We start from the raw sequence: 41,389 nt of genomic DNA on the forward strand, positions 1-41,389 counted from the left end.
TGGAGCCGGAAAGCCAGCCAGCAGAAGATGCTGCTTAAGCGAAACGTGAATTCGATGGGCGGGATGTTCTTCCAGACAGCAATGGACGCTGTCTTCGGCGTGAATAAAGAGCGAAAGAGTGCTCGCCAACGAGGAGACACGCCAAATCAGGTTGGTGGCACAATCTCTGATCGGGAGGCAAATGGTGTCCGGCCCGGCACCTCTCGGATGGCTCAGATCGACCTCAAAGATCCAGCTAACACGTACAACGTCTGCATTCGGGCTGCATCAACGAGCCAATCCACAGTCAAATCTATCAGCGATGGGCTGAATCATCTCAGTGGTTACTTCTACAAAGTCCAAGGTGAGTATCTGGGCCAAGATGAAGACGAATTTGGCCGGATGATGAACCATGGAATCACCTATCCTGCGGCATACAAATCCTTGGGTCGGACGAAGCCGATCCTTGTCACAAACACCGAGGAGCTAGCAAACTTCATTACAGTGCCGCCGATCAACGAACTCCCAAAGGCCTCAAAAGCTGGCAGTGGCGGCGCACCGAAGTCTCAGTCCCCGCTCACCTCGCCAAATGAGGATATCTTCGACAAGTTTGACAACGGAATGGCGATCGGCGAAGCCCAGACCGAACTCCGCGACAATGACGACGATCTCCAACAATCGACGCTAAGCCAAATTGAGGAGAAAAACGTCTGGTGGGACAAGATGAACGAGCGAGAGACGATTCAGCTTGGCGCAGATCATCTTTCAACCCACTACATTCGAGCAGCCGGCACTGGTCACGGGAAGACTGTCGCTACGCTAAACGATGCTTTGACAGCCCATACAAATCTTGATGGCCCGCTCATTATAGTCGACCCATCAGGCGGTGACATGTGTGAGAATTACCTGAGTTGCCACCGAACACTGTTCGGAGGGACAGATGATGTAGAGTACATCCAGGTTCCAGAGAAGAATGGCGAAGTCCCCTGTATGCCATTCTTCGATCTTCGACCACTTACAGAAGGGGCAGATTTGGCGCGGCCGATAGCGATCCAACGGGTCATCGACCACTACTTCGAAGTGCTCAACTACGCTCTCGGCCGGAGCACTGTGGAACAAGCCTTCGTCGCAAACGAGATCCTCACCTCACTTCTGAAGGCTATGTTCGATAAGGAATACGGCAAAGATCACTTCTCTATCGGCGACTTCCTCAAGGTAGCTCAGGACTACGCGAAATACGGGAAGCGTGTCGCAGAAGGTGGAGAAGATAAGATTCAGAACAAGGCAAGAGCTCTCCCCAACACAAGCGATCCCCAGCTGCGGAATATGCTAGAATCTCACTTCGAGAAAGATGCCCGCCAGTTCACCAATACGACAGACGCAGTGCTCAATCGTATTCGGAAACTCAAAGAGCGAGATTTCATCTGGGACATGCTCTCCGTAGACATCCCCGACGAGGCGTGGAGTGACAGCGAGAACTGGTACAAGCCAGACGCCGGCGCAATCTTCGATCTGAAAGAGGTCTTCAACTCAAACAAAGTCATTCTCATCGATACAGGGAACATCCAAGGAGACTCCAGTAAGATGTTCTCTGTCTTGTTCCTCTCGCACTTGTGGTCATCAGCAAAGTCACTCTACACGCCATCAAAAGACAACTACTGCGCCAACGTGATCATCGAGGAGTCAGCTCCAATCGCTCGCTCAGACGTTGTGGTCAAGAACATACTCCCTGAAGGGCGGAAATTCGGCCTTTCGCTGGGGCTCATCATGCAGTATCCTGAGCAGGTTCTTGGCGATGATCCCGATGCGAATCAGACTGCCTACAGTGAACTCTTGAACAACGTCAAGACAAAACTGATTGGGAACATCTCCATCGACGACGATCTCTCAGACTCGCTGTTCCATGAGGACTTAGACTCTGAGCAGATCAAAGACCGTATCTCAGGACTCGCAACGGGTGAGTGGGTGTGTGAATTACCGTCAACTGAATTCCTCGGAGACAAAGCAGAGATAATCACAATGGAGGCTCTACCCGTTCCCCCAGGTCACTCGGGGGTGAGTTTGCCGTTCCATCAGACGTTGAAAACATCCGTGAAAGCAGTCGCAAGAACTACTGTGTCGGTAAAGGCGATCCCTTCATAAGCGGGATAGGCGACAGCAACTACAGTTCCAAGAATCAGAACGTGCTTGATGAGGAAGAAGACACAGGAGGCTCAGGTGTTCCTGATGGGTTGGAATACGATGAATACGCGTTCCTCCAGCACGTTGCAGACGCGCTCTCGGACGGAACTGATACGATGTACAACCTGAGTGCATCGATGAAGAAACTCCCCATGAGCAACGCCGCAGGCTCTCTTATCGACAAAGGATACCTGACTGAACACGAGATGGGCAACAGACAAAAATACTATCGGGTCACGAAAGAAGGAGCTCAGTTCCCGAAAGTGAATCCCCAGCCGTATCATGGCGGAGAGTTAGGAACAGAAAGCTTCGAGCATCGCTTTGGTGTCCGAATTGCTGCCACACACTACGACCAGCTGGGCTACGATGTTGATATGTATCACGATCCAGACGGCTCAGATGATTCGGATGATAACGATGGGCCAGGAAATCTCTACGATATCTACGCGCTGGATACGAAAGACTCGCCCGACCCCCACCGCAAGATTATCGAAGTAGAGACCTCGCCGGACGTTGGCCCGCACGTTGCAGATGACTTTGACAGCATGGCAGAAGAGTACGGAGACGGGATCTGGGTTGTAGAGACGTACGATGATGCGATAACTCTAGTTCGAGCACTGATTGAAGAAGGCCGGTTGTCAGAAGATATCGACACGAATGTTAGGAGTTTCGACGAACTCAATGAGCAGCTTGACTCCAATGGGATGTCAAAGATAATCGGTATGAGTGATCTAATGGGTATGATATAGTCCGAATATCGCTCTCGCCCCGGATTAGCTTTTTCTCACCTTTGACCGTGCGTGAATGATCTTGACAAGTAGCATCGGCCATCACAAATTCTAACGTTCTCACTTACAGTCTTTAGTTCGAGGCATAATAGCACTTAGATTATATCTATCTGATCCAAGTGAGATCGCTGTCCAATATCCAGATTGAGTATTCAAAATATCTGTGTAGTCGCTCTCAAAGGACTCTCAGTCAATTTAAAATCTCTGTGCAGTCGTTTTCAAAGGACTCTCACATTGTCAGCTGAAAACAAGCCCGAGAAAATCATTAAGCCCGTGCGGCGGTGGAATTGTGGGGTAATCTTAAGCACATAATTAAGCCCGTACGGCATCGGGATTGAGGGGTGATCTTAAGTACAGTCCAGACGATGTTCATTTCACACCGATAAAATATTAAGCCCGTACGGCGGCGGAATTGAGGGGTAATCTTAAGCACATAATTAAGCCCGTACGGCGTCGGGATTGAGGGGTGATCTTAAGCACTGCCCAGACGGTGTTCATTTCACACCGATAAAATATTAAGCCCGTACGGCGGTAGAATTAGGGGTAAAGTTAAGCACATAATTAAGCCCGTATGGCGTCGAGATTGAGGGGTAATCTTAAGCACACTTTTTCTTACTTTTCATTTACACTTTGGAACCAATTAAGCCTATACGGCGGTAGAATTGGGGGTAAAGTTAAGCACATAATTAAGCCCGTACGGCGTCGAGATTGAGGGGTAAAGTTAAGCACCGATTTTACCCCTAAATCCGTAACATAGGTAGTTATGGATTCTACTGGCTTTAGAGCATCTCTAATATAGCCGAGACTCTGTTAACATAGGTTCCGCTCTCTACACAATTAGGGGTTTAGCGTAACCTATGTGAGCGAGATAGAGCGAACAGGGGGAAACCCGGCCGGAGGCGAGAAGTGTAAGGAAAGATGAAACTCAGGGCGGCGGCCCAGACAACAACAGAGTGAGAGATCAGAAAGAGAGTAGAGTGGGGTTCCAGCTGCGTGTCGAAGGAGTCGCTCAAGGCGATCGTCGACGTGGCCTATTCTTGGAGCGCGGGTAGCCCTCTGAGAGAGTGAATCGAACCGTGGGGAAACCGGAGGGCAACCGGGAGACTATTTTTCAGATCAAACGAGAGTGAGATGGTTGGATTCGACAGTCGGTCAGGCAGCCAGCGAGTCGAGACGCAAACAACAACGACAGCGAAAGCGACAAGCCCCGAAGCGCAGCGAGGCAAGCCCATCAAGAAACGACTCGATTCGATGACGGGTGTAGTGTTCGCAGAGGCGACAGCCCGGAATGCAATCGTCGTCGCAATCGACACGCGAAACTCAGGGCTAGCCGAGTTGCGAGCCGCCGGCCTGATGATCGACACCGAAGCCGAACCCGTGGGAAGCAAAGTCGCCCTCGAAGAAGCAATGCAAGATGAGACAGATGCATTTCACTTCGCGGCGCGAACCAACGCTGTCCATATCACGACCGGTGTGATCATCAACGAGTGATCAGCCAGTGGGCTGTCGGGATAGCGAAGCGAGCATATTTTTCAAACGCGAACGAAACCGAGATGGTTGAGCCAGTTTGCCAAATCGGCCAGTGCGGATCACCGATTGAACGAAGAGCCCAAATAGGGACAGTTGAGAAAGGCGGGCGCGAAGTCGGCCAGTACAAACTCCAATGCGAAGCCGGGCACACGTGGATCGACTACGGGTTAGAGACCTGGGGAGATCGGCCGAGCGGCGCAGGCCATATTTTTGAAACGCAAACGAGAGCGAGATGGTTGTAACCCAGACAAGCCCAGTTCGACACTTCCAGAGTTGTGACCAATTCGAGCGGCGAGCAATCTACGAGCATCAACAGATAGCCGGCGGCGACCTCGTCGCGGCGTTCAAACAGTTCAAGAAAGGCGAGCCGAGCGTGGTGAAGCTCATCAACGAAGACCATGATGTGATCACGGTCGAGACGACCGGGAGTGAGTGCTCACTGTGCGACGAAAACGAGAAGCCAGATATCGGTCGCGGGATGCCAGCCAAAGCGGCGCAAGGGGAACGAGCCCGAGCGAATTGTGTCCATGCGGAAGTCGCCTCAAATCTGCCGCTCGTCGGACGGTGCGAGTGTGGAAGCCTGGAGGTCGAACAACATGGCCCGGCAACCGAACGGGCGAGTCCAACAGACAAGTGCGCGGATTGCGGAGCAACGCTGTAAGCAAAGCGACTCTCGACGACGGTATTTTTGTATCGCAACCGAGAACGAGATGTCTAGTCAGATGTCATCAACCGTGTCGCTGCCAGCCGGTGTGTCGTTCCCTGATTACTCGGATCCGCTCGTCGTGTTTGGTTCGCGGGGCTACGAACGGACGGGGAGTGCCCGAGAGAACGGAGAGCAGCTCGTATCCGATTTGGAGGAGGCGGGGATACAGTTCGATGCTATCGTCTCCGGTGGGGCACGTGGGGCTGACCGCGCCGGCGAGGTTGCCGGGGTGTTGACCGATACGCCGGTTGTTGTGTTCAACGTGAACGGAGTGGATGACCGGCATCACTGGTATGCCGACCACTCGGATGCACACTACCAGGTGGAGACAGTCAGCGCGGTCGGAGTCGCCGACGCGAGGGTGGAGGTCGAGGAAGCCCACGAGGCGGAGGACGCCGACAACGACGACGGGGGCGACGACGACGTTCACGACGTGGAGGAGGACGACAACGACGATACGGTGGTGGGTGTCGAGAGTGACGAGAGGGGGACGCCGGCGACAACGACAACGAGGGGGACGATAGAGCAGACGATGGGGAGGACGCTGAAGCAGCCAACAGGGTGGGAGTCGATGGAGATGGTAATGGTGGTGGAGATGCCGGGACGATCAGCGTCGGCGTCGGGGGTGTGGGGAGAGACACTGGGAGAGATGGAGGAGCCAGGAGAGACGGGAATGTCGGCGGTAGTGGTGATGGCGGCGCGACTACTGCTACTGCTGATTCAGCGACTACTGCTGGTGACGGCGCTGATTAAGGAAATATCACCGCCTCGAAGCCGCTCAGCGGGATACCGCGCTCTCTAGCCAACGCCCGAGCGCGGTAGGGCCGCGCTGAGAACGACGGCTCCGAGGCGGTGCTTTCCTTATTATCCTTGACCGCGACAGCGACAGCGGCCACCATCGTCAGACGCGAACGAGATACTACAGCGACAGCGAATGATGTAGGCTGCACTCCGGAGATCGTCGTCGACCTCACGGGCTGTCGGATGCTCATCGATAGGGGACAATCTGATCAGGTTTTCTTCCGAGATGGGTGTCCCCCACTTATGTTTCGCCAACATCGTCGCTAACAGCGCACATTTCACCGACGGCTTCTCCATGAGTGAAAAAACAGAAATCCTCTATCTAATAAACTCTGTTAATGGCTGTTTACAGGATTGGAAACGCTTATACACACTTTCTTTTTCCTACTAGTATGAGCAGCATCGAAGCGTCCACTGAACGGGCCGAAAAGAAAGAGCTCAGAAAAGAACATCCCAGTGGGTGGTTCCATCTGACCCAACATGAGGCAGTCCCAATCCTCGTGGACGCTCTTCTTGATCTCCCTACAAACCGCGAGTTCAACAAAAGCGAGTTTGCTGACCATGCAGGCGTCACACGCCAGACTGTCGGGAACTACACTGAACTGCTTCAGGAAGTCGAACTCATTGAGGAAGTCCCTGACACGTCGCCACAGCGGTATCGAGTTGCGGACAGTGATGTAGTTCGAGAACTTCATGAATTGAACAGCGCACTCAACAACGTCGGCTCTACCGAGTGACGATCCGACCACCCGCAGGCCTTTGAGAACCCGAATTAATTAGCAGATATGGCCTTCAGTGCGAGTTGGAGTACTCTCCTCAGAGAATTGGAGGATTTGGGTGACGGAGCCACCCTTATCACACCGCTTTCTCACGAACGATTTACCATCAGCAGCGTGCAGGAACAGCGCGTTGTCGTTCAGTTCCTCGACAAGGATATCGATCCGAATCAACCACTCCAACGTGACCAGTTCGAAACGCTATACCGCCGGATCACCGACGCTCATGGTGGCTTCGACCTTGACCGACTCCCACCAGATGCGGATGCATACCCGGCTGTCTGGAGTGTTCACCCCCGGTTCGAGATCGACGAACAGCAAGGTGTCATCCTCGAACGTGAGGGGCCAACCTCATCCCAACTCCTCGAAACTGGAGCCGAAGACGATGTTGCAGATGCTGATCGGACTGAACCCGACCTCGCGGTCTATGCTGACGCGCTGCTGTTGGTCGACGCCCTCGAACGCCACGACGTCGAGTATCTGGAAGGCATGGAAACTGACGCGCTCGTGAATATCTACACGCTGCTCTCAGATGTTCAACGCAACGCCAACGAGCTCCGGAAAGATGTTCGTAGCGTCCTGCTCGACCGACTGCACCACGATCAGCCAGTGGCTGGGCAATACGGTTCAGTACAGCGCACTGCCCGCCGCAATCGGTCACTCAAAGACGATGAGGAGGTGCTGGAGGTACTCGAAGACGCCGGCATCGATCGGGAGCGTGTGACGAGCGTCGACAGCAGCAAGGTGGATGAGGCTCTGGACGTGATCGAGGTATCCGAGTCCGAAGTCTACGAGATCGAGGAAAGCGAATACGTTCGGAAGGCCGAGGTACACGAAGAGCAGAAAGAAACTCGCTTGCAAGGACTGAAGGATCAATTAGCCGCTGCCGAGGGTGAAGAAGCTGAACAAGCCCAACAAGAGGTCGAAGAACTGGAAACTCGTATTGAGGAACTCACTGAGTTCAATTCTGGTCGTTCCTTCCACACACAGTCGAACGCAGACCCCTAACAGACGAGTTCACTCAAGTCTTGAGAACCCGGTGCTTGCATGCGATTAAACGGTCACCAATGTTTTTGATGGCTCTGGGCAATTACTCACTTGATACTGATGTTCGGACTGCTGGCTTCTGTCTTCACCGGCGAGAAATCGAGCTATCCCTACGAGTGTCGACACTGTGGGAAGCGATTTAGCGTCCAGTATCACTGCTGTCCTGATTGTGAAAGCTATAGTATTGAGCGAATAGAGTGGCCGAAAGCCAGTACCTGACTCCATTCCAAATATGATGCTTGAGTTGGTATTGGCTACTAACAATGGCGAACAGCATCAAGAAATCAGCCGGCGGGTTGGCTCTCCAGATCACGAAAGAGGCACGCAAGGCAGGGCTAGTCGTTGAAGATAGCGAAGGAACAGCTACTCGACGTGCCGAAGTCTACGTATACGGGTTTGATGATCTGCTATTGCTCATTGACAGTGAGAATGTGGCTGTCTCCCATCGAGCAGAATTAGTCGCTGCTGCTGCTCGCGATAGTAGTTCAATCCATCGAGGAGAGGTTGCGACGGTTGAAATTGCAGGAAACGGCTATCAGATCCAACTCCCTGGCTGCCGAGATGCTGGGTTTGAGGTCGGTGACAGTGCACCGGTGGCAGTTGGGAAGGCCGTGATCTTCGTCTACAATGGGAGTAAGCGTCGGCTCGCCCAGGATCTCTTGAGTATCCATACTGAACAAGTTAGTAGCTAATACTAACAAATTTCACTAGTGGTTGGGCGGTTGGAGATTCTTCATCGAGAAGTCGGACTTAGGGACGAACCGGCCTGCCAATCGTGCGAGCTCACGAGTCCGTTGAACATCGGCAAGGTTGTGTTTGAGGAGTGGCAGCCACTCAGACGCCTCAAAGGCGGCCACAGCTTCTTCGCTATCTTCGAATGGGGCACACGTTTCATCGGTAAGCAAAGCATCGTAGACGCCAACAAGGTCGCTGTGACACTTTGTATCGAAGCGATCCACGATCTGCATCATATCTGCGTAGGCAAGGTCGCCGAACGGCCACGACATATCGTGCTGGAGGAACCGTGTGCGACAGAACGGGAGATCGAAGCCACCATTCCACGTCTCGCCGTTGAAAGCGGTGAGATAGTGGCGGTCGCCATCTAGCTGCTCGGTCGCAAACGAGGCTACTGTGTCTAGTAACTCTCGTTCGTCAGCGACGATATCCAACTGGACTGTCCCGCTCGAACATTCGTCGAGTGTGCCGACAAGCAGTTTCCGATCAATATCATCTCGTCCGGCAGTATTGAGCACGAGTGATTCGCCGAGTGTGTGACTAAAGCCAGCGGCTGTGATCACCGCATCGTCTTCGAATCCGGAGGTCTCGATATCGAACGCAACCGGAGAGAGTTCGGAATCACTCATCGAGAAGATTGATGATGGGCTCGTTCTCAAATCGCTCTCGTGAGACACCTAGCTTCTTTAAGAGCAATCGCCACGATATCTGACGATTCTTCTTTGATCCCATCGTCACATGATCACTAACCAGCCACGTGTTGAGTACGTCGTCGACCATCTCAACCGGGGCCACAAGTTTCCCTATTTCTTTTTCAATGCTATGTTCAACGGTGTAAACAACGAAGAAGTAAAGCCCTCCTTGGCCGTGTTCGGCCAGTTTTTCATGCTCTTCAAGGATGCGGTCGTGGTGTGGCTTCCAAATTCGGAACTGTCCATATCCTCCCTCCTCACCAGAAGCCGTCTCATACCTGTCTATGCAGGATTTAACTTCAACTTCGTATGACATGTTATCGGTTGACAACACATAATCATCATACCACGATTCGAAGGAAACTGATCTGAACCCTAGCTGATTCATGACGACATGCGCGAGGCGTTCAGCATTGTATCCTCTGCTGGATGCAGTTTCCCGCCCACGTCCGTCGCAGGTGTTTGATCTATCGTGCCATCGGACGTCTTCTAATCTTACTTCTGGGTTAGAAACAACAGAGCACGCCGAGGAGTCACTCATGATTCTACCCTCTTGATGAGCCAGTAGCTGGGAGCCAGATCGATACTGAAAGTGTCCCGTACTACCGCGTTCTTTGCGTCGAATTCTCCGTTCTGAGCGTGTCGGTGGTGGCAACTTTTCGAGCCGTCTTCAGCACGGACAATCTGACGGTTCCGATCGTCCGTGGAATCAGCACGCTGGGAGTTATCCCCGCGATCTCTATGTACGTCGAGAGGGTGAACGATACCGGTCTCACCCACACTACGGTTCGCTGTGATCTCGGCACCCCTGAGTGTGCGATCTATCTGCTGGTCGGCGACTGTTGCCAGAACAGCGTTGTGGCTCGCTGTAGGCGTCGTCGGAGCAGCTGTCAGTGAGAGGCCTCCCAGAAGCGGCCGATCCGATGGGTGCCTCCAGGGATAGTGATCACACTGCTCCAAGTGGTGGCAGCTGTTGATTTTATCGCCCACGCAGTTGGGCTGCTGGTCAATCAGGTGTGGCTGCCAACAGCGTTGCTTGGAAGGCAATTCCATTCCGGCTGTGACCGCTGTTCTTGTGGCGGCCAATGTGGGTGCTAGCATTGGCGTTGTGAGACGACGCCACCAACGCGTGTCGAGGCTCACTCTCAGTCGTCGATGTTGATACCTCGCTATTTCGTCCAGTAGCGTCGTTATGTAACACCATATGATGGCCGCCACTAATAGTTTTGGTATCAAAAGTATTAGTACCGAACCGGCTAAGAAGATAGATAGAAATTACTAGGTATGGGATCACCTGGGCCAAAGCGGCAGGTGTCCGATACGCGATTACTATTCGAGATCCTCATCTCTGAAGATCGATCCGTATTAGCTGCTGAAATACAATCAAACGTTGCTCTTGGAACGGTGCAAGCTGTCCGTGACCGTCTCAATAATTTGGCCACAGATACGGGGTTTGTTGAAGTCAAAACTGTATCTAGCCGTAATATGTACCGTCTTACTGCAGCGGGCCGACAACGAGTGGCGGTAGCTGTTCGTGAAAATCTTGAGTGATCGGCCGATTACAACTATTCCCACCGAAGCGTTCCAGAATTTTAGTCCGGCTCAGTTGTGGGTTGATTTCGCGGTTGTGTGGGCATCTCACTTCGTAAAGCTCTATGTAGCCGGTGACCAGGGATTTTCTCTACCTTGCTGCTCCTCTCTCAGCTTCGTATCGTCATCTGTTATCCGTTCGAGTCTCGACATAATATAAACAAAAAGATTTGCAGCCAAATCTAATTGGTGGTTGTTATAATGTGCTATCTGAAATAAAAGCGAATGACTAAGCCGCAAGGCGATAGCAAATAATTAGAGCTATGGATACCGAGAAAAGAAAAAAATTCACGTCATATATCCCTCAAGATAGGTACGATCAAATTGAGGAATTAGCTACCAATTTGGATGTTTCAAAAAGCAAGGCCCACAATATGATATTGACGGCCGGATTATCAAATTGGGAAACTACCATTCGGATCGTCCAGTTGGAAGCAAAACTTGATCTCATAATAGAGTCCTTCGCCGAAGAACCGGCCGCTAGAGAGAAAATGAAAGAGGCTGTTGAAGACTTTTACGAGGAGAAATCAATGGATGTCTCAACGAGTGACACACAAGAACCAACTGATGCAATGAAGTCAGTCGGGATCACGCCCGAAGAGTGGAGCAATTGAAGTACCACGGGCACGGTGGCCCGTGGCTTCCGCGTTTACTCCACCGAGCTGATAAATCGATCCCAGACGGCGGCGAGTAACTGACTTTGCTTCACAGAACTCTCAATCTGGCTTGAATGGGTTTGTCGCCGTCGTGAGTCGGGTCACATCATCAAACACGTCGAAATCATCGTCAAACGAGTAGATGTATTCGATGTCTTCACTCTGCATGTACGCAGCGAGGATCGAATCGACCCATTCTGGCCCTGATGACGCCTCATAGGTCCGGAACAACTGTTCGCCGTATAGATTAACGGCTTTCGAGCCGTAGACAAATTCGAACCCGCGACTCGATTGCAGGCGATCAAGAGTCTCGGATGCAGCCCCCTTGCTGATACGTTTCTGGAGTGGATGGAGAATTTCGGGGACAACGTAGTTTACCAGTCTCGCACGGGGCAACTCCCCGGTATCGATCCCGCTGAATATCGCCGCAGCGGTGTCGTGACGCTCCGCATTCGCATTTCGCGCGGCGAGAACAATATTTGAATCAATACAGACTGCCTGCATTACTCGCTCCAAGCACTCTCAGCCGCAGCTTCGCTCTCCCATGCCGGCCCGTCGAACGGGTCGGCGTCTTCGAACGCACCGTATTCTTCGTGGACGATCTCAAGCGAAAGTTCTCCATCTGAGATAACCCACCGAACTGTATCTCCCGGCTCAAGCGCGTCATCGAGTGCGTGCCGAATTGGTGCTGGGATCGTCGTTCCATAACTGTCGTTGATCGTGGATTCCGCCTCCACGCGTGGGTCTGAGTCACTTGACATACGCAGTTGTTGTACCCCGAGTGCAATAAATTGGGCGGCTAATTGGTGGTTCAAACTGTATCGCTCAGTTGTAGTAGATTGGCTTGACTATATTCAAACTGACAGTAACACGTTAGTAGGTTCTACTAATAACCGGTTCCGGTGACAATGAAGATGCCAGGTACGAAATTGAAGCGGATACAACATCGGGCATACTGTATTTGGAGTTTAGTATAAATTTTATTCCAATCTAAGCGATATATTTATAAATAAATCGGTCAAATTGGAATATATGAGACGGACAGCAATACAAATCATCGAGTGTCTACGCGACCGATCGTACGCTGTCGGCGAGTTAGCTGATGCGATCGACAAGAGTCAGAATTGGACTTCGGAGGTCGTGAGCGACCTAGCTGACGAGCATCTCGTAGAACGGGATAATGGCGTACAGCTGGCCGATACGTATGAAGCAACGCTCTGTGCTGACTTGATCGATAGATATGCACTCAGTAAAGTGCTGACAGGAACGAAAGAAGATGTTCTCAGTGCACTCCTTTCGGATCCGAAAACCATCGGCGAGTTACAACAAGCGGGCTTTGCAAAATCGACGCTTTATGAACATCTAAACGAGATCCAAGAAACCGGCGCGATCGCCAACACCGATAACGGGTATGCTATTACTGATGAGACACTGCGCTCATTTCTCAGGGCCAGAACGCGAGGCAACCCGTTTGAAACAGTGTATCAAGCAAACGGAGCCCGACTCATCGAAACGAGAAATGACGATGACGATGGGACACCGACTGCGTTCTCTGCGTTCACTCGCTACGGTGTTGAGTTTCACTCCGCGACAACCTACCACTATGAGGGAGATCGGCAACTCGATCTTGAGGCGGTCTTGATCCATGCAGTGGCTGTTGCAGAAACCAAGAAACAGATGGCGATGGCTGGCGTCTTCTATCTCACCCACCGCGGGACGCTTGATACCAGTGAGTGCTGGCGGCTGGCCAACAAGTGGGAGTGTGTCGAGCAGTGGGCGGATCTGTTGGCCTATGTTGACCAGCGAGCGGTTCACGACGCCGATCTATTTCTTCCGTGGGCGGAATTCATTGATCTTGCCAATGACTACGGCGTCTACCCCCGCGGGCAGCATCCGGAAGATAGTCTCCAGCGGGGCCTCGAAGAACTTGGCGAGAGCCTTGCAACGAGTGTTGATGTGTATCTCCTCGGCGGTGGCAACCTCATCTTGCGGGGTCTGAAAGACGCAACAAAGGATGTCGACCTTGTCGTTGAGGACAAACAGACGTTTCTGACGACGGCTGAGACACTACAGGAGTTAGGCTACGAGGAACGAGGAGCGTTGGAGACAGCATACGCCCAACTCGATCCGAACATCGTTCTTGAGAAGGAGGGGTTTCCACGATGGGATATTTTTGTCGAGGCGGTCGCAGGCCAACTCCAGCTGACCGAGGCGATGATACAGCGGTGTGATGAGTCACTCACGTATGGGAATCTCACCGTTCATCTGCTCTCGTTAACGGATATCTTTCTGTTCAAATCGATCACAGAGCGGGAAGGCGATCTCGAAGATGTTGCATTGATTGCTAAGCAAGCGTCGCTTGATTGGGACGGGATCTTCGAGGAGATCAAAACACAGGAGCGACTCACGAAGCAATTGTTTTCCTTTGCGGTACTGGATACGCTTGATATCCTTGCGGAGCGGTATGATATTGTCGCGCCAATCAAACGAGAGCTTGTTTCCTACTGTCTTGAGAATGCATTGCTTGTCTCATTGGAGACGCCAAAAACAATCGAAGACCTCCGTACGGAACTCGACTTCCCCGACCACCGAATCTACAACAAACTTCGGCAGCTGGAGGACGACAGACAGATTTCTGTTGATCGGAGTGGTCGCCTCAACACGTATCAACGGGATGGGCCACTCGATCGTTGATATCTCTGTTCTGTTGAATTTTGCTCGAAAAGTGGGAAGAGCAAACCGAATTTCGCACACTATTTGCGTATGAAATCTTGAATCACAATAGAGAAGTCTCATAGTCTATATCTTCGCATCTAAAGTCATTCCCCGCGATACCGGTAGGTCTTCACAGGTGTCGCAGCTTCCGCGTGTGTCACTCCAACCTGATCGAAACCACGAAACGAGAAATCATTCGCTCTCTTCAAAAATATTATATACCAATTACATTAAAATCCACATCAATGGTAGATTTTGGCACGCATGAACATAATGACTTGATCTCAATAGAGGTCAGAATAGACGAAATCCTTCGATCTGAAGGAGACAACCGTGCGTACAAATTTACTGTATCTACCACAGACGAAACGCAACTCAAGTTGAGCATCTGGGATGAGTGTCCAGCTGTAGATACTGATTGGAAGGTCGGAAATTGGTATCGGCTGGAGGGTGCGTTAGTGAAGAAATGGTCTTCTACGATCGAATTAAATGGGGCGAACAAAACGACCGCAGAACAAATCGATATACCAGACGCCGCAGATGACTATTCCAATACCGGTCATAATTTCACCTCGAATCAAGACACGAGCTTGATGCATGTAGGGCCGGTGAATTACGCCTCATCGAATATCACAGCGAGGCGGAAACAAGAATTTCAGCGGGCACTCGATGCGGCGATTGAGACCGCTATTCAACAGGACGTTGACTCGATTGTCTTAACCGGACAACTATTTGCAACGCAAAGCCCGGCAAAAAAGGATATTCGGGCCCTGCGCGAGTCACTCAATGAATTGCGTAACAATGACATTCCACTTTTATTAGCGGGGTCGCCACGCGATAATGAATTTGCGTTGGTAGATGAATTGACTGCGGATGGCCTGGTGAAACCATTGTCCAGTTCACCTGTTGTAATCGGTGATGTGGCGATCTATGGAACTTCTCCGGTTGACTCTAAAAATGTGCTGTCTGAGATTCGTACACTCGATCCAATGCCCCATAACGTGGAGTCGGCAGTCCTTGCAGTGCCCGGTACAATTGCTCCACCGGTGTCTGATACAGGGTTGAGTGTTGACGACATACAGTCAGCTTCTTCAGTTCCATTTGAGGCGATTATGGCTGGCGATCGCCGACATCGTCAATCACATGCCCCAACCGAGGTCTCTGACTGTCAAGTGTTCCAAGCTGGGCCAATTGAATACCTACTACGAAAGTGGGCACTTGAAGAGCCACCAGAGTATCCTTGTTCAATCCGGATTATTGAGCCATCAACAACTGAGCAGGTCTCAATCCCGCATCGTCCATTTGTGTTGTACCGTATTGAAAGCCCTAGTGCTGAAGATCTTCAACTGCTAAAAAACGGTATTGAAGCAGCTGACCGAACTGTATTGATGCAGTTGGCAGGCCCCAAAGGCTCTGAGCCTCTCTCGAAGAACAGCTTGGAGAAGTGGTTACAGGAACAGACATCGGTGAGTAAGATCTGGGATGAACGATCAAAGTCAACAGAAGATCAGCCGCTTTGCGTAGAAACTCTCACATCCGAGCCCCCCGTGGAATTATCCAATAACCTACCCACCGAATCCCGTGAAACGTCCTCTACAGAAGGCCCCTCTACGTCCCCAGAAACGGAAGGCGGTGCAACCGATCCAGACTCTCAGACAGCAGATTCAAGACTCTATTTTGCTCCCTGTGATAACCCTATTTTAGCTCAATATTTTGAAGAGACTGTGCTTACTGGAATCACTGGAAAGATTGATATAGATGTCACAGCCGACAACGCAAGTGATCCATTCCATGTCTGGGGAATCCCTGAGCAAAAGGCAGAGAAATATAGAAACATGGGAGCTGGTGACTTTGTTCTATTTTACACTGATAATGGAAAGTATGAGTATGCTGCCGAGATTACTGCCATAGAGCAGAATCCAAACGTAGTCGAGTCCCTGGAACGAGCATTCTCAAACAACGACATTGACACAAAAGCCCTCGATCGGTGGGACTACTGTCTGTATTTGCAATCACCATTCGACGTGGCTATTGAGGGCGAAAGTGTTCATGGGTACGCTGGTCACACACGTAACAAACCTTTCAATTTCTCAAGATTAAATAAACAGGGACGAGAAGCGATCAGACAGGAATACGGGAGTATTAGAAGTTATCTTCAGTCTCACGGTGTTGAAGATCACAGAGATACGCTCAAGAACAATGACTCCGAAATCGACACCGAGTTTGATTCTTCAGAGGAGGTGATTGAGTTAGTCTCTGAAAAAACCGGGGCGACTACATCCTCTATTGGGCGTGACGTGTCAAAATTAGATAAAAGGGACATTTCACTCTCTACTATATTTACCGTTCTACGAAAAAAATATGATTCAGATAGTACTTCATCAATTCTTTCAGTTGATGCGGTAGGGGTAGTACGTGCTGCTCGCTTCCAAGAGGCAGGGTATACCACGATCACAGACTTAGCTACGACCCCGGTTTCTGAGCTTTCTGCTGTTACTGAAATCTCAAAAAGTGCAGCGGAGGTAATGAGAGGTCATGCAAAAGAATTGCAATCCGATGAGAACACCGCAGAGCAAATCGCATCGCAATCTGGTTGTGATATTGAGTCAGTGGAAAAAACACTGAAAGTTGTAGGTGCAACAGGCGTTCCACGTTCAGAGGCCCGGCAAATCGTAACTGACCTCCATACGAATCTATCGTTACTTGATATCGACGGGCTACAACGTCGAGCCGCATATCACCTCGTTGATCACGGCTACAAGACGCCAAGTGCTATTGCAAGAGCAGATGCGGATGAGCTTATTGAAGTCCCGCAAATCGGGGAAGGAAATGTAGATACTATTCAGGACAATGCTGCAGACATTGCAGATACAGACGATGACGACCCAGAGGATCACTCAGAGACACAAACTTCAGAGAATCCTTCGGACGACGGTGTAGATAATTCCGATCCGACCTTCGGGGATCCTCCAGCAATTGAAAAATTAGCAGCAATTAGCGGGCAGATCAGGGTCATATCCAAGATACACTCAGACAGATTGAATTCGCTGGCTGTTCACCTGAGGAAGCAAGAGAGTGGTACTGTCAGTATCTTGCAGATATGCTCCGTGAGCAGGGCATATTTGCTCTTGAGGGTGTAGGGCCATTGAGTGGGCGACAGCTGGTAGAATCTGGCATCACTCAAATCGATGATCTTCAAACCGCTGTTCCAGAACGGATCGCAAGCGAAACTCAATTTTCAGTTGACCGAGTAAAGGAGCTTCAGCAGGCAGCCCGAGATGAAAGATACGAGAGTTTAGACGCAGATACTTCTGAATTGACTGACTATCTAATCAAGACATACAGCACAGAAATCACTGACAAACGGATTACCCGAAACCGAGCCAATGAGCTACTTGCCCAAAGTGTTGGTCATCAAGCAGAATTTAGACCTCAACAATGGGAAGCGATTGACAAACTGGCCAATGAGAGAGACCAATTGCTTCTCGTCCAACGGACAGGATGGGGCAAAAGCACAGTCTACTTTATCGCTACCAAAGCAATCCGGAACGACGGCGGAGGCCCAACGCTAATAATCAGTCCATTGCTGTCATTGATGCGAGATCAGATCAAGAATGCTGAAGAAGAACTTGGATTGTCAGCTCGGACAATCAATTCACGAAATGAGGATAACTGGGAGCAAATATATGAGGATATCATCGAGGGTGACTGCGATTTAGTATTAGTTTCTCCAGAACGCCTGGGGAATCAGGAGTTCCGAGACCAGGTACTGAGTCAGATGGACGATGGATTTGGTATGTTAGTTGTCGATGAAGCTCACTGCATTTCTGATTGGGGTCATGACTTCCGCCCTGATTATCAACGCGTCACAAGAATCCTTGACCGCCTCCCATCTAATGTTCCTGTGGCAGCGACTACTGCAACGGCGAATGATCGCGTCGTCGATGATATTACGACTCAGTTACCGGGATTAGAACCAATTCGGGGTAATTTGGTTCGAGACTCCTTACGTATCCAGGCGATCAATATGGGTGACCGGCAAAAACGGTTAGCATGGCTGGCGGAGAATCTCCCAGAGGGTGACCGTGCAGGAATTGTATACTGTTTGACTATCGATGATGTAACCCGGGTTACGGAGTGGTTGTCGAAAAAGGGATACAATGTTAACTCCTACCATGGGCGTCTCGATACTGACAAACGACAAGAACGAGAGCAAATGTTACTCAACAACGATGTTGATGCATTAGTGGCGACTAACGCTCTCGGAATGGGTTTTGACAAACCCGATTTGAAGTATGTTATTCATTTCCAACGGCCACAGAATCTCATTCGATACTATCAGGAGATCGGACGTGCTGGACGGGATCTAGACACGGCGGATGCTGTCGTTCTTTCAGGCTCTGACGATGATGAGACAGCTGAGTACTTCATTGAATCCTCGTTCCCATCCGCCAGTAACTTCGAGGCTGTTCTTGAGGCGATCAGCGATGCAGAAGAGCCGCTCTCCAAATGGGATCTCCGGATAGAATCTGATGCATCTCAAGTATATCGGTGCGTCCAAATGCTCGAAGTAGATGGTGCGCTTGAACGAACTGATGAGGGATATTTCCGAACCGCGAATCCATGGACGTATGATGAGGACAAGTATAATCGAATCACTGAGCAACGGTATACAGAATTGGAACGAATTCAGGAGTTCATGCGAACAGATCAATGCCTGACGCTGTTTATTGATCAACAGCTTGATGGCCAGATGAGCGACCCCTGTGGGAGGTGTGCAAACTGTACTGGTAACTTCTATCCACAAACAGTCACAGATCAGAGTCTGATTGATGAAGCTGTAAAACACTATCAGAGCAGTGGAATAGAGACCATTAGCAATCGAGTGTATCGATACTTGGAGAGCGGGGGTCGTGAAAAAATACCTCCCGAAAACCAACTCGAAACTGGGCGGAGTCTATCCGTCTATGAGGAGCCTGGTTGGGGAACTGCTGTCAGAGAAGGCAAATACGAGACTGGTCAGTTTGAAGAATCACTCGTAACCGGCGCAGTAGATATGATCGAAAACAAGTGGGATCCATCCCCAGCCCCAACGTGGATTACATATGTCCCCTCAGAATCGAATGAGGGGCTTGTAGCTGATTATGCAAGCCGGTTAGCTGATGATTTAGGGTTGAAGATTGTTGATTGTATACAGAAAGTGGATGATACAGTCCCACAAAAAGAGCTGAGTGGATCAGCTGAGAAATGTGACAACGTCCGAGGAGCATTCGAGATTACTGACGACGTGAGATCCGGCCCAGTCTTACTGATCGATGATATTGTGGCTTCGCGGTGGACGCTTACGGAAGTTGGTCGACAACTTAGTAAGTCGGGGAGCGGTTCAGTATACCCATTCGCATTAGCTAAACGGAGAGGATAGATCGATGGAACAACCTACCTTATCGGACGAGAGCAATGTTACATTGCTGCTCACATCACATCTGGGAGCCGCTGTCGATGAGACGAGTGATGATACACTCGGGCCCACACAGTGGCATGACTTTACTAGGGCTGTCAATGAATCCTCACTAGACTCAATTGGTGAGCTTCTTTCGCTTGACACCAGTGAGTTGCCAGCGACGCCCTTCTCAGATAAGATTAGTCGTGAATGGGTCACAGAGCGGCTGTCAAATGCATCTCGATTGGCGTTGGAGCTCGAGGACTTGAATCAAAGCGGGATATGGGTGACAACAGAATTTGAGCACTCATTTCCCTCTCAATTAACCGAGACACTCGGACGAAAAGCTCCGCCGTTCCTCTATGTTGCCGGAGATGCTGAGAATTTCCAGCCGGAGGCTGCGGGATTTGTTGGCTCACGTGAGGCAACTGACGCTGACCTAGAATATACGAGAGATCTTGCTGATATGGCACTGAAAGATGGATTTGCTGTTGTCTCAGGAGGAGCGAAAGGGGTTGACAGTGCTGCTGAGGAAGCAGGGTTGAATGCTGCGGGGCCGGTTATTGAATTCCCCGCTGAAGGAATCAAGAACGCACTTTCAAACAACAACCTGCGAGAGTCGGTACTCAATGGGGATCTCACACTTGCTTCGATGTATAGACCTGATGCTTCCTGGAGTATTGGAGGGGCTATGGGCCGAAATAAACTCATACACGGGTATGGGAAATATACATTCGTCATTCGGAGTGGAGATGAGACCGGTGGTACATGGGAAGGTGCAACAGAGAACCTCTCAAATGAGTTTTCAGAGCTATTCGTTTGCACCCATCAAGACGATGCCCCAGGCAATGAGAAGTTAATTTCTAAGGGCGGTGTTCCGATCGATCCTGAGTCAAAACCCGCTGGGATGTCGTTTGCAGAATGGGCAACTAGTAAAATCGACGACAATCAGAATGAAACTGACCCTTCCAACAAGGATTCATCAGAATCTGTTGGCGAAACAGATGCCGATCATCAGTCATCTCTCGAAGAGTTCTGACCAAAATGCAAAGTGGTTAACGACAAAGGATCAACCAAGGCTAAGGATTTTCTGGCGAGGATCGTGTCGAAGACTTATCCTATCCTCTGGCAATCGAATCGAGGCTAAACTGACTTGAGGGCAAGCTCTGAGGAGGTTCTGCCATCACTCTAGATAATCTTGGATTGTTCGGTGATTCGGATCAGCAGAAGTAAACGCAAACTCTCGACTGTTCGCAGGAGCCTCGCTCGGAACTTCGTTATGATTGAGCAACTGTTCAGGATACGCCTCATATGCGAGTCCAACCAGCAGCGGCTCAATCTCCGCGAGGTATGCTGGATAGCCATATGGCCCTGGATTGGTCTTCGGATCCCACGCTTTGATCCAGAGATATGTTTGATCTGTAAGTCGTGTCGTTCCTTGTTCGAAAAGTTCGCTGCCCAACTGAGTTTCTTCGAGTCCTTGCCATATACCGTTCGTGAAAGCTCTCCTATGTGCCAAGCGTTACCGTCACCCCAACGTGCAAAGCTCCTTGTCGATGAATAGTCCTTTGCAATCTCCTCAAAGTTCGCGCTTAATTCGTTTTTCTTCCCGTATGCTTCTGCTTTTCCAATATATCGTGGAATGATATCCTCCGGTGACGGCTCTTTAGCATCCGATGTGAGCTGGTAGAGTACATATATCAATCCGCTTGCCCCTCTTTTGACCCCATCTTCATCCACGCATTTCTTTCCCTCATGCCGAATTCTTCGATCAATCCCTTCGCTACGTCTCAGAATCGTTGTATCACCGCTTATTTTGGTCTCGACAACGAGGTTTTCATTCGTTTCGAACAGTTCGATCGGATCTGCCTCTGCTGAGCTGTTGATATCCTGTAAGATTGTGTTCTCAACCCATTCGTGCCAGAGTCCGATCTTAGAGTCCGCACTTGGTTCTCTCACAGGTGCCTCTGCGATCTGTTGTGCTTCTTCGTTCGAGGTATTGTGACTATCGCTCACCCACCAGGGCCGACTTTTCCCATCTCATGAACGACCCGATTCGGGACAAAATCTCGATTGGCGAAGACCTGATCGAACCGGGGGAGTGAATGCACAAGCCCGACTAATTTTCCTTCAAGTTCGTGTCGGTACGTTGGTAATCCATATGGCCCAGTCTCTAGTTCATCGACATCAATTACCCATGCGTATAGTGGGGAGTCAGTGCGGTCATAAACGGTCGCAATATGATCATACTTTCCGTAACTCCCCCATGAACCATCATCTTCCCACTCCGAGATGGGAAGCGCATCTCGAAGCCTCCTAAAGTGATCTAACAGCCGACTGGTAACCTTGCTGGATTCACCAATATATACTGGAATAATATCAGATGGGGATTCAACGGGTTCGTTTAGAGTGTACAAGAGATACAAATATTCTCCACGTCCTCGTCCTAGGCGGTAAGAGTCGTACTCGTCGGTCATCGCTAACTCACTTCTTGAGTGGTCAATCATCGGGACGGGATCTGGAGTTCCTGCTGACTGGATATCAGAGAGAATGGTCTGCGCTACCCAATTATCCCATACCTCCTCTTTGCCGAACATCTTTGATAGTTCTAACCAGTTCACCGGCTATAATTAATATTGACCCCTATGGCTCTTACCGAAGACAGCGAAACAAAGAAATCTGGATTCTGGCAGAACGTGTCGTGCAAGATGCAACGCGCGAATACGACACCAACCTCAATTATAACCTCAGCACAAATTTATCACAGTCCTCATCGTTGCAATGTGTATGCAGTCGAAGGCACACACAGCGATCGTAGCCGGTACGAGCTCCTGTGTCGTTGCCAGTTGGATTCGGTCACGAACGGTTTCCGAATTCGATCCAACAGCTGAACCGCCACAGAGATCCGAATTGATATCGCGGAGACTTCCAATGGTGGCGGCAGGTATCGGATTCACCGGGCTCAGTGCCACAGTCTCTGGGTATTTTGATACTGCCGAACTGGAGGTTCTCTCGGATCCTGCCGATGGACGCCCACTACATCAACGATTAGAACATCACCGTGAACTACACTCATTGCCCCTGCTTGGGAAGGCAATGACGACGGCACATTTGTTACGACACAGTGCCAGCCACTTCGGCCAGTGGCTGACCACTAGACTTGATTTATCCGATCACACTGCAGCAGTGATTGACGCATTAGAATCATTATCCGATTGGGTCATCAATGCCGTTGGAACCGGTATCTTCGGACACATTCTGGGCGACGTTCCAACAAAGGGTACCGGAGGCACTGCGCTTCAGTTGTTGAAACCGTTCACCGATCACAACTTTGCGCTGGGTTGGGTAAGTGCCGATTCCACTGGGGCCAACGAGCATCTCACATTGGCGGGGACGGCGTTAACTGGAGCAGCTTGGGCATTGGTTGGTGCACATGTCTTTTGTTGGAAGCCCCCGGAGCAGCATTTGACATCGTATCTCAACCGACTCAGAAAACAGGAATCGGTGACAGCCGCAGCGTCGATGATTCGGGACGATATCGCTCGACTTTTTGAGCGAATATTCGATCGATTCAAAGAATCGCTGTTCGATGACAGTGCGTCTTCGCAGCCGCTCACCCAAGATTATCCCTCTGAGACGAGCTGGATCAACACCTCCCACGACCCTCAGGATAGTTGCGGGATTGACTCTTTCTCACCGGAGTCGCTCCATCAGAACGGGATTCTCCCCGAAGATATCCTTGAGTTGCAAAATGGTTCCGCACTCTATTCCGCTGAAACTCTTGGGGAAGGACGAGGTTCATTAATGTCTTCAGACTCTACTACTAGTGAACAGAATCTTCGGAAAGATAGCGATGACAAGCCACTGGAAGGGTCTGAGGAAGACACTAAATCTCTGTTTGAGGAGCCGGATTGGGATTCGTAACTCAAATCCACAAACAAGGGGTGATCAAATTACGAAATAATCATCTGCGTTGTCCTTCATTTCAGTCAGGTGAGTCACTTTGTGCTTCATCGATACGCTTCCGGATTTGAGTCTCGACTCTTCAAGATCGATCAATACAGGCAAAAAGAACCCACCAAATGAGTCTCCGATTGAGAACTTTTTCGAGCCACGTTTCGTCGCGACACGTAACGCTCTTGAAGCCGATCGCGTCACTGCGACGAAATACCACTGCCGCTTGGCGAGTGTTTGATCTTTAGAGAATACTGCCTGCCCAGAATCTATCACGTCATCAAAGTGAGCTTTGAAATCATCCACGTCATTCGATTCTAATTCGGTGATAAATACAAGCTCTTCTTGTTCTCTTAGTAACCGACTTCTCACCCTACGAAAACAGATGTATCCGGACTGCTCAACGATATCGACTTTCTCGAAGTCGTAGGCTTTGAGTTGTTCTTTGACTGATTCAATATACTTCTCGGTGTCCATTTACATCATTAGCTGATGTCTAACATGTTATATCTTGGTGCTGGACCCAAACCCTGCTTAATTCATATGGCTCTTGCCGAAGTTGGTGAAACAAGTTTATCGTATTTCTATCAGGATGAGTAGTGCAAGATGGAACGCGCGTATCTTGCACAGACCGAGATTCCCCAATGTTAGAGACGTATACTGCCGTTTCGCTGTCTTGGGTAAGAGACGAGTGCAATAGATCTGTTTTCGGGTTCGATTCGCGATGGCTACGTTCGGTTGCACTCTGAACCAGATTAGGCAAGATCCCCGATAGCTTCGGTAGCAACGCGTCTGACTTCTTCGTCGTCACTTTCGTTCCTGACTTGTTGAAGCGTCTCCCGCGCTTTATCTCCACCGAGCTCGCCGAGAAGATTGACGAACAGCGTCGTCTCGGCTAACTGTATATTGAATACCTCATCCTCATTACTGACGAGATGAGTCAGTTCGGAGGAAACCCAGTCGACAAATGGGTCTCGTGAGAGGCCAGTCTGACCGGATTGATCGGCTACGACGTGTGCCAAAGCGAGGTACGACGCGGGTTCAAGCGCGTCTGACTTCTCGAATTTCTTGACAAGGTCATCGACGACTGGATCTAGATAGGCTGGATCGTCTTTAGCGAGCTCTAATAGTATCTCTCCACGAGTGAGATCCTGCATGAACTCGTCGGACATGTCACGAATGGGTGTGTCACTCCACTCGGTTGGGGGTCGGTTTGCGAGGTCACCAACGATGTTAGGTGTTGCTTTGGTGACCAGGTCTGGTTGGTCACTTGCGACTGCTGAGAGCGCATGCAGTGCGTCGGTGACGACATCAGGGTCTACCTCAGATAAGAGCTCAATCAACGCGTTAATATCTCCCTCGTCAATCGATGCAGGGTCTTCCATAGCGGTTTGTTTCAACGCTTCTGCTTGTTCGTCTGCTGATTTTCCGATGATCGTTTTTCGAAGGGTGCTGAAAACAGACTCGTCATCCGACATATCGGGCTGATGAGTGTCGATCATCTTAGTGTTGTCGTTAGGCTGGAAAGTCTGCTCTGTCGGCACTCTCTATATTATTTTTCCGACATTCACAGTGCGTATCCAGCAGCGATGAAACCAAGATTTTGATTATTGGGAGGCTAAAACCGATCTATCGTCTTGGACGTATGTATTGGACTATTCCAACATCCCGACCCCAAGGGCCGCTGAAAAAGTTGTTATTCAACAATCGAATTCCCAAGGAGTTACGATGCCGTCTCGGATCTTCGCAATCGGGAGTGAATTATCATCTTCGCCCAACGAATATGGATAGATCGCATCGTCCTCAATCTCCGCAATCGGAGTGGATTATCATCTCCAAAGAGTGGATAGATCTCATCGCCCTCAATCTTTGAGGTCGATATTTCCGCAAGAAGGTCATTTCCATCTGCGGTACGTGACGTGTTACTGCCATCTAATGGTGGTTCGTCAATGCGCCGATCATAACCCCGCCAAGCCTGCCGTACCTTTTCTTTGGCCAACTTATCCAACGCTTGCCACTCTCCCTCAAGTGTCAGTTGACCTTCTAATCGTCACATAGGCAGAATAATTATATGACAGGTTAAAATGTTTTTGCCTAAAGTATAGGGGCCGTTTTGTAAAGTCAAAATAGTAAAACTTGTTCCACTGGGTAGTTTGGGCTCAGGATCAAGCCTCTGTTTGGCAAGCGCTTCAAGAATATCTCATTTGAAACATCTTGCCTCAGGCCCAGAGACGGATTCTATTCCACCCCATGTCAGGTAAAGTATTTTAGAATTCGCTTTTGGGAAGCAGATTGTTGGTAGCATTGGCGAGACTCGTTCTAATGGACTAGAAACCCGTCTTCAGCTGGTGACAAACTCAATCTGACTCAGCCAAATGTGATTTCAGTACTCCATGAATCGCAAGACAGTTCTCCACCAACAAGGTACTTCACAAGAGCGTAATTCAGTTTGCTGAATCCAGGCTCCCTATCGGTCAGTCGGTGTCTGTCAACTACTGTATGAGTTGGTTCGCCAACTGCTGAATAGTTCGCGCGTATCTCGCACAGAATCTCTTCGGGAATCCAGATAGTCGGATAGATTGATACAGAGAACTCACGTATCGCTACGTACAGGGAATTTATTCGTCAACCTGATCTCCAGTTAGACGACGTTTGATCATGTACCCAGCACCACCGAAGGCAACTATACTACCTGTTATTCCGAATCCTGGCGTTGAGTCGCTGGAAGTATCATCAGTTGCCTCCTGTTGGGTGGATTCGTTTTCTGTTACAGATTCCTGTGTTCCTGACTCGTTAAGTTCCTCTGAATCTTGTTCGGAAGATTCAGTTTCTCCTGCTGATTGCTGTTCGGTTGGTACATCGTCCCTATATGATTGTTGTTGTAGGTGTTGAATATCTCTATTATCCGTTAGTGAGGATAAAACGGGATAGTCAGCCGGGTTTTTAACGGCTTTCCATGTCCCGTCAAAATCAAGTGCCGACATATTTTTCTCGGCCACTTTCCCCTGCATTTCTACTGTTGACAATCCGGTGATGTTGTTGCTGTCGCCATTCTGTCGACCAATACTTTCAGATTGATCGCTACCGGCCAAGTCCCAGTAGCTATCTGTTACCTCCCCAGAATTACTCCCAAGAAACCCGCCAATCTGTTGGTCTCCGGTGACTGCACCACACGAGAAGGAGTTGCTTATTGTATTTTTGTTATATCCAGCAAAGCCGCCCACATCTTCCGTACCAGTAACCTGACCAAGAGCCACGGAATTTGTAATTATTGTACTGGCACTAGTTGAACCAATAAGACCTCCAACCTCAGATTCACCAGTGACAGTACCGCTGGCTGCGGACGTCATTATTTCACCTTCCAAATCATTATGGAAGCTCCCACCGACAAGCCCACCAACAGTACTGTCTCCCTCAACGTCTCCACTAGCCCACGACTCAATTATCGTCCCCGGCGTGAAACCGGTATAACTGTGGAGTCCAACAAGACCACCAACACTTGAATCGCCAGTGACCTCACCAGTAGCCCACGAATTTCTGATTTTATTATCGTTTTTGCCAACAAGTCCGCCGACATTCGATTCGCCAGTGATCGTGACACCAGCTGCTGAGTCTCTTATTGTGGCCTTCCTATTTCTGCCAACAATACCACCGACATTGCGCCTTCCAGAAACAGTACCGGTTACTGCTGAGGTCTTAATAGTACCATTGCCACCACCGATGAGAGCTCCGACATCGTAATCGCCAGTGACTTCAACACCGAAAAGTGTGATATTTTTTACAACCGCCCCATCACCAGCTAACCCGAATAGACCGACGAGTTCGCTATCTGGTTTTTTGATTACTAAGTCTCGAATTTCGTTTCCTTGGCCGTCGAATGTCCCGGTGAACTCTGTATGAGTTTTCCCAATTGGTTCGAACCCAGGTTCCGAATCACCGATATACTCCTCGTATCCGGCAGTGCTCTCGTCAAGATCGGTAGTCAATACATATTCTCCATTGAGATCATCTCGTATCGCATGGAGATCATTCCAATCCGAGATTTGTTGTGCCCCTGATTGGGCACTGACTGTCCCATTTCCGACGGCTCCTACGATCCCAATGGTACCAATTGATTTAATCATTCCTCGTCGGTTCGGTATCAGTAAATTTTGTCTCTCCTTAGCCATAGCGTATGTGTAATTTACCATTTGAAAACTACTTTGTAATCGGCTCGGGCTCAGTGTAGCTTCAGACTGCTCTGTTGAATAGCGGTCTCTGAGCCACAGTGAGACAGCACCTATCTTGAGATAACTATCGTCAGCCGCTAACAAGCCGATTCAGATTTCGATCCCCTCGGCCAGCACTGCTATTCAACAGGGCACTTCAGACTTAGACTCAGTCGATCACATTGCACTAATGAGAGCTCGGAGCTGACGAGGATATCAACCGGATAGACACCGATTCAATTCGTCCACTGGACGGTTCAGAGAAACTGGTCACTTGTGTAGTCGCTGTCGGCGGCGATCTGCCGCCGACGCGACGGCGTTGCCACTGGTCAACGCTCTTTCAGCTACCGAAGTTATCGCTTGAACCGATCGTCTGGAGGTTTGTTGGCTGGGACTGCCCTTCGGACGTTGAACGCTGCCCAGACGGCTCGGGTGAGCATTTCACAGAACTCAACGAAGGGCCATTTCCAGAGGCGACGCCCGCCACGGCGGGTCGTCGCCACAAATTCCCAGTGCACGTAACGCCAGACGTTCTGTAGGAGGAGACTCGTCACAAACAACAGATAGCGAAGGCCAGCGTCCCGAGAACTAGTCAGAGCGAGGCTCTCCTGAGCAAGTCGGTAGCTGGCTTCAATCCCGAAGCGTTTGCTGTAGTGTCTGCGTGCTTCGGCAGGCGTGTCGATGAACGGCGCGTCGACGGCGTAGCCGTGACGCGCCACGCCATGCTCGTCGTATCTGCCTTGTTGGTAGACGCAGTCGATGAATATCGGAAAGGTCACGCTGTCAGCAATGCTGTGCTGGATGATTCGACTCCAGCCGTTGTTGAGTTCTTCTTTGATTTCATCGCCCCATTTTACGATTGGCATGACGTAAGCGTAGTTGTACGCTGAGAGGAGGTCAATACAGTCGCTGTTGTAGAAACCACGGTCAAGGTAGACGGCCTTGACGCCGAGGTCAAGGCCGTCAAGGAGGGTGAGGAACTCTGTGAGGATATCACTGGTCGTCTCACCGTCGGTTACTTTTCGCAGAGCGAGCGTGTACCGCTTGTTGCGGACACGTGCGTAGAGTGTTGCGTACGCGTGGAAGGTAGTTGTTCCTCGTTTGGCCTCAGAGGAGTAGAGATGGGCTGTCTCGTCTTCGTTCCCGTAGTAGGGATCGAGGTGGAGGTCGGCGACGACCTCCACCGGTCGATTCGGAAGAACCTCGATGAGCTCCCGCTGAAGGAGCGTGTTTCCCGCGAGTTCGAGTGTTTCGAGGTCAAACTGATCGGTGAAATACTCACGAACAGTGTTATCGTGCGGTGAGTCATCAGTGGTCTCGCAGATATGTGTGATTGAGGTTCCGTCGGCGCATGCGCCGACGAGAACCTTGTAAAGCTCTGCTGGCGTTACTTCTACCTCTTCACCGAGGTCAAGCGGAAGTGTATCCTCAAGCCGGTTAACGACAAAATTAATCAGATGCTGTTCTTCTAATTCACTGTCTGCTTGGGGTTGTTGCACACCTCTTCCAAGCAGACCCGACTTCTAACCCGATGTGATCGACTGAGACTGTCTAGTTTAAGCTCTCTGGGAACGTATCTACAGGAATGAGCCGGGAGCAGCACGTTGTTGATCTCTCTGATGAGGAGCGAAGGACGCTTGAGTGATTCATTTCGACCGGTGAGCACAAAACTGAGGACATTACGCGGGCACGGATTCTCCTGAGGCTCTTGCCGAAGACAGCGAAACAGGTCTATCACGATTCTATCAAGATGGCCAGTGCAAGATGCACAGCGCGTATCTGTCACTGATCAATATCGACACCAGTGAACTCAAATCGTGCTCCGCCATCAATCCCCTCGACAATCTTCACCTCCCAGCCGTGGGCCTCTGCGATCCGTTTGACGATTGTCAACCCAAACCCGGTTCCGCCACTTGTCGAGGTATGCCCAGCATCAAACACTGCCTCACGGGCGTCTTCAGGAATCCCTGAACCAGTGTCTTCAACGTAAATTCCGTGTGTGTCGATTTGGCCGACTCGGATAGTTACGTCCGTCCCGCCGTGTTCAATCGCGTTCCGAAAGAGGTTCTCGAATATGTGTTGGAGTCGACCCGGATCACCGGTGATCACGACGTTGTCTTCAATCTCGATGGTGGCCTCATCTGACTGTACGTTCTTCCAGCACTTCCCGACTAAATTGACTACGTCTATCGGCTCTTGATCTGAGACAACTTGACCCTGTCTGGCAAGTGTAAGCGTATCAGCGATAATTTCTTCCATCCGGTCAAGTGATCTGATGATGGGAGGGAGATGATCGCTGTCGCATTCGGTTGCGAGTAGTTCTGCCCGGCCTTGTGCGACACCGAGTGGATTCCGCAGATCGTGGGATACGACGCTTGCGAACTCGTCAAGTTGCTCCTTCTGTCTCTGGGCTGTCGCTCCTGTTTGACCCGCTCGGTGATATTCCGTGTGATACCGATAATCTGGGTCACTTCGCCGTTGGTAAGAACCGGTGTGAGAACCGTTTCCCAAAATCGTGCGCCCGTCTCGACTGGAACCTCTTCCTCATATGAGATCGGTTCCTGAACTTGGGCACACCGATGATAGTTTGCTTGGAGGTTTGACCCGAGATCCTCACCAAACACATCGGTTGGGGTCTTTCCTCGGACTTCCTCGGTCGAAATCTCGGTTTGTTCCTCGTAGGCTCGGTTCAAACGCTCGAACCGGAACACGTACTCCGTATCTACTGACTCGACGTTTATGAAGAAAATACTATCATCGACATTCTCTAGAAGTGTTTTGTACTCTTTGGCAAGCTCCTGATGTTGGTGTTCCTGTCGTTTTCGCTTGGAGATGTCACGGCTATTCACGAGGATTCCATTGAAATCTGGATCGTCAAGCCGGTTTTGTAGTGTCGCCTCGATCCAACACCACGAGCCATCGGCACGACGAAACCGTGTCTCGATTATCTGGGTGTCGTCGGGATTCGTCTGGATCGTCTCAATGGCGTCGGCAACACTATCACGGTCGTCCGGATGTTGATATTCGTAGCCGACCTCCCCGACTAGTTCCGCAGGCTCATATCCGAGCATCCGGGTGACCGAGGGGCTCACATACGTAATCGTCCCGTCTGAATCGATAATCGTCGCTATATCAGAGAACTCTTGGACAAGCTTTCGATGCATTTCACCTTCCATGTGAGCGGTATGACTGGAGGAAATATAAACAGGACTCCCAAATCCAGAAAAATAACTTCGAGAAGTATATGCTCTGCATCGGTCGCCGGCTCAAATTCATCTTAGAATACCCTCACAATTCGGGTCATAAATAGAAAGCGCGAATGTGGTACAAGGCGAGATCAGTCCACGATGCTCCCTACGAGGGATTTGTCGTCATCGCCGACCCATCTTTACCGGTGTTGTTATTCGTACAGACTCTCGCTGAAATTTATGTGGCGACAGCCACCATAGGCAATTTCAGTGACGAGTCCGCAATATATACCGGACAAAGATATAACCGATTGCGGCTATGGCTCCGCTTGCCAATAGAACCGAGGTAAAATCGATCCCACTATACATCTCGAGATACGGCGTAAGGAAGCCGAGGACGGCAAAAATCGCTCCTGCACCGACAAGGGCAGAGTATCTACTCCCGTCACCATCCGTCCAACGGTCTGAGAGCCGAATAACTGTGGCAGTAATAATCGCTCCACCGAGGAGAAGCGTCAGAGCACGGAAGAAAAACGCCAAAATCGCAATGAGAAAGTTCTCCCCAGCACCGGGTGATAAGACGCCAGTTTGAAGGAGGTATTGACTGCCGTTGAACTCGATAATCGAGTAGTAAAGTTCGTCTTCTTCCCATGCTGCACCGTATTTGAATTCTGACGGGAGGTCGTGTTTGTAGTAGCTGTCACAAACAAGCACATATTCTTCACACACGACTGGAGTGTGCGTCAGCGATTCGGCGTTCAGAGTCCGCTCGAACAACACTTGTGCTATTGGGGACAGTTCCTCGTATTCATACGTGATATGTTCCACGTCGGTCTCCCCACCAAGATCCAAATTGCCGGTAACATTCTCTGTAGGCCCTTCTTCGATCTGATGTTTGTACTTATACGAATTTGGGTCGTGTCCTGGACTGAAAGTTCCGGGATAAAATGGGAGAGCAACAAGAAGGAGAGCCACCAAGACTGCGAACGACACAAGACGGGGCTTTTCAACATCCATTAGACAGCTCAAGATACGAGAAACGCCGTATAATCTTTGTGACTGGTGGGTAGGATTCAACCTTACCATGAGATTTGATTGATGCTGCGTCGCCCAATACGCCCGTCTGTTGATCAGGTGACACAGCTGAGACCTACCGAAGCAGAGGAAGGCGTTGTGCTGTACTCATCCTCTATATTCATCACTCAGATATTCCCATATCAAACATCGGATGATTGTTTCACCAAATTAGGCAAGAGCCTCTCCTGAAAGCAGACCCTTGGCGGTAGCCCTTTTCCCTAAAGCCCAACACGACTATGGGCTAATTCCTCTTTATCGGTGGTGCAGATGTATAAGAGATAATTAGCAATTATACTTGGGTACTACCGGTATCGGTGAACGATTCGTCAAGGCGCTAGTACAATGTATGATCGTCGTTAGTCCAATCGACCACCAGAGCGCTCTATGACCTCCGTATCGACACTCTCGTCTTCCATCGTGGCATGTTCGAAGTCACAGCCAGAGAAATATGCATCTGTCAACTTGGCTCCATCCAGAGTCACGTGGCCGAGGGTGGTTTCCGAAAGGTCAGATTCAGAGAGATCGGTTTCCATTAGGTCGGCATGCGACAGGTCTGCTCCTCTCAGGTCACAGTCCATACAATCGGCCGCCGAGAGATCTGAGTGATCGAAGGTGGAATAAGCCATGTACGAGTTTGCCATAGTCACCTCTCGGAGCGTTGCGTTGCTCAGGGTACCGTGGAGACACTTGATGTTCGACAAATCAGCGTTGAGGAAGTTTGCCCCTCTGCAATCCGTAAACGACAGACAGGACCCCGAGAAGTCTGCAGCCTCCGCATCGATATTGATCAAGGAGGAATGGATCAAATTTGCATTCTGCAGTGAACTGGTGGTAAAATCGGCCCCGTAGAAGTCAGTCGTTTCGACATCGTGGTATGCATCTATCCGGGTCAAATCGGCATTCACGAACGTCGCGTTCACGAAACTGCCACCACCCAATGTAGATTCCACCAATTTCGCCCCGGAGAAATCGACCCTATCGAACTGTCCGCCACTGAGATCACATTCGGAGAGGTCTGCATTCGATAAATCCGCCCCGGTAAGATCGATTCCTCTCAAATTGAACCCAGACAGATTCGCCCCGCCGAGGTCGGCGTGCGGTGTCAGATCCGACTTCGTTAGATCCGTATCGTCGCCGAGGGAAGTCATAGTTACTTGTTCTATGCTGACCGTATATTATCATCGGACGTGAGAGGCCGATCCGTTCCATAGAGAGCTACTGTGGAAAATCACCCGGATCGGGTAGGCTTTTGCCCTGCTACCGCTGTACGCATCCGTGCCCTCCGTTGGTTTCAGCAACTCACGTCCGAGACCAACGCTTATAATCTCACACCCTATTTGATCTAACAGTATGAAGTCCATTTTCCAGAGTGGAACCACCGCCCGCAGGAAATTACTCTCCCTTATCGGGGCTGCCGTGTTTGGGGTCGGGAGTACAAAATCGGCTGCATCCGCTGTCTCGATAGACGATTGGGACAGTGATACGTGGGAGGCCGGGACTCATTATTGGCGGCGGCATCGTGACGGGACGCTGTTTCTTCAGTACAAAGACTACGGTGAGCATGATTTCGTCAGTGTTCAAAAATTCAGTGTTGACGGAGGCTTGGAACGTCGAATAGTTCCCCAAATGGATGTAGCCTCCAAGGAAGAAGCGCGGAAAATATTATCAAAGTACCAGTAGCGTTCGCACCCGTATGTAGTAATTAAACAGTTAGTGGGTGTGACATCAACGGATCTATAGCTTGGAAACATCGAGAGCGGAAACGGCTCCGTGTTCATCCCCGATGTAGAGGATCCCATCTACGATCACCGGAGACGCCTGAACCCACTCTCCGGTATCAAATGTCCAACACTCATCACCGGTGTCTGCAGCTATCGCATAGACACTCCCATCGATGCCGTTGACGATGACTGTGTCATTGACGACGACTGGCGAAGATTCCACAAATCCATCTGTATTCGAGGAGATTTTGAAGCTCCACTGCTCAGTAACCGTGGTAGCCCCGATTGCATAGAGATGGTCATCCTGATTCTCGACGAACACGGTATCACCCACCACCGCCGGTGAAGACCTCACTGCCGCACCCGTATCGAAGCGCCACTCTTCACTCCCAGATGTAGCATCCAGTGCGTAGACATACCCGTCGCCACTCCCGATGAAGACGGTGCCATTTGACACCGTCGGCGACGACTCAACGACACCTTCAGTTTTGAAATTCCACATGCTATCGCCAGTTACTGCATTCAGGGCGTAGGCGTGACCGTCTGCGCTGCCGACATATACGGTTTCACCCATCACTGCTGGCGAGGAGTCCACGAATCCACTGGTCTCGACGGCCCACTGTTCGTGGCCGGTCGTCGCATCGAGCGCGTAGAGATGGTGATCGAAACTCCCGACATAGACAGTCCCATCGACCACAGCCGGCGAGGAGCCGACTCGACCATCGGTTTCGAAACACCACCGTCGGTCGCCAGTGGCTGCATCCAGCACGTAGAGGTGCCCGTCGGCACTACCGACGAATACTGATCCATCGACCACAGCCGGGGAAGAGTACACCACCCCATCCGTGTCGAATCGCCAGCGTTTCTCGTTGGTTGTTTGCAAATCAGACACCGTTATACTATGACCCTGGGCCACATACAGCGCGTCGTCCCAAATTGCTATTTCGTGAATCCCCCGGTGAAACTGTAGTGATCGCTCGATTGTGGGTTCAGTCGTCTGGACTGTCTCGGTGGCCACGTCGAACCGATGGGTGGGGTTGTACATCCGGACAGAACGGTCATCCATTGTCACCATCGTGTCGACCCAGCATCTTATTGGTGGCCTCTTCAACTTAGGAAGATTACAAAATCGCCTCGTACACGCGAGATTCGGGAATGCTCACCATCTTCACGGGCTGGGCCTGACCATCGATGCGATCACCATACCTGATTTCGTAATGACGGGTCTCCCGGTCGTGAGAAATCGAGAGCACCCTGGTCATCGGTCGTGATCCAAACTTTGCCGTCGGGTGTTTCGTACCTGATCGAATCCATGGCTCGAGGTACTGACGTTCGTTTTCGTGTTGGATTCTTTTGATTCTGTGGTAGAGATCGACTCGAAGACTGACCGAGTACCGGTGCGGTGTCGTCTTTCGAACCGCCTATCGGTGTCTTTGAACTCGATTTCCACTCCGGCCAGATATTACTCGTCCGTGTCGACGGCGATTCCATCCCCCTCGTGGGCGAATTGCACCACTTTGATGACCCGTTCACGAGGAATCAAAATTATATTTCCACAGTCTTCCTCGACACACCACGATTCGGTATCCTGCCTGTACAGACACGTGCCTTCTACTGTCCGAACCTCATCATCTCCTTCGAACTCGATTTTACCCACGAGTATCAAATTTCATTGGCCCATCCTATATTATTTGACTGATGTTGCCACACGAGCCCGTCGAACTGAAACCATCCTACTATATTTCATTCCTGACAGAGAGGTGCTAGGATTCCAGAATTTGCCTCCGAATCGATTATTCCACTCCGTGCACCATCTTCCGTATGGCCCCGACCGATAGATCCGAGGAGGAATGGGCAGAGCTGATCAGAGACCACGGGACTCCAGAGGAACAACTCCCGAGGCCCGGAGACGATCAAATCAAGGTTCTCTCAGAATATATGCTGAGCTTCGTCGAGGAACACACAGAACATGAGATACAGACGGTTTCGTTTTCGTATTTTGGACAAATTGAAAAGGACTATTTCGCACCCAGGGCGGTTCTCGATTCCTTCGATAAACCTCAGGCAACCGTCGAAACGATCGATGACGAGGAGAAAGCTATCACTCATTACACTACCGCAGTAGCTTAATCCGGATTGTGGCAACCAGTTTTCGATACAGTCGTTGAAATCATTGCCCTGTTGAATAGCAGTGCTGGCCGAGGGGATCGAAATCTGAATCGGCTTGTTAGCGGCTGACGATAGTTATCTCAAGATAGGTGCTGTCTCACTGTGGCTCAGAGACCGCTATTCAACAGAGCAGAAATCATTGTCTTGTAGTACTGTCAACCGCTATAAACGATTTCGAACACTGGGGAGTGCCCGATGGGTGGCATACGGCAGACTCGATGAAACTGGAGTCTGAAGGATGGATAGCTGGATTTTGGGCCGTGCAGAATAGAGGTGTGTTTCATCCAGATGTACGGATCGACGACGGATGGCTGTATACAAATGCTGGGGAGGTTGGATACCCGTCCTGAATCTGGCCGGTATCGGTGTCACTGAGCTCTCGAAAAGAACTGATAATTGAGTCGGCGATGCGTTGCAATCGAGATCGCCGCCAAGTGAGTTGGATCGCATACGGTAATTGTGTAGTGTAAGTATCACCGAGTTACTACAAATCTAATTCTTGGCCCTAGTCTTTTTCCTAAAGCCCAACACGACTATGGGCTAATCCCTCTCTATCGCTGGTGCAGATGTATAAGAAATACTAGATTTTCTCTTTGAACCCATCGAGGCTGCTGTTTTCTGTTTCACGAAGAGCCCGCTGTATATCGCCTCGGTTCCATCCCACCGGTGAGAGAATGCTCTCGACAGCACGAACCAATTGTGTCTCATAATAGTCGGGATCGTAGGTGTCAGTCGTCTCGTGGGCGAGGGTGACTCGTTCGCGCGACGATTTTTCGTCGTCAACGACCACGTATTCGATATCCTGTCCCGGATGGACGTTGATCTCTTGGTCGCGCGCGCTCAAGTGCTGCAACGTTCTGGGTGTATTGTGCGTAGCTCTCCAGCGGTTTCGAGATACGGTTTTAAATCAACATTTCTATCTAAAAAAGGGCTCTTGCCAAATTTGATGAAACAACTGTCTGAAGTGTGATATGGAAATGGGCGGAATGCTGAATATAGAGGTTTCATTCAGAACTCTGTCATTATTTGCTCCTAACATGGATATCAGAATAAACCACAGAAGTACCGATAGCAAATATTAAGTTGGCAATTCAGAATTATAACATATGTCGATCCATCAGTGTTCTCAAGGTCACTACGTTAATACAGATGATGAATGTCCGTCGTGTAATGATACGTCACTCTCGCCCTCACCGGCAGTTGAGTATCTTAAATGTGAATCTGGCCATTTTTTCACTCCAGATAATCTTAATTATGACTACAAATGTGACTGTGGTGACTTAGCTATTGAATCTGTTCAAAACGGTCCAGAGTATATGCAGTGTGAATCGGGGCATATCTTCACTCCCGATAATCTGAAATACGGATACAAGTGTGATTGTGGTGATTACATAATTGATTTCAGGCGATCCGGTGATCCAGAGTATATGCAGTGTGAATCAGGACATATCTTCACTCCCGATAATCTGAAATACGGATACAAGTGTGATTGTGGTGATTACATAATTGATTTCAGGCGATCCGGTGATCCAGAGTATATGCAGTGTGAATCAGGACATATCTTCACTCCCGATAATCTGAAATACGGATACAAGTGTGATTGTGGTGATTACATAATTGATTTCAGGCGATCCGGTGATCCAGAGTATATGCAGTGTGAATCAGGACATATCTTCACTCCCGATAATCTGAAATACGGATACAAGTGTGATTGTGGTGATTACATAATTGATTTCAGGCGATCCGGTGATCCAGAGTATATGCAGTGTGAATCGGGGCATATCTTCACTCCCGATAACCTGAAATACGGATACAAGTGTGATTGTGGTGATTACATAATTGATTTTATAACATCGAAATCTAATTCATTTACCTGTAAAGATGGGCACAACGTTGATAGTATGGACTACGGGTACAAGTGCCCAGAATGTAGTAAGTATATTGTCAACATTCAGTAGAACACAACTGATCGTATACAGGTTATTTACATTCTACCTCTTCTTTGTAAAGTGTTCAGCATCAACACTTACAATAATCAACCGAACTGTTGACGAAAACAGCTGTATCGAGCGATTTAAATAGCACTGATTCTGACCACCCATTGTAACCGATACGCTCTCCATCTCTGTCTCTTACCCACAAATACTATTCCCGCTGCTGACGGACTGAAGTGGGCATGAACAGCCCTCTCCAGCAGCGATCAGTGGATTTTGACGGTGATTGCTCATTCTGCGAAATGGACATATCAAGCCAAGTGCAAACAGAGTTTCAGCACGCTGAGTGTGGCTTCAGACTTAGACTCGATAGCTTAAGTTCTCTGAGACCGTATCTGCAGGAATGGGATGAAAGCAGCACGTTGTTAATCTCTCTGATGAAGAACGGAGAACGCTCGAATGGTTCATCTCGACTGGTGGGCACAAAGCCGAAGATATCACGCGAGCGCGTATTCTCCTGAAGGCTGACGAGGGGCTCACAGATGCGGCAATCTGTGAGCACGTCGGCTGTTCTATCGGAACACCGCACAACGCACGCAAAAACTACTGTGACAGAGGGCTCGCGGCGATTCATCGCCGCAAGCCCGACCGCGAATACGAGACCAAACTCGATGGCGATGCCGAAGCGCGACTGATCAAACTTGCCTGCAGCGAGCCACCAAAAGGACACTCTCGCTGGACGCTCCATCTCCTCGCTGATGAACTCGTGATGCTCGACGAGATCGACTTGAGTCGATCTCTCACGAAACTGTCCGACAGCGTGTAAAAAACGCCCTAAAACCGCATCTCTCCAGCGCTGGGAAATAACGCCTGACCAAGACGCTGACTTCGTTTACTGCATGGAGGACGTGCTTGCTCTTTACCACGAGCCATATGACGAAACCCGCCCAGTCACTTGTTTTGACGAGTCAAGCAAGGCACTTCGTAGGCATGAACGCGATCCGCTCCCGGCCGAACCGGGAGCGGTCGCTCGGGTCGATCATCGCTACGAACCTAACGGGAAACAGCGGCTACACATCACTACTGAACCGTTGACCGGCTGGGTGGCTGTCGAGGTGACAGACCGACGGCGAACGACCGAATGGATCGACAAGATGGTTGAACTGGCAGATGTTCACTACCCGGATGCTGATCGCATCCGGGTTGTGATGGATCAGCCTAATACGCACAAACCGGCTGCCTTCTACGATTTCTTCCCACCGGAGCAAGCGAAAGCGTATCTTGATCGATTCGAGTTCCACTACACGCCGAAGCGAGGAAGTTGGCTGAACATGGCCGAAATCAAGATTGGTGTGCTCAAACGGCAGTGTCTTGACCAGCGTATCTATGACGCAGCGACACTCCGAGCGGAGGTCGCTGCGTGGAAAGGGCGACACAATGCGGTTGATCGACCTATCGACTGGCAATTTACCACCGGTGACGCTCGTATCAAGCTACGGCAGCTGTATCCAGTTGAGCCGAGGAACTAGTCAGACCACATCTGAACCTACAGTTAGGCCTGAATCCCGCTATTTGTTGGTTAGCATGTTGATGGCTGACATCGTTGTCAGTGCTCACAGTTGGCTTCTCGTCTCTCTCACTCCGAACTACTACTCTAATATCCCAACCGCCGTCGGGATTCCTCCGCGTTCACGCGGAGGAGGATGTCAACTACGCCGCAACGAGGCATCAGAGAAAATTCTTCTGTCAACAGCAGGTATTTTCACGTCAGCCTGAGCTACTGATCCCAATGGAAGACGACTTCGATCCAGCACGCGAGTTCGAACCACAATCCCCCCAGCGATCGATTTCGAAGATATCTGCGGTCTCGAACCACAGAAAGTTGAAGCGCAAAAACGATTCTCCAAACCGCCGATACGACCCTTCCAAACCAATTCCGCCCAATCAGTGCCACCATCTTCGAGACCAGATGGGGCTGGAAAGCGACGGTTCCTACGAGCTACGGCCGGCGAGTTGGGCAAACACGGGTACGAGTTTATCCAGATAACGTCGCTCCACGAGTATCGGCCGCCGGGGCCAGAAATGATCACCTCGCTCTTCGAGGAGTGTGTCTCCAATCAGCCGGTCACGATTCTTCTGGATTGCTTAGATGGCATGTTCTCAGACGACGTGATCAGAACACTCGGACAACAACTTGATACCCTCCGTGAGGATGGCTCAGATATCGTCGTGTTGAGTTCGATGGCGGATCATCAACTACACGGGCACCTTCAGGAATATCTCCCACACATGGATGTCGTGGTCGAAATTGAGCGACCGGAGATATCCAGACGGGAAGCAATCATCAGAAACCGACTGGAAACGGTGGGTGGGGATATATCGGGACTTACACCTGAAGAGTACGATATCAAGCGACTCGCCAGAGAGACCGATCAGTTCGGTACCAAAGACCTCCAGCGGCTCATGCGACGACTCGCAGCCACCGCAACGACCACTGCCGGGACTGCCCCGCCGCTGGACGAATCCGACATCGTATCTGTTATTAAGCAAGTCAATACGGAACGTGTTGAAAAACTCGTCGACGAGGAAACACTGACCAATGTGGATGTGCCCGAAGTCACTTTCGACGATGTTGGCGGCCACGAGGAAGCAAAGCGACGACTCCTCGAACAAGTCGAACAAGCATTGACACACGAAGATATCGGTGCCAAAATGGGTGTGGAATTCGGCAGTGGAATCCTTTTGCATGGCCCACCGGGAACCGGCAAGACGATGTTGGTTCGGGCTCTCGCAAACGAGTTAGACTATACGTTCATCCCAGTCAACTCCTCATTGCTCAAGCGAAATGCCCAGCAGAAGATCCCCGGCCTATTTTACCGTGCACAACGGAACGCACCGACGATTCTATTCTTCGACGAGTTCGATTTATTGGGCGGTGAACGAGGTAACCTGGGCGAGGACACGACTGTCAATACGCTCTTGACTGAACTCGATGGGGTTGAGCAACTTAATCAAGTGATGGTGATTGCTGCCACGAACCGGCCGAAATCACTCGATCCGGCCCTGTTACGTCCGGGCCGGTTTGACTACCATCTGAGATCGATCGCCCCAAAACCAGCGTACAGGAGGATATTTTTGAAACTCATACGCGTGATATTCCACTTACCGAGGATGTAACCCCAGAATGGTTCGCCGAGATGACGGAGACTGTCACTGGCGCTGAGATTGCAGCTATCTGTGAGCGGGCAGTAACGATCGGGATGCGTGATGACGATGTCGACGAGATGGTGCTGTCTCGAAGTCAATTCGAAGACGCATACACAGATTTCAAACGCGGTCGACTATTCACTGAAGATCTCAACTCGTCTCCTGCTTTTCAGTGACGCCCAACGAGATATCAGTTTGACGGACTGCTTAAATAAGACAAACCCAAATGTATCACATAGCGATTCAGGATCGCACGAGATAATCTCTTTTGATGTTCGTTAACACATCAACGATC

At 50.3% G+C, this 41,389-nt stretch carries 35 protein-coding genes and 3 pseudogenes (1 of these 38 only partly in view); 21 read left to right on the forward strand and 17 right to left on the reverse strand.

Annotated elements, in window-relative coordinates:
* The 8 genes from ACFQJB_RS14180 to ACFQJB_RS14215 form a co-directional block, all read left to right on the forward strand.
* A protein-coding gene (locus ACFQJB_RS14180; RefSeq protein WP_379728437.1) for an ATP-binding protein crosses the window boundary here: on the forward strand, window positions 1-2,121 show its 3' portion. 930 nt of this gene lie to the left of the window's left edge; only the last 2,121 of its 3,051 coding nucleotides appear in the window; the start codon falls outside the window, past its left edge; its stop codon occupies window positions 2,119-2,121.
* Window positions 2,122-2,162: 41 nt separating this feature from the next.
* Window positions 2,163-2,909: a hypothetical protein gene (locus tag ACFQJB_RS14185; RefSeq protein WP_379728439.1), complete on the forward strand. Its 747-nt coding sequence runs from the start codon at window positions 2,163-2,165 to the stop codon at window positions 2,907-2,909.
* 1,290 nt (window positions 2,910-4,199) lie between these two features.
* Window positions 4,200-4,439 carry a hypothetical protein gene (locus ACFQJB_RS14190; RefSeq protein WP_379728441.1) on the forward strand — a complete coding sequence of 80 codons (240 nt, stop codon included), beginning with the start codon at window positions 4,200-4,202 and terminating at the stop codon, window positions 4,437-4,439.
* 271 nt (window positions 4,440-4,710) lie between these two features.
* A complete protein-coding gene (locus tag ACFQJB_RS14195; RefSeq protein ID WP_379728443.1) occupies window positions 4,711-5,139 on the forward strand; it encodes a hypothetical protein in 429 nt (142 codons plus the stop codon).
* 61 nt (window positions 5,140-5,200) lie between these two features.
* Window positions 5,201-5,986, forward strand: coding sequence for a hypothetical protein (locus ACFQJB_RS14200; RefSeq protein WP_379728445.1), 786 nt, complete (start codon window positions 5,201-5,203; stop codon window positions 5,984-5,986).
* Between the two features lie 391 nt (window positions 5,987-6,377).
* Window positions 6,378-6,722 carry a hypothetical protein gene (locus tag ACFQJB_RS14205; RefSeq protein ID WP_379728447.1) on the forward strand — a complete coding sequence of 115 codons (345 nt, stop codon included), beginning with the start codon at window positions 6,378-6,380 and terminating at the stop codon, window positions 6,720-6,722.
* A 48-nt stretch (window positions 6,723-6,770) separates the two neighbouring features.
* Window positions 6,771-7,769, forward strand: a complete 999-nt coding sequence (locus ACFQJB_RS14210) for a hypothetical protein (protein WP_379728449.1) — start codon at window positions 6,771-6,773, stop codon at window positions 7,767-7,769.
* Between the two features lie 302 nt (window positions 7,770-8,071).
* A complete protein-coding gene (locus ACFQJB_RS14215; RefSeq protein ID WP_379728451.1) occupies window positions 8,072-8,500 on the forward strand; it encodes a hypothetical protein in 429 nt (142 codons plus the stop codon).
* Between the two features lie 15 nt (window positions 8,501-8,515).
* Here the strand turns inward: ACFQJB_RS14215 and ACFQJB_RS14220 are convergent, their stop codons facing one another.
* On the reverse strand, window positions 8,516-9,172 hold the full coding sequence (locus ACFQJB_RS14220; RefSeq protein WP_379728075.1) for a hypothetical protein: 657 nt from the start codon (window positions 9,170-9,172) through the stop codon (window positions 8,516-8,518).
* Window positions 9,165-9,776, reverse strand: coding sequence for a hypothetical protein (locus ACFQJB_RS14225; protein ID WP_379728453.1), 612 nt, complete (start codon window positions 9,774-9,776; stop codon window positions 9,165-9,167). Before ACFQJB_RS14225 ends, ACFQJB_RS14220 begins: the two co-directional genes overlap by 8 nt.
* A gap of 1,312 nt (window positions 9,777-11,088) precedes the next feature.
* Between ACFQJB_RS14225 and ACFQJB_RS14230 the strand changes: the two genes are divergently transcribed.
* A complete protein-coding gene (locus ACFQJB_RS14230; protein WP_379728079.1) occupies window positions 11,089-11,439 on the forward strand; it encodes a hypothetical protein in 351 nt (116 codons plus the stop codon).
* 102 nt (window positions 11,440-11,541) lie between these two features.
* On the opposite strand, the gene ACFQJB_RS14235 is transcribed toward ACFQJB_RS14230, so the two are convergent.
* A complete protein-coding gene (locus ACFQJB_RS14235) occupies window positions 11,542-11,985 on the reverse strand; it encodes a type II toxin-antitoxin system VapC family toxin (protein WP_379728454.1) in 444 nt (147 codons plus the stop codon).
* Entirely contained in the window at window positions 11,985-12,242 is a 258-nt protein-coding gene (locus tag ACFQJB_RS14240; protein WP_379728083.1) for an AbrB family transcriptional regulator, read from the reverse strand. The genes ACFQJB_RS14235 and ACFQJB_RS14240 overlap by 1 nt, the downstream gene beginning before the upstream one ends.
* A gap of 271 nt (window positions 12,243-12,513) precedes the next feature.
* On the opposite strand from ACFQJB_RS14240, the gene ACFQJB_RS14245 reads away from it, so the two are divergent.
* The 4 genes from ACFQJB_RS14245 (at window position 12,514) to ACFQJB_RS14260 (ending at window position 20,675) form a co-directional block, all read left to right on the forward strand.
* Window positions 12,514-14,175 carry a transcriptional regulator gene (locus ACFQJB_RS14245; protein WP_379728085.1) on the forward strand — a complete coding sequence of 554 codons (1,662 nt, stop codon included), beginning with the start codon at window positions 12,514-12,516 and terminating at the stop codon, window positions 14,173-14,175.
* Between the two features lie 266 nt (window positions 14,176-14,441).
* Window positions 14,442-17,336, forward strand: a complete 2,895-nt coding sequence (locus ACFQJB_RS14250; protein WP_379728456.1) for a helix-hairpin-helix domain-containing protein — start codon at window positions 14,442-14,444, stop codon at window positions 17,334-17,336.
* Window positions 17,297-19,618, forward strand: a complete 2,322-nt coding sequence (locus ACFQJB_RS14255; RefSeq protein WP_379728458.1) for a RecQ family ATP-dependent DNA helicase — start codon at window positions 17,297-17,299, stop codon at window positions 19,616-19,618. Before ACFQJB_RS14250 ends, ACFQJB_RS14255 begins: the two co-directional genes overlap by 40 nt.
* A gap of 4 nt (window positions 19,619-19,622) precedes the next feature.
* On the forward strand, window positions 19,623-20,675 hold the full coding sequence (locus ACFQJB_RS14260) for a DNA-processing protein DprA (protein WP_379728091.1): 1,053 nt from the start codon (window positions 19,623-19,625) through the stop codon (window positions 20,673-20,675).
* Window positions 20,676-20,824: 149 nt separating this feature from the next.
* On the opposite strand, the gene ACFQJB_RS14265 is transcribed toward ACFQJB_RS14260, so the two are convergent.
* A complete protein-coding gene (locus ACFQJB_RS14265) occupies window positions 20,825-21,652 on the reverse strand; it encodes a hypothetical protein (protein WP_379728093.1) in 828 nt (275 codons plus the stop codon).
* Window positions 21,649-22,233 carry a hypothetical protein gene (locus ACFQJB_RS14270; protein ID WP_379728095.1) on the reverse strand — a complete coding sequence of 195 codons (585 nt, stop codon included), beginning with the start codon at window positions 22,231-22,233 and terminating at the stop codon, window positions 21,649-21,651. The genes ACFQJB_RS14265 and ACFQJB_RS14270 overlap by 4 nt, the downstream gene beginning before the upstream one ends.
* A gap of 334 nt (window positions 22,234-22,567) precedes the next feature.
* Here ACFQJB_RS14270 and ACFQJB_RS14275 point away from each other — a divergent pair, with 334 nt between their 5' ends.
* On the forward strand, window positions 22,568-23,560 hold the full coding sequence (locus ACFQJB_RS14275) for a hypothetical protein (RefSeq protein WP_379728097.1): 993 nt from the start codon (window positions 22,568-22,570) through the stop codon (window positions 23,558-23,560).
* 24 nt (window positions 23,561-23,584) lie between these two features.
* Here ACFQJB_RS14275 and ACFQJB_RS14280 read toward each other — a convergent pair whose 3' ends face one another.
* From ACFQJB_RS14280 to ACFQJB_RS14320, 9 genes and pseudogenes are all read right to left on the reverse strand, one after another.
* A complete protein-coding gene (locus ACFQJB_RS14280) occupies window positions 23,585-24,067 on the reverse strand; it encodes a hypothetical protein (protein ID WP_379728099.1) in 483 nt (160 codons plus the stop codon).
* 278 nt (window positions 24,068-24,345) lie between these two features.
* On the reverse strand, window positions 24,346-25,068 hold the full coding sequence (locus ACFQJB_RS14285) for a hypothetical protein (RefSeq protein ID WP_379728101.1): 723 nt from the start codon (window positions 25,066-25,068) through the stop codon (window positions 24,346-24,348).
* 1,140 nt (window positions 25,069-26,208) lie between these two features.
* The gene (locus tag ACFQJB_RS14290) at window positions 26,209-27,759 is read right to left on the reverse strand and encodes a GLUG motif-containing protein (RefSeq protein WP_379728103.1); all 1,551 of its coding nucleotides are present in this window, start codon (window positions 27,757-27,759) and stop codon (window positions 26,209-26,211) included.
* 392 nt (window positions 27,760-28,151) lie between these two features.
* Window positions 28,152-29,297, reverse strand: a complete 1,146-nt coding sequence (locus ACFQJB_RS14295; protein WP_379726828.1) for an ISH3 family transposase — start codon at window positions 29,295-29,297, stop codon at window positions 28,152-28,154.
* 283 nt (window positions 29,298-29,580) lie between these two features.
* Complete coding sequence (locus ACFQJB_RS14300) at window positions 29,581-29,907, reverse strand: sensor histidine kinase (RefSeq protein ID WP_379728481.1); 327 nt, start codon at window positions 29,905-29,907, stop codon at window positions 29,581-29,583.
* A gap of 165 nt (window positions 29,908-30,072) precedes the next feature.
* Window positions 30,073-30,309: pseudogene (locus ACFQJB_RS14305) on the reverse strand (histidine kinase dimerization/phospho-acceptor domain-containing protein); the annotation flags it as partial.
* Window positions 30,273-30,974 (reverse strand): annotated as a pseudogene (locus tag ACFQJB_RS14310) (PAS domain-containing protein); the annotation flags it as partial. The pseudogenes ACFQJB_RS14305 and ACFQJB_RS14310, both read right to left, overlap by 37 nt.
* Window positions 30,975-31,253: 279 nt before the next feature.
* Entirely contained in the window at window positions 31,254-32,003 is a 750-nt protein-coding gene (locus tag ACFQJB_RS14315) for a hypothetical protein (RefSeq protein ID WP_379728107.1), read from the reverse strand.
* Between the two features lie 416 nt (window positions 32,004-32,419).
* Window positions 32,420-33,211: a pentapeptide repeat-containing protein gene (locus ACFQJB_RS14320; protein ID WP_379728460.1), complete on the reverse strand. Its 792-nt coding sequence runs from the start codon at window positions 33,209-33,211 to the stop codon at window positions 32,420-32,422.
* 202 nt (window positions 33,212-33,413) lie between these two features.
* On the opposite strand from ACFQJB_RS14320, the gene ACFQJB_RS14325 reads away from it, so the two are divergent.
* Window positions 33,414-33,743 carry a hypothetical protein gene (locus tag ACFQJB_RS14325; RefSeq protein ID WP_379728113.1) on the forward strand — a complete coding sequence of 110 codons (330 nt, stop codon included), beginning with the start codon at window positions 33,414-33,416 and terminating at the stop codon, window positions 33,741-33,743.
* A gap of 54 nt (window positions 33,744-33,797) precedes the next feature.
* Here ACFQJB_RS14325 and ACFQJB_RS14330 read toward each other — a convergent pair whose 3' ends face one another.
* Entirely contained in the window at window positions 33,798-34,850 is a 1,053-nt protein-coding gene (locus tag ACFQJB_RS14330) for a PQQ-binding-like beta-propeller repeat protein (RefSeq protein WP_379728115.1), read from the reverse strand.
* Window positions 34,851-35,605: 755 nt separating this feature from the next.
* Here ACFQJB_RS14330 and ACFQJB_RS14335 point away from each other — a divergent pair.
* Window positions 35,606-35,914, forward strand: coding sequence for a hypothetical protein (locus tag ACFQJB_RS14335; RefSeq protein ID WP_379728117.1), 309 nt, complete (start codon window positions 35,606-35,608; stop codon window positions 35,912-35,914).
* A 619-nt stretch (window positions 35,915-36,533) separates the two neighbouring features.
* On the opposite strand, the pseudogene ACFQJB_RS14340 reads toward ACFQJB_RS14335, so the two are convergent.
* Window positions 36,534-36,855, reverse strand: a pseudogene (locus tag ACFQJB_RS14340) (DNA polymerase I); the annotation flags it as partial.
* Between the two features lie 204 nt (window positions 36,856-37,059).
* Here ACFQJB_RS14340 and ACFQJB_RS14345 point away from each other — a divergent pair.
* From ACFQJB_RS14345 to ACFQJB_RS14365, 5 genes are all read left to right on the forward strand, one after another.
* Window positions 37,060-37,911: a hypothetical protein gene (locus tag ACFQJB_RS14345; protein ID WP_379728119.1), complete on the forward strand. Its 852-nt coding sequence runs from the start codon at window positions 37,060-37,062 to the stop codon at window positions 37,909-37,911.
* 526 nt (window positions 37,912-38,437) lie between these two features.
* Entirely contained in the window at window positions 38,438-38,713 is a 276-nt protein-coding gene (locus ACFQJB_RS14350) for a helix-turn-helix domain-containing protein (protein ID WP_379728466.1), read from the forward strand.
* 73 nt (window positions 38,714-38,786) lie between these two features.
* Entirely contained in the window at window positions 38,787-39,416 is a 630-nt protein-coding gene (locus tag ACFQJB_RS14355; RefSeq protein WP_379728121.1) for an IS630 family transposase, read from the forward strand.
* A gap of 553 nt (window positions 39,417-39,969) precedes the next feature.
* Window positions 39,970-41,064 (forward strand): AAA family ATPase, encoded by a 1,095-nt coding sequence (locus tag ACFQJB_RS14360; RefSeq protein ID WP_379728462.1) that lies wholly within the window; start codon window positions 39,970-39,972, stop codon window positions 41,062-41,064.
* 20 nt (window positions 41,065-41,084) lie between these two features.
* A complete protein-coding gene (locus ACFQJB_RS14365) occupies window positions 41,085-41,270 on the forward strand; it encodes a hypothetical protein (RefSeq protein WP_379728464.1) in 186 nt (61 codons plus the stop codon).
* The last annotated feature ends 119 nt before the right edge of the window (window positions 41,271-41,389 follow it).

This window comes from Halonotius sp. GCM10025705, from assembly GCF_042662885.1.
Taxonomy (GTDB): domain Archaea; phylum Halobacteriota; class Halobacteria; order Halobacteriales; family Haloferacaceae; genus Halonotius; species Halonotius aquaticus.

Bases quoted from the DNA above. Each gene is read 5' to 3' on its own strand.
- ACFQJB_RS14365 (WP_379728464.1), top strand. From the start codon at position 41,085: ATGACGGAGACTGTCACTGGCGCTGAGATTGCAGCTATCTGTGAGCGG.
- ACFQJB_RS14225 (WP_379728453.1), bottom strand. From the start codon at position 9,776: ATGAGTGACTCCTCGGCGTGCTCTGTTGTTTCTAACCCAGAAGTAAGA.
- ACFQJB_RS14330 (WP_379728115.1), bottom strand. From the start codon at position 34,850: ATGGATGACCGTTCTGTCCGGATGTACAACCCCACCCATCGGTTCGAC.
- ACFQJB_RS14260 (WP_379728091.1), top strand. From the start codon at position 19,623: ATGGAACAACCTACCTTATCGGACGAGAGCAATGTTACATTGCTGCTC.
- ACFQJB_RS14335 (WP_379728117.1), top strand. From the start codon at position 35,606: ATGGCCCCGACCGATAGATCCGAGGAGGAATGGGCAGAGCTGATCAGA.
- ACFQJB_RS14230 (WP_379728079.1), top strand. From the start codon at position 11,089: ATGGATACCGAGAAAAGAAAAAAATTCACGTCATATATCCCTCAAGAT.
- ACFQJB_RS14355 (WP_379728121.1), top strand. From the start codon at position 38,787: ATGGAGGACGTGCTTGCTCTTTACCACGAGCCATATGACGAAACCCGC.
- ACFQJB_RS14315 (WP_379728107.1), bottom strand. From the start codon at position 32,003: ATGGATGTTGAAAAGCCCCGTCTTGTGTCGTTCGCAGTCTTGGTGGCT.
- ACFQJB_RS14215 (WP_379728451.1), top strand. From the start codon at position 8,072: ATGGCGAACAGCATCAAGAAATCAGCCGGCGGGTTGGCTCTCCAGATC.
- ACFQJB_RS14245 (WP_379728085.1), top strand. From the start codon at position 12,514: ATGAGACGGACAGCAATACAAATCATCGAGTGTCTACGCGACCGATCG.
- ACFQJB_RS14275 (WP_379728097.1), top strand. From the start codon at position 22,568: ATGGTGGCGGCAGGTATCGGATTCACCGGGCTCAGTGCCACAGTCTCT.
- ACFQJB_RS14345 (WP_379728119.1), top strand. From the start codon at position 37,060: ATGTCGATCCATCAGTGTTCTCAAGGTCACTACGTTAATACAGATGAT.
- ACFQJB_RS14240 (WP_379728083.1), bottom strand. From the start codon at position 12,242: ATGTCAAGTGACTCAGACCCACGCGTGGAGGCGGAATCCACGATCAAC.
- ACFQJB_RS14235 (WP_379728454.1), bottom strand. From the start codon at position 11,985: ATGCAGGCAGTCTGTATTGATTCAAATATTGTTCTCGCCGCGCGAAAT.
- ACFQJB_RS14220 (WP_379728075.1), bottom strand. From the start codon at position 9,172: ATGAGTGATTCCGAACTCTCTCCGGTTGCGTTCGATATCGAGACCTCC.
- ACFQJB_RS14195 (WP_379728443.1), top strand. From the start codon at position 4,711: ATGGTTGTAACCCAGACAAGCCCAGTTCGACACTTCCAGAGTTGTGAC.
- ACFQJB_RS14285 (WP_379728101.1), bottom strand. From the start codon at position 25,068: ATGTCGGATGACGAGTCTGTTTTCAGCACCCTTCGAAAAACGATCATC.
- ACFQJB_RS14200 (WP_379728445.1), top strand. From the start codon at position 5,201: ATGTCATCAACCGTGTCGCTGCCAGCCGGTGTGTCGTTCCCTGATTAC.
- ACFQJB_RS14190 (WP_379728441.1), top strand. From the start codon at position 4,200: ATGACGGGTGTAGTGTTCGCAGAGGCGACAGCCCGGAATGCAATCGTC.
- ACFQJB_RS14250 (WP_379728456.1), top strand. From the start codon at position 14,442: ATGGTAGATTTTGGCACGCATGAACATAATGACTTGATCTCAATAGAG.
- ACFQJB_RS14210 (WP_379728449.1), top strand. From the start codon at position 6,771: ATGGCCTTCAGTGCGAGTTGGAGTACTCTCCTCAGAGAATTGGAGGAT.
- ACFQJB_RS14325 (WP_379728113.1), top strand. From the start codon at position 33,414: ATGAAGTCCATTTTCCAGAGTGGAACCACCGCCCGCAGGAAATTACTC.
- ACFQJB_RS14280 (WP_379728099.1), bottom strand. From the start codon at position 24,067: ATGGACACCGAGAAGTATATTGAATCAGTCAAAGAACAACTCAAAGCC.
- ACFQJB_RS14205 (WP_379728447.1), top strand. From the start codon at position 6,378: ATGAGCAGCATCGAAGCGTCCACTGAACGGGCCGAAAAGAAAGAGCTC.
- ACFQJB_RS14360 (WP_379728462.1), top strand. From the start codon at position 39,970: ATGATCACCTCGCTCTTCGAGGAGTGTGTCTCCAATCAGCCGGTCACG.
- ACFQJB_RS14255 (WP_379728458.1), top strand. From the start codon at position 17,297: ATGCTCCGTGAGCAGGGCATATTTGCTCTTGAGGGTGTAGGGCCATTG.
- ACFQJB_RS14290 (WP_379728103.1), bottom strand. From the start codon at position 27,759: ATGGCTAAGGAGAGACAAAATTTACTGATACCGAACCGACGAGGAATG.
- ACFQJB_RS14270 (WP_379728095.1), bottom strand. From the start codon at position 22,233: ATGTTCGGCAAAGAGGAGGTATGGGATAATTGGGTAGCGCAGACCATT.
- ACFQJB_RS14320 (WP_379728460.1), bottom strand. From the start codon at position 33,211: ATGACTTCCCTCGGCGACGATACGGATCTAACGAAGTCGGATCTGACA.